We start from the raw sequence: 55,228 nt of genomic DNA, 5'->3' as shown, positions 1-55,228 counted from the left end.
CGACCGATCCGGAGCCCCTGGTGCCCGACTGGACCCGCGGGGCCCGGGGGTCGGACATCGACGACGCGCTGCTGCTGGACCCGGACGAGCCCGTCCCCCCGACGCGGGCGCTCGAACAGCTGGCCCTGCGCGGCCTGCGCTACAGCGGGGCGCGCTACCCCGAGGACGTGCTCGCCGACTCGCGGCGGGCCCTGGACAGCCACCCGGACGTGCTGCTGCTGCCGCCGACCTTCACCGTCGTGGAGCAGACGGGGCCCCGCAACTGGGAGCCGGTCAGCGGCCCGCACATCAGCGCGCACGAAGCCCGCAAGTCGATGGACTTCACCCTGACGTGGGCGTGGCCCCGGATGCGGGGGCTCATCCCCGTCGACGCCGACATGGGCGCGGACGCGCGGACCCGGGTCGCCGACGCCGCCGCCGCCGGTGCGCCGGAGCCGGAGCTGGCGGCGTACGCGCGGGCCGCCGACGCCCTGCGGGACGGGCGCGTGAACCGGTTGGAGTTCCAGGGCACCGCCTACCAGATCGCCCGTACCCGGCGCTTGCTGCGGTGGGGGCCCGACGGGCCGGAGGGCCCGCGCCCCTCCGACTCCAACAGCCAGGAGCCCACCCGCATCCACCTCACGCTGGACGAGGACGGGCGCGTCGTCCCCGAGGAGCACGCCGAGGACCAGGACTGACGGGCTACGCGTCTCCCGTGGTCCACGGCCACGCGGCCCGTCGGCCGGCCTCGACGAGGCCGATCATGCGGAAGCCGGCGTCCGTGAGGCCGCCGTAGGTGTGCCGGTGGGGCCCCGTCGGGCCGTGGGCGGGTAGGTAGCCGGCCAGGTTCCAGGTGTGGACCGGGACCGTGGCCGGGACCGGGTCCCCGGGCGCGCCGGGGCGGGGGCGCGCGGCCTGTTCGTCGGTGACGATCAGGACGCGGTCGTGTCCCTGGTAGTGGGTGCGCACCGCCTTCGTGGTCTCGGTGCCGCCGAGGTTGTGGAAGCGCTCCAGCACCTCCAGCACCGGCTCCCCGGCCCGGAAGGGGACCTCCGCACTGGACCAGCCGAACTCCACCAGGTCCGCCTGCTCGGCGCGCATCGCCAGCGCGGTGCCGAACACGGCCGCCGCGTCCGCCCGGGTCAGTCGGGACCGCTCGGAGACGGTGTCGTAGTACATGGAGCCGGACCGGTCGACCATGACGAGCGTGCGGCCGGGCAGCGAGGGCACGTTGGCCAGCGAGTGGCCCAGTGCCCGTTCCAGCGGGGCCGCCCAGCGCGCCGACGGGGCGTGCCGGTGCGCGGCGAGGTAGCGCAGCGGGAACTGCCGGGACCGGGCGACCTCGGCGGGGTCCGAGATCCGTGCGGCGACCTGCGCGGCGACCTCGTCCGAGACGCCGGCCTCGTCGAAGTTGCGCAGGTTGCGCAGCAGCGCCATCGGCGCCATCGAGGGGATCACGGCCTCCCAGACGGCGGCGTCCATCGGCCCCTGGAGCCAGCCCGCCAGGGCTTCCCAGGTCAGGCCCGCCGCGGCCAGCCGCTCGGCGCCGCCGGGCCCGGTCACCGCGGCGCGCCGCTCGTCGACCGGGACGGCCAGCAGCGCCCGGTGCGCGCCCAGCATCCGGTCCGAGGCCGGTGGCAGCGCGCCCTCCGGGTGGTGGCGGCGGTCCAGGGCATGCCGGAACAGCGCGCCCTGCCAGGGCTTCTCGGGGTCCGGGGACGCGTGCACGAGGTTCAGCACGTCGCCGAAGCGGAAGGCGTGGGAGGCGGTGTCGTACTTCAGCAGCGAGCGGGAGGTGTACAGCCTGCGGACGGCGTCGGCGAGGCCCCGCTTCACGGGTTGGGGCACGTTCCGCCCGTAGGCGGAGGTCCAGTGGGCGAGCAGTTCGCCGGGTTCGTCGGCGCGCTGGAGCACCGAGTCGATCACGGACCGGTTGGAGGGGCCCGCGGGACCGGCCGCGGACGGCCCGGCCGCCAGCCGGGCCCGGACGTAGGCGGCCGCGCCCACCAGCGACGCCGTGCGCATGTTGCCCTCGCCGCGGAGCCAGCGCAGCAGGCCCGCCGTCCACGCCGGATCCTCGACGGCGAGCCGGCCCACGAGGCGGGCGTAGCGTTCGTCGCGCTCCTGGCCGCCCTCGTAGAAGGTGCGTTGGGTCACGAAGTTGCCGACGGCCAGCAGGAAGAGTTCCTCCCGGGGCTCGCGGGCGTGGACCGGACCGCCCTCGTAGGTGTGTGGGGGCCGGTGGTGGATCCCGGGGTCGGGCGGCGTGCGGGCGGCGGTCGAGACGTGTGGGGCCACGAGCATCTCGGACCAGACCTTGGAGACGCGTGGGGTGTGACGAGGCAGTGAATCCCCCCGGATCCTGAGCGAACGGACGGACCGGCCCGCGCGTCCGTCGCCGATCGGCACGGGACGGGGCGGGGCGGAAGCGACCGCGCTCCCGAGATCAAAGGGGCGGCGGCGTCACTTGGTTGTCAGAAGGAAGTAGCCGCAGCCGGGCGCATCGGGGCGCGGTCGCGGCGTCACCGTACGCGGTTCGGGCGGCGGCGCGCCAGCGCATTACGACGGCGGTCGGCGTCCCGCGAGCAGCCGGTCGACGAGGGTGTCGACGTACCGCGGGGTCAGGGGGCCGACGCCGAACAGCATCCGCAGGTAGATCGGTGCGAGGACGACGTCGAGCACGTCCAGGACCTCGGGCGGGTCCTCGCCGCGGGCGCGGGCCCGGTCGAGCATGGCCTGGAGCTGTTCGGCGCGGGCGCCGAGGAACCGGTCGCGGGCGGCCTCGCCGGCCGGGCCGGTGGCCAGCACCGTGACCACGGTCCGCAGGAGCGCCAGACCGTCCGGCCCCGAGACGTCCTCGGCCGCCTTGGCCGCGAAGGCGCGCAGATCGCCGGCGAGGCTGTCGGTGTGGGGCACGGGCGAGCGCTCGGTCAGGCGGCTGACGACCACGTCCATCAGCAGGGCTTCGAGGGTTCCCCAGCGGCGGTAGACGCTGCTGTCGGCCACGCCGGCCCGGGCGGCGACCTCGGCCACCGCGAAGGTGCCGTATCCGCGCTCGGCGATGAGATCGGTGACGGCCTGGTGGACGGCGGCGCGGACGCGGGCGCTGCGGCCGCCCGGGCGGCGCGCGGCGGGGCGGTCCGGGGACGCCGGCTCGGGGGCGCGGTCGGTCGGCGCGTCGATCTCGTTCACGTCGACCATCCTAACCCTTAACGCAGTCAGGTGTTGCGTTTGCGGGACGGATGGCCCTACGGTTCTCTAAAAGCAGTAATCCACTGCGTTAGGAGTCCCCCGTGAAGCCGCTCTTCTTCCCCGAGCACCCGACGTTCTGGTTCGAGACCCTGCGGATGTTCGGGCACATCGCCTACGGCGGAGCCGACTTCGGCGAGGTCGCCGGGACCGCCGGGCGCATCACCGCCGGCGACTACGACAGCTGGCACGACCAGTGGCTGGCCACCGCCGAACGCGTCGACGGCGAAGCCCGCGCCTGTCTGGAAGGCGGTCACGCGGTCAGCGCGCGCGACGCGTTCCTGCGCGCCTCGAACTACTACCGCAGTGCGGAGTTCTTCCTGCACGGCAACGGCGCCGACCCGCGCATACGCCACGCCTACGACGCCTCCGTCCGGTGCTTCCGCCGGGCCGCCGAGCTGTTCACCGCGTCCGTCGAACCGATCGAGATCCCGTACGAGGGCACGACCCTGCCGGGGTACCTCTACCGACCCGCGGGCGCCGACGGATCGGGCGGCGCGCTGCCCACCCTGATCATGTTCAACGGCTTCGACGGCACCGCCGAGGAGATGCATTTCTACGGCGCGGCCGCCGCCGTGGAGCGCGGCTACGCCGTCGTCGTCTTCGACGGCCCCGGGCAGCCCGGCACCCGGCACCGCCAAGGGCTCACCTTCAGGCCGGACTGGGAGAACGTCGTCACGCCGGTGCTCGACCACGTCCTGACGCTCCCCGGGGTGGACCCGCGGCGCGTCGCCGTGCTCGGCGTCAGCATGGGCGGCTACCTCGCGCCCCGCGCCGCCGCCTTCGACCACCGGATCGCGGCCGTCGTCGCACTCGACGGCGTCTACGACCTCGGCGACATCAGCACCGCCTCCATCCCGCTGCCCCGCAAGGAGGCCGAGGAACGCCTGCGGGCCCCGTACGCACCCGAGATCGACGCGGCGCTGGAGGCCGCCATGGCCGCCTCCCCCCTCGTCAAGTGGGGCGTGGAACAAGGCATGTTCGCGCTGGGCGCGGCCACCCCGCGCGCGTTCTGCGCCGCCTACCTCGACTACCACCTGCGAGACGGCATCGCGGAGCGGATCACCTGCCCGGTACTGGTGTGCAGCGCCGAGGACGACGGTTTCTTCAAGGGGCAGCCGGAGGCCCTGTACGACCACCTGACCTGCGAGAAGACCCTCCTGACCTTCACCGCGGAGGAGGGCGCCGACGCACACTGCCAGGCGGGCGCGCAGCGACTGGCCTTCGCCCGGATCTACGACTGGCTGGACCGCACGCTGGCCGGGCTGGTCGCCGCCTGAGCGGGGCGGCGACCGGCGATCGGCGTCGTGCCGCGCCGCGCGGTCGGCGCGGCGCGGCGCCCGCGCGTCAGAGGCGGGTGGTCAACAACAGGGGCAGCGGACCCGACCCCCCGGCGCCGCGGGCGGAACCGCTGACCGTCACCTCGCGCCCGGCCGCCGAGACCGTCCAGGGCGCGTACGACCGCTCCGCCGTGCTCGCCGGGAAGCCGAGCGAGGTCACGCGCGAGCCGGAGACCCGCAGGGCGAATCCCCCCTCGGCGCCGAGCCGCCGTCCGACGGCGACGACGCCGCCCGGCGCGGCGGCCACGCCCGTCAGGGACCCCGCCTCGGCGGGCCCGACCACACGCGTCCAGGTCCGTCCGTTCCAGTGCATGATCAGCGCGTGCCCACGGTCGTTCTCGTCGAGGATCGTGCGGCCCACCGCCCACACGTCGCCCGGCCCGTTGGCGACGACGCTGTTGAACTCGCCGTACAGACCGCCGTAGGGGGGCGTCGGCAACTGCTTCCAGGAGCGGCCGTCGTAGTGCAGGACGACCGGCCGGTCGTCGTCGCCGTATCCGCTGCCGACCGCCCAGACGTCGTTCGGGCCGGACGCCGAGATCGCGTTCAGCCCCCAATTCGCGTACCCCTTGGGCAGCTCCGCGCGCTTCCACGCGCGCCCGTCCCAGTGCTGGACCAGCCCTTCCATGTGGTCGATGATCTGCGTCGAGCCGTCCGGGTCGGGTATCCGCTCGTCGAGGGCCTGGGTCCAGCCCGCCGCCCACACGTCGTTCGGCGCCACCGCGGCGACGCCCAACAGGCCGCCGCCGAGCGAGTTGTCCGGCATCGCCGCCGGCTTCTCCCGCCACGCACGCCCGTCCCAGTGCTGCGTCATCGCGGGCCGGCCCTCGCCGTCGGCGTCACCGACCAGCCAGGCGTCCCGGTCCGAGGTCGCCGCGATGGCGTTGACCCGGCCGCTCGCCCCGGGCGCGGTCGGCCTTTGCGTCCAGGCACCGCCGCGCCGGTCGTCGTGCGCGTACAGGACGGGCTGGAACGAGACCCCGCCCCCGTCCTCGTTCACCCGGAAACCCGCCGCCCAGGTGGTGTGCGCGTCGGGCTTGACCGAAGCGCTCACCACGGCGTCGCCGCCGGGGAGTTCGGCAGCACTCCAGCGCGGCGCCCCCGCGTCGGGCGCGGGAGCCGCCATCGCCGTCGCGGGCAGCAGCCCGCCGATCACGAGCGCCGATATCCCGCCCCACACCATCGATCCGGCGCGTGAACCGACCGCCATGTCGTCCTCTCCAGACTCGGGGCGCGTTGCCCCGTCGCCCGCATGACGCCCCATCAGACCGTCCCGGTTGCGGCGCCGCGACGTCAGCCCCGCAGAAGGGTGTTGAGCCGAGCCGCCTGGCGGGTCAGGTGGTCGCGCTCGGCGAGGTTGGGCGCCGAGCGCGCCGCCTGCGCGTACAGCCGGGCCGCCGCCGCCAGGTCGCCGTCGCGCTCGTGGAGGTACGCCGCCACCGCGGCCCTGCGGGGTACCGCGGCCCCCTTCGTCGCGGAGCCCGACGCGGCGGCGTCCAGTGCCGCCAGCGCCGCGAGTCCGGCGCGCGGTCCGTCGGCCTCGCCGACGGCCACCACGCGGTTGAGGCGGACGACCGGGCTGTCGGTCAGGCGCACGAGCTCGTCGTACCACTCGACGATCTGCACCCAGTCGGTCTCGCCGGCCGTGGGTGCGTCGGCGTGCAGCGCCGCGATGGCGGCCTGGGCCTGGAACTCGCCCAGCCGGTCGCGGGCGAGGGCCGCCTGCAGGATCGCGACGCCCTCGGCGATGGCCCCGGTGTCCCACCGGGTCCGGTCCTGCTCCGCCAGCGGCACCAGGGCGCCGTCGGGCGCGGTGCGGCTGGCGCGCCGGGCGTGGTGCAGCAGCATGAGGGCGAGCAGTCCCGCCACCTCGGGGTGGTCGATCGCCTCCGCGAGCTGCCGGGTGAGCCGGACGGCCTCGGCGGCGAGGTCGACGTCGCCGGAGTAACCCTCGTTGAAGACGAGGTAGAGGACGCGCAACACGGTGGCCACGTCGCCGGGCCGGTCGAACCGCACGCCGGAGACGGTCCGCTTGGCCCGGCTGATGCGCTGGGCCATGGTCGCCTCGGGCACCAGGTAGGCCTCGGCGATCTGGCGCGTGGTCAGCCCGCCCACGGCGCGCAGGGTGAGCGCGACCGCGGACGACGGCGTCAGCGAGGGGTGGGCGCACAGGAAGTAGAGCTGGAGCGTGTCGTCCCGCGCGGGCGCGGGACCGGGCGCCGGCTCCTCCTCCACGAGGTCCTCGCGGCGGCGGCGGGCGGTTTCCGCCCGGGTCGCGTCGAGGAACCGGCGCCAGGCCACGGTGACCAGCCAGCCCTTGGGGTCCCGCGGCGGCTCGGCCGGCCAGACCCGGACCGCCTCGACGAGCGCGTCCTGGACGGCGTCCTCGGCCGCCGCGAAATCGGCTCCGCGGCGGACGAGGATCCCGAGCACGCCCGGGGTGAGGCTCCGCATCAGGGCCCCGTCGATCGGAGTGCTCATCGCGGGGTCACTCCGTGATGGTGGGCGGCGTGGACAGGAAGGGGCGCAGCTCCAGCCATTCGTGGATCGGCTTGCCGCCCGCCCCGGGGGCGGCCGAGAGCTCGCCGGCCAGCTCGACGGCGCGGTCGTAGCTGTCGACGTCGATCACCATCCAGCCGGCGATGAGGTCCTTGGTCTCGGCGAACGGGCCGTCGGTGATCGGCGGGCGCCCCTCGCCGTCGTACCGGACGAAGGTCCCCTCGGGGGCGAGGGCCTGGCCGTCGACGAACTCCCCGGTCTTCTCCAGCCGGTCCGCGAAGTCCCGCATGTACTGCACGTGGTCCGTGATCTCCTGCGGGGTCCACCGGTCCATGGGGACGTGATTGACCGCTTCCGGAGCGCCGCGGTAGTGCTTGAGCAGCAGGTACTTGGCCATGGGGTGCCTCCTCGGTGCTGGTGCGACCCATTGTGGCCGCCTTCACCACGGGGACGGAGCCGGTGGGGCGTTCTCGACATCACCGGGAGAAAAACTTTTCCGCCCCTGTCCTCGGCGCCTCCACCGCCTTCACCGCGGCACGATGCGCTCGATCGCCGCGTCGATGAGCCGTTCCCGCTCGGCCTCGGAGAAGACCCCCGGCAGGGTGAGCTGCTCGACGATGAGCCAGTTGAACGCCAGGTAGAGCAGCTTGACGGCGGTCGCGTCCCCGGTCAGGCCGGTTTCCCGGTGGTAGGCCACGTTGGCGTCGACGTCGGCGCGGACCCGGTCGGTCAGCACGGCGCGCAGCTCGGGTCGGCGGGTCGCTTCGAGGCGCAGTTCGAGCAGGGCCAGGTAGCCGGCGCGGAAGGCGCTGATCCGGCCGATCAGCTCGCGCATGAGCGCCGCGTAGGCCTCCCGGTCCGTCGTGCCCGCCCGCAGCCGGGCGACGGCCGCCTCATCGGGCTGGAGGCGCTCGTAGACCCGGGCGCCCGCCTGGGTGAGGAGGTCGTCGCGGTTGGCGAAGTAGTTGGAGGCCGTGCCGCCCGGGACGCCGGCGGCGGTGTCCACCGCGCGGAAGGTCAGCCCCCGCGCGCCCTCGGCGGCGAGCACCTCGATGGCGGCGTCGACGAGCGCCGCTCGTCGTTCGTCGTTCCTGCGGGCCATTGACACCACTCCAGCCATAGTACTACATTCACACCACTACAAGCAGAGTACTACGAATGAGGTCCACTGCATGCGCAAGCTCGTGTACTACGTCGGAGTCACCCTCGACGGTTACATGGCAGGCCCCGGCGGCGAATTCGACTTCTTCCCCTTCGGCGACGAGCAGCAGGCCGCCGCCTACACCGAGTGGGGCGTCGCCCACTACCCCGATACGATCCCCACCTTCATGCGCGCGGCCAACGGTCTGGCGGACACCCCCGCTCAGCGGTTCGACACCGTACTGATGGGCCTCGGCAGCTACCGCCCCGGTCTGGACGCGGGCTTCACCAGCCCCTACGCCCACCTGAAGCAGTACGTCGTCTCCAGCACCCTCGCGCCCGACACCGACCCGGCCGTCACCGTGGTCGCCGAGGACCCGCTCGGCCTGGTCCGCCGCCTCAAGCGGGAGGAGGGTCGGGACATCTGGCTCTGCGGCGGCGGGATCCTCGCGGGTCAGCTGCTGCCCGAGATCGACGAACTGATCATCAAGAGCTACCCGGTGGTCGCCGGATCCGGGATCCCGGTGTTCAACGGGACGTTCGACCCCACCGTCTTCGCCGTGACGGACCGCACGTCCTTCGACAACGGCGTGACAGCCACCTCCTTCACCCGCCGCTGACCGCCCGACCCGTCGGCCCGCTCACGGCACGAGGTGCCACCACTGGTCGGCGTACTGCTCGCCGCAGGACGTCTGCGCCGCGGGTCGGCCCGCCCCGGGGCCCTGCACCATCAGGCACTTGGAGTTGCCGTCCGCGCGCAGCACGAAGTGGCCCGCGCGGTCGCCGCTCCCCCACAGCAGCTGCCACAGCTGCCCGTTCTGACCGCCCTGTCCGGTGGCACAGGTGCGCTGGACGGCGGGGGCGGAGTTCTCGGAGCCCGTCACCGTCAGGCACCGGCCGCCGAGCCCGTCGCGCAGGGTGCGGGTCGGGTCGCCGTCCCGCGCGCGCAGGGTCCAGGTCCCGGCGGCGGCCCCGGTACAGGAGTCCTGCACCGGTACGAGGTCCTCCCCGGCGCCCGCCGCCCGCAGGCACAGCCCGCTGCCGTCGTTCACCAGCCGCCCGACGAGCACCGACTGATCGGTGCCCGCCGCGCCCTTGTCCGCGCCCGGGGTCGCGCCCGGGGTCGCGGTGAGTGGGGCGGCGGCGCCGCCGCCCGCGTCCCCGCCCAGCCGGACGGCGATCACGGCGACCGCACACACCAGCGCGACCGCACAGGCCGTGAGGATGATGCCCGTACGGTGCTCGTGCAGGTTGACCTGCAGGTTCCCGCTGCCGTGCTGCACCCCGGTCGGGCCGTGGAAGGCGTCCCCGGCGCGGGTGTCCGCCCGGGGGCCGTCGTCGCCCCCGCCGCTTCCCTTCCCGCTCACGGGCGCGCGTCGAACCGGTTCACCTGGACGTTCCCGTCCCCCGACACGATCGCCGCCGGGCCGTGGAACACGTTGTGCGCGACGCCCGCTCCGGGCGCGGGCGCCGCCGGCGCCACCTCGCCGAGCAGCGTCCGCAGTTCCGCCGCGACCACGGCCCGCTCGGCCGGGTCCAACTGCTCCAACAGCACCTCGACCCGGGTCCGCCAGACCGTGCCGAGCCGGGCCCGTTCCGCGCTCCCGCCGTCCCGCGGCCCACCGTCCCCGACCGCTGCCAGCTCGGCCGCGGTCCGGTCCAGGTGCTCCAACTGGACTCCCTCGTGGTGCGCGTTCCTCCGGCCGAGCACCCGGGCCAACCGGTCGCGCAGCGCCGTCCAGGCGTCCGTTCCCGCTGCCTGTACGACGCCCGATCCCACCGAAGCCGCCAACGCGACCATCGCCTCGTCCAACATGGCGCTCCCCCCTCGACCGCCCCCGCGGTGCCGCAACGGTAACTCCGACCGCCGGGGCCGCGACAGGCGTGCGGGCGCCGGATCCGGCCGAGTTCGGGGCCCGCTCCGGCCTGGAAGCGCTGTGCGGGGCCGCCATCGCGCGCCGGTATCGTCGCCCCATGGAGCTACGCACGCTGCGCTACTTCGTGGCCGTCGCCGAAGAACTCCACTTCGGCCGCGCCGCCGCGCGGCTCCACATGAGCCAGCCGCCGCTGAGCCGGGCGGTCAAGCAGCTGGAGGGCGACGTCGGCGCGGCTCTGTTCCACCGGTCGGCCACCGGGGTCACGCTCACCGCGGCCGGGGCGGCGCTGCTGGACGAGGCGCGCGCCCTGCTGGCCCGGGCGGACCTGGCACGCCTGCGCGTGGCCGCGGCGGCCGGCGCCGCCACCCTCACCCTCGGCGTCCTGGGCGGCGGCACCGACCCGGGCGCGACGCGGCTGGCCGCCGCGTTCCGCCGGCGCCACCCCGGCGCCGACGTCCGCATCCGTGAGAGCGACCTGACGGATCCGACCTGCGGACTGCGCGCCGGACTGGTCGACGTCGCCCTGACCCGGGGGCCGTTCGACGGGAGCGGCCTGTCCGTGCACGTCCTGCGCGCCGACCCGGTGGGCGTGGTGCTGCGCGCGGACGATCCGCTCGCCGGCCGGGACCGCCTCGATCCGGCCGACCTCGCCGACCGGCGCTGGTTCCGCTTCCCGGCCGGCACCGACCCGCTCTGGCAGGCGTACTGGCACGGCGGCGAGCCCCGCGAGGGGCCGGTGGTGCGCGGCGTCCAGGAGTGCCTGCAGGCCGTGCTCTGGAACGGCACGGTCGGGGTGATGCCGCTCGGCCACCCCCTGCCCGAGGGGCTGGTCGTCGTCCCGCTGCCCGACATGGCGCCGAGCCGCGTGGTGGTCGCCTGGACCGGGGCCGACCCGGACCCGATAGTCCGGTCGTTCGTCCGGATCGGGGCGGCCACCTACCGAGGCTGACCTGAGGTGACGCGCCGGCGGTATCGGGCGCACCCGATCGGTCCTGGACGGACGGCGAGACGATCCTCCTGGGCACCACCCGCCCGCGCATCCGGGAGGACGACCGCACCACCGGCCACCGGCCCGGGATCGGCGAGACCACGCTCGCCCCGCACGCCGCGGGCCGGGAACCGACCCCGGCGGGCACCATCCGGACGATGAGCCGCTACGCCACGGAGTTCACCGCGCAGCGCGGTGGCTACGGCGCCGGGAGTTCGGCGAAGTCGGCGACCAGGGCGCGGTGGTGGCCCGCCGTGCCCAGGGCGAGGGAGTCGGCCTTGGCCCGCTTGAGGTAGAGGTGGGCGGGGTGTTCCCAGGTCATGCCGATGCCGCCGTGCAGCTGGACGCACTCCTCGGCGGCGCGGACGGCGACCCCCGAGCAATAGGCCTGCGCGACGGCCACGGCCAGGGGCGCGTCCGGGGCCGAGGTGGCCAGGGCGTCGGCGGCGGCCCGGGCCGCCGCGCGGGCCGAGGCGATGTCGAGCCAGAGCGCCGCGAGCCGGTGCTTGAGGGCCTGGAAGGAGCCGATGGGCCGGTTGAACTGGTGCCGGGTGCGGACGTGGGCCACCGTCTCCTCCAGGCACCACTGCGCCAGCCCGAGCTGTTCCGAGGCCAGCAGCCCCGCGCCGGAGAGCAACGCCCCGGCGAGCGCGGCGCGGGCGGTGGCCGGGTCCGCGAGCCGGGTGCCGCGGGCCCCCTCCAGGGTGACGGACGCCAGCGGCCGGGTCAGGTCCAGCGGGACCTGGGCCTCGATCCGGGCCGCCGCGGCCGGGACGGCGTAGAGCCCGCTCTCGGCGAGCACGAGCAGCACGTCGGCGGCGGCCGCGTCCGCGACGGCGGTGACGGTACCGGTCAGTGTGCCGTCACCGGCGTCCCGCACCAGGACGGCGGGCTGCGCGCCGGGGCCGAGGGTGAGCGGCAGGACCGGGACGCACACGCGCGTCCCGGCGGCCAGCTCGGCGAGCAGCCCGGCGACGGCCGGGTGCTGGCAGTCGCAGTCGAGCAGGATCGCGGTGGCCAGGACGGAGCTGGTGAGGAACGGGACCGGGGCGACGGCCCGACCCAGTTCCTCCAGGACGACGGCCACCTCGCGGTGTCCCGCGCCCTGCCCGCCGAGCTTCTCCGGCACCAGGAGACCGGCCGCGCCGATGCCCGAGGCGAGGGTGCTCCAGAGCGCCGGGTCGTAGGGGTCGCCGCTCTCGATGCGCCCGAGGAGGGCCGCGGGGGCGCAGCGGTCGGCGAGCAACGCCCGTACCGCCGCGCGCAGTTCCTCCTCGGTCTCGGAGTAGAGCAGGTCGAGGGAAGAGGTCATCGGGCCAGGTCCTTCCAGGCGAGGTCCTTGTCGTCGCGCGGCTCGGCGGGCAGGCCCAGGACGCGTTCGGCGACGATGTTGAGGAGGACCTCGCTGGTCCCGCCCTCGATGCTGTTGCCCTTGGCGCGCAGGTAGCGGTATCCGGCGTCGCGGCCGGTGAAGTCGACGAGCTCGGGCCGGCGCATGGTCCAGTCCTCGTACAACAGGCCCTCTTCGCCCAGGAGTTCCACCTCCAGGCCGCTGATCTCCTGGTTGAGGCGGGCGAAGGCGAGCTTCATGCCGGAGCCCTCCGGGCCGGGTACTCCCGCGGCGAGCTGCTGGCGCAGCCGTTCGCCGGTGAGCCGGGCCACTTCGGCCTCGACCCACAGTTCGAGCAGCCGCTGGTGCAGGGCGTGGGTGCGCAGCTCGGGGCGCTCGCGCCAGGCGGCCGCGGCCGGAGCGATCATGCCGCCCTCGCGCGGGATCCGCATGCCGCCGATGGAGACGCGTTCGTTCATGAGGGTGGTGCGGGCGACCTCCCAGCCCTGGCCGACGGCGCCGAGCCGGTGGGCGTCGGGGATCCGCACTCCGGTGAGGAATACCTCGTTGAACTCGGCCTCGCCGGTGATCTGGCGCAGCGGCCGCACCTCGACGCCGGGGGCGGTCATGTCGCAGAGGAAGTAGGTGATGCCGCGGTGCTTGGGCACGGCCGGGTCGGTGCGCGCGATCAGGATGGCCCAGCGGGCGGTGTGCGCGCTGGAGGTCCACACCTTCTGGCCGTCCACGACCCAGTGGTCGCCGTCGCGCACGGCGCGGGTGCCGAGCGCGGCGAGGTCCGATCCGGCGCCGGGTTCGCTGAACAGCTGGCACCAGACCTCCTCCCCCACCCACAGGGGGCGCAGGAAGCGGCGCTTCTGCTTCTCGGTGCCGTAGGCGAGGATCGTGGGCGCGGCCATGCCGAGCCCGATGCCGATCCGCCGCGGGTCGTTGTCGGGCGCTCCGGCGGCCTCCAGTTCGGCGTCCACGGTCACCTGGAGGGCGCGCGGGACGCCGAGGCCGCCGAGGCCCTCGGGGTAGTGCACCCAGGCGAGTCCGGCGTCGAAGCGGGCGCGCAGGAAGCCGGTGCGGGAGGTGTCGGCGGGCGGGTGGGCCGCGAGCAGCGCGCGGGTGCGCTCGACCAGTTCCTCGGCGGTGGTCACCGGGCGCCTCCGTCCAGGGCCGGTACGACGACCAGGCGGCCGGTGGTGACCCCGTCGGCGAGGCGCTGGACGGCCTCGGCCGCCCCGGCGAGCGGGACCCGCTCGCTGACGAGCGGCTTGATGGCCCCCTCGGCCGCGAGCCGGGTGAGTTCGGTGTGGCAGGCGAGGACGGCCGCCGGTTCCTTGCTGGCGTACAGGCCCCAGTGGAGGCCGACGATCGCGTAGTTCTTGACCAGGGCGTGGTTCAGGGCCGGGGTGGGGATGGTGCCGCTGGCGAAGCCGACGACCAGGATCCGGCCCTCGAAGGCGACGCACTTGGCGGAGGCGGTGTGGGCGTCGCCGCCGACCGGGTCGTAGACCACGTCGGCGCCGCGGCCGCCGGTGAACTCCTTGACCCGCGCGACCAGGTCCTCGGTGTGCCGGTCGATGACCAGGTCGCAGCCCAGCTCCTCGGCGGCGGCCGCCTTGGCCTTGCCTCCGACGACCCCGATGACGGTGGCCCCGGCGGCCTTGCCGAGCTGGACGGCGGCGCTGCCGACGCCCCCCGCGGCGGCGTGCACGAGGAGCGTTTCGCCGGCCCGGAGCCCGGCCCTGCGGTGGAGGCCGAACCAGCCGGTCTGGTAGCCGATGTGCAGGGCCGCCGCCTCGGCGTCGTCCAGGCTCTCGGGCGCGGGGAGCAGGGCGCGCTCGTTCGCCGTGACGTACTCGGCGAAACCGCCGTGCGGCAGGCTCGGGTTGGCGATCACCCGGCGGCCGTCCTCGGTCTCGCCGCAGATCTCGACGCCCGGGGTGAAGGGGAGCGGCGGCCTGATCTGGTACTGGCCGCGGCAGAGCAGCGCGTCGGGGAAGTTGACGTTGGCCGCGAGCACCTTGAGCTTCACCTCGCCCTCACCGGGTACCGGTTCGGGAATCTCTTCGAGGCGCATGGCCTCACGGGGCTCACCCGGGGTATGTACTCGCCATGCCTGCATCCGGGGCCTCCAGCCGCCGTCGATGAACCACGCTCCGCGGGCATACTAAGCGGTCGCTTGTCGCGTTGGGAACCAGTTCGTCCGGACCGAACCAAACGGGCGGAGCCGCTCGCCGCCCGGCCGGCGGATGCACGCAGTGGCCGCCTCCCCCCGTCCCGCGCCCCGGAAACGTCCCCGCCGCGCATGCCTGCCCGTGCGCATGGCGATCTCGGGCCGGGCACGCTATCGATGCCCCCATGGAATCCATGGAGTCCCCCGAGCACGCCCCGCCCGCACCGGTTTCCCCGCCCGTCCCCGGCGGTCTCCCCGGGCCGCCGCCGCCCGGCGCCAGCGCCCTCCCGCCCGGTACCTTCGCGGGCCAGGTGGTCCTGGTCACCGGCGGCGGGTCCGGGCTGGGCAAGGCCATCGCGATCGAGTTCGCCCGGCTCGGCGCCGACCTGGTGATCGCGGGCCGCCGGGCCGAGCGGTTGCAGGCGGCGCGCGAGGAGCTGGCCGCGGTCCCCGGCGCGGGGCGGGTGACGGCGGCCGTGTGCGACATCCGGGACCCGGAGCGGATCGCGGAGGTCTTCGACGCCGCCGCGGCCGCGCTCGGGCTGCCGGACGTGCTCGTCAACAACGCGGCCGCCAATTTCCCCTGCCCGGCCGAGGACCTCTCCCCCAACGCCTGGCGGGCGGTCGTCGACATCACCCTGACCGGGACCTGGTTCATGACCCGCGAGTTCGGCCGCCGCCACCTCGCCGCCGGCACGCCGGGGTCGATCGTGAACATCGGCGCCTCCTACGCCTGGACGGGCGGTCCGGGCTTCGCGCACAGCGCGGCCGCCAAGGCGGGGGTGAAGAACCTGGTGGAGACCCTCGCCGTCGAGTGGGGCCCGTACGGCATCCAGATCAACGGCCTGGTCCCGGGCCTCTTCCCGCACGGCGACATGAGCGCGGACATCCGGGGCGGCCTCGACCGCGCCGGCCCCGACGCCGAGGACGGCCGCCAGCCCGCGCTGCGGGTCGGCCGCCCCCGCGAACTGGGCTGGGCCGCCACCTTCCTGGCCTCGCCCTACGCCCGCTTCGTCACCGGGCACACCTTGGTGGTGGACGGCGCGAACTGGCAGCGCCGCTCCCTGGTCAACCCGGAGGTGGTCCCGCTCCGCGCCCAGTTGGGGCGCGGGCCCTTCGAGGGGTGAGCGGCCCGGAGGCTACCGCCCCTCGAAGTGCGGGGGGCGGCGGGCCGCCTTGGCCGCGTAGCCCTCGCGGCTGTCCTCGGAGGTCAGCGTCAGGGCCGCCGTCATCGCGACCCGGTCCAGGGCGCCCGGCAGGGCCGCGTCGGCGTAGGCGTCGATCGCCCGCTTGATGCCCTGGACCGCGAGCGGAGCGTTCGCCGCGATCTCCGTCGCCACCGCCCGCGCCCGCGCGTCCAGTTCCTCGCGCGTGGTCACCAGTTGTACGAGGTGCAACCGCTCGGCCGTGGCCGCGTCGATCCGGCGGCCGGTCAGCGCCAGCAGCTTCGCCCACCCCGCGCCGGCCTCGCGGGCGATCCGCAGGTCGCCGCCCGCGTCCACGGCCACGCCCAGCCCGGCTTCCGGCAGTGCGAAGACGGCGTCGTCCGCCGCGATCCGGATGTCCGCCATCAGCGCCAGCTCGAAGCCGAAGCCGAGGCAGTAGCCCTGGACGGCGGCGACCACCGGCTGCGGGAGGCGGGCGAGGACGGCGAAGCGCTCGTGCACCCAACGGATGCCCTCGTAGTAGTTGCGGGTCCGCTCCGCGGCCGAGGCGCCGGTGATCGCTCCGCCGGGGGCGGTGACGTCGATGCCCGCGCAGAAGGCCCGCCCCTCGGCCCGCAGCAGGACGGCCCGGACGGAGCCGTCGAAGCGGATCCGGTCCGCGAGCAGGCCGAGCTGCCGCGTCGACTCCCAGCTCCAGCCGTTCAGCTTCTCCGGGCGGCACAGGGTGAGGACCGCGAGGCCGTCGGCGACCTCCAGCCCGATGCGCTCCTCACCCTTCCCGATCTCCGTGGACAGAGTGTCGATCACGCCCGGCTCCCTCACATCTGACGATGCGTCAGAATAGGGCGCGGGCCGACCCGTTGGAAGGGTCAGCGCGGGAAGACCTCGAAGGCGACCGCGGGGCGGCCGCCGAACCGGGGCGCCGCCCGCTCCACGTTCGTCGTCAGGAAGCCGCGCGCGTAGCTCTCGGGGTCCTCGTCCGTCAATCCCTCGATGTAGGCGCGGTGTTCCAACAGGGACGCGACCGACCGCTCGAACCCGGGGCCCGCGTCCTGCGCGTGCGTCGGCGTGCTGGTGCCGGCCACCGCCACCCAGCGCACCCCGTTCCAGGGCTCCAGCTCCTCCTCGGTGATGAGTTCGGGGAAGATCCAGCGGTTGCCCGCGTCAGCGGCCGCGTCCAGCGTGGCCCGGCCGACCGCCCGGTGGTCGGGGGTGTTCCAGTAACCGCCGCCGCCCTCCCCGCCCCAGGTGTCCCGGTGGTTCAGCGTGACGACGAGCTCGGGGCGGTGGCGGCGGATCGCGGCCGCGATGTCGCGGCGCAGGCCGAGGCCGTACTCGACCACGCCGTCGCGGTGGTCCAGGAACTCCACCGCGTGCACGCCGACGACGGCCGCACTGGCGCGCTGCTCGGCCTCGCGCAGCGGGGCGCACTCCTCGGGCGCGATGCCGTCGATGCCGGCCTCGCCGCGCGTGGCGAGCAGGTAGACGACCTCACGGCCGGCATCGGTCCAGGCCGCCACCGCGGCCGCGGCGCCGTACTCCAGGTCGTCGGGGTGGGCCACCACGGCCAGGGCGCGCTGCCAGTCGGTGGGCATGGGGTCGAGCTGATTCGGTTCACGGATCACGTCGTCGGTCATGATGCGCACGATAGGCGACGGGTTGCCCGAGGACCCGTCAACCACGGTGGAACGGGGGCGGCATGGGCCATCACGAAGGATCGGCGACGGCTGCGGCGGCCGCGGGAGCGGCGACGCCCGAGCGCTACGGACGGGTGACGGCCCTGCTGGACGCCACCGGGACCTTCTTCGAACCGGCGCGGGTGGCGTTCCCGGACGCCCGCGCCGCGGACTGGGCGCGCGCGGCCCGGATCGACCCGGGGGCGGTGGGACCCGGTGGCACCTGGCGGCTGGACTTCCGGTGCTTCGCGATCTCCCGGCCCGGTGGTCGCTGGGTACTGGTGGACGCGGGGGTCGGTCCGGCCGACGGACCGGCCGCGGGCTGGGCGCCCGTACCGGGTCGGCTGCCCGAGGCACTGGCCCGGGCCGGGATCGCCCCCGCCGATGTGGACACGGTGGTGCTGACGCACCTGCACGAGGACCACGCGGGCTGGTCGGTCGACGCCGCGGGCGAGCCCCTCTTCCCGGCCGCGCGGTACGTCGTCCAGCGCGCCGAGGTCGCCGCCCTGGACCCGGCGGATCCCGTGCGGCGCTGGGCCGTGGATCCGCTGCGGGCCACCGGACAGCTGCACGAGGTGGAGGGGCGCCACCGGCTGGGCGACGGGATGACGCTGTTGCCCACCCCCGGGCACACGCCGGGCCACCAGTCGGTGCTGGTGACAGCGGCCGGTGGGCGGGGACGGGGGCGGGACGTGGTCGTCACCGGGGACGTGTGGGTGCACGCCGTCCAACTGGCCGATCCCGCGGTGGCGTACGCCCACGAACGGGACCCGGCCGCCGCCCGGGCCTCCCGCGTGGACCTGCTGGCACGGGCCGCGGCGCGCGGGGCCCTGCTGGCCACGGCCCACCTGACCCGTGCCTTCGTCGAACCGACCGCCGGCGGGTCCGACCGGGCCGGCGGGGCGGTGGAACGGCCGTCAGGCGAGTTCCAGGAGACCGCCGAGGGTGAACACGAGCCCTCCGAAGGTGATGAGGGCGGCGAGGTAGCGGTAGAACTGCGCTGACGGGACCCGCTCGGGCGGCCCGAGGTCTCCCCGGGCGTGCATCGCGCGCTGCTGGTTGCCGGTGGCCCAGCGCTCCAGCCCCTCCGCGCTCCCCCGGATGTTCAGCGCGACGGTGGCGCCGGCCACGAGGGCGACGGGACCGATGGTCAGTAGGACGGTGGCCAAGCTCAAGGAATGCCCCCCAGGCAGTGTGATGATCGACTGGAGGCTACTCGCCGTCGGGCACCGGCGCCACGTCCTCCTCAGGGCCCGGACGTGGCTCCGTGGGGGCCCGGAGCCCTGCTGTTAGCGTCGGCGCATGACGACCGCACCGAAGCGCTTCGAGGTCCTGCTGGTTCCCGAACACGTCCAGGGCGAGGACGCCGGCCCCGCCGCGCGGCACGCCGTGCGCTCCGCCGTCGTCGGGGCGACCGGGCAGACCGGAGCCTCGGGCTACCCCCGGTACGAGGGGGACGGAATGGCGGCGGACATCGACCCCGCGACGGGCGCGGTCGAAGCCCTCCTCGTCGACGGCGCGGAACTGGACTACGGCCTGCGTGCGGTGACCTCGCCGGTGGAGTGAACGGTCACGGCAGGCGGGCAGCCCAGGGGTGCACCGCCCGCCGCCGAACGACCTGGCGTCAGCCCTCGTCCCGGACCAGGGTGAGGAGGCGGTCCAGGACGCGCGGGCCGCCCGCGCGGACGCCGTCGTGCTCGAACTCGTCCGTCACCCAGGTGCGCAAACCCCGGATCGCGCGGGCGGTGTCCAGGGAGTGGGCGGTGTCCACGTACAGGTCGTCGTGGTAGACGGCCGCGGCCACCGGTACCTCGTTCGCCGCGAGGCGCGCCCGGTCGTAGAGGGGTTGCCAGCCGGTGCGGGCGGCGAGGGCCTCGGCGGTCGCGCGCACCGGGACGAGGGCCGGGTCGGTGGTGAAGTGCCAGGGGTGGATGCTCTCGCCGGTGAAGAGCAGCGGCTCGTCCCCGGCCAGGGTCTTGGCGGCGTCGAAGCGCGGCTGCCCGGCGCGCACCCGCTCCGCGGCCCAGGCGGTGGGGAGCGCCGGGTCCTGTGCGTAGATCGCCTCGTGGAGGAGCGCGTACAGGGGGTGGCCGGCGAAGGACAGCAGGGACCGCGCGCCGTCCAGGAAGGCGTCGCAGAGGCGGGGTCCGGCGGGGGTGGGGACGAAGGCGTCCTCCAGCAGGTAGTGCAGCTGGTGGCTGCCGTCGCCGGTGCCGAGGAGGATGCCCAGCGACTGGAACGCCTCGGGGGTGAGCGGGTGCCCGCCGGGGAGTTCGGTGGGGTGCTCGGCGAGGTGGGCCGCGACGGCGCGGGCGCGTTCGACGTCCATCGGGTAACGGGCGTAGTGCGCCGCGTTCTTCCGCTCGATCCGCGGGGCCGCCGCCGCGTAGACCTCGTCCGCGCTCGCGTCCAGGGCGGGCAGGCCGCCGGTGATCAGCGCGGCGGACAGCCCCTCGGGCGCGGTGGACAGGTAGTGGGTGACGCAGAAGCCGCCGAAGCTCTGGCCGAGCACGGTCCACGGCGCACCGCCGGTCAGCTCCGCACGGATGGCCTCGCAGTCGCGGACGATCGCGTCGGAGCGGAAGTGCGCGAGGTACTCGGCCTGCTCGGCGGGGCCGCCGCGCAGGGGGAGGGTCTGCCGGTTCGCCGGGGTGGAGCGGCCGGTGCCGCGCTGGTCCAGGAGGAGCACCCGGAACTCGGTGAGCGCCCGCTCCAGCCAGGCCTGGCGGCCGGTGAAGCGGCGGGCGCCGAAGCCGGGGCCGCCCTCCAGGTAGAGGAGCCAGGGCAGCGCGGCCGGGTCCTTGCCCGTGGCCACGACCTCCCGGGCGTACAGCTCGATCCGCTCGCCGTCGGGACGGTCGTGGTCGAGCGGGACCGTGAAGTGGTGGTCGGTCAGGACGACGCCGGGCTGACGGTAGCTGTGGCTGTTGGTCACGAACGGATCCCAAGGTCGGTGCGGGCGCTGGTCGGTCCCCCGCGCTCCGTCACCGGCGCCGCGGCCGCGTCCCGGGCCGCGACGGAAACGGCGGCCGGGCCGAGTGTAGTGCGGGGGCGGGTGCGGGCCGGGCCGCGGGAGTCCGCGGCCCGGCGCGGCGGTTCAGAACAGGACGACCGAGCGCAGCACTTCGCCGCGCTCCATCCGTGCGAAGGCCTCCTCGACGTCGTCGAGCGCGATGGTCTCGGAGACGAAGGCGTCGAGGTCGAGACGGCCCTGTAGGTAGAGGTCGATCAGCAGGGGGAAGTCCCGCTCGGGCAGGCAGTCCCCGTACCAGGAGGACTTGAGGGAGCCGCCGCGGCCGAAGACGTCGAGCAGCGGGAGTTCGAGCTGCATCTCCGGGGTGGGTACGCCGACCAGCACGACGGTGCCGGCCAGGTCACGGGCGTAGAAGGCCTGGCGGTAGGTCTCCGGGCGGCCGACGGCGTCGATGACCACGTCCGCGCCGTTGCCGCCGGTGAGGGCCTTGACGGCCTCGACCACGTCCTCGGTGCGACCGTTGACGGTGTGGGTGGCGCCCAGCCCCTTGGCCTGTTCGAGCTTGCGGTCGTCCAGGTCCACGGCGATGATCCGCCCCGCACCCGCGAGCCGGGCGCCGGCGACGGCCGCGTTGCCCACTCCCCCGCAGCCGATGACGGCCACCGAGTCGCCGCGGCCGACGCTGCCCGTGTTGAGGGCCGCGCCGAGGCCCGCCATCACCCCGCAGCCCAGCAGTCCGGCGGCGGCGGCCGAGGCGGCCGGGTCGACCTTGGTGCACTGTCCGGCGGCGACCAGGGTCTTCTCGGCGAAGGCGCCGATGCCCAGGGCCGGGGAGAGCGGGGTGCCGTCCTCCAGGGTCATGCGCTGGGTCGCGTTGTGGGTGTCGAAGCAGTACCAAGGCCGCCCGCGCTTGCAGGCGCGACAACGTCCGCACACGGCACGCCAGTTGAGGATGACGAAATCGCCGGGTGCGACGCCGGTGACGTCGGGGCCGACGGCCTCGACCACGCCCGCCGCCTCGTGGCCGAGGAGGAAGGGGAACTCGTCGTTGATGCCGCCCTCGCGGTAGTGCAGGTCGGTGTGGCAGACCCCGCAGGCCTGGACCTTGACGAGGGCCTCGCCGGGTCCCGGGTCGGGCACGAGGATCGTCGTCGTCTCCACCGGTGCGCCCTTGCTCCGTGCGATGACCCCTCGTACGCGATGCGTCACGTCGTACCCCGTTCTCGTGTGATCCGTGCCGTACCGCGAACGTACACGGCGGGGCGTGCGCGGGTGACCCGGTACGGGAGTTGTGTCACGTTTCCGGCCGCGGCGACGGCGCGGGCTCCGGCGGCGGCGCGAGCTCCGGCGGTACGGCCTCGCGCAGCGCCGCGGCGAAGGCGGCCACGGCCGGGTGCGCCGCGGCCCCGCTCCGGAAGGCGATCTTCGTGCGCCGCTCCATCGGCAGCCGGGTGAGGCGCACCCCGGGCACCCTCGGCGCGCCCGCTTCCCCCGCCGGCGCGGCGGATCCGGCCACGCCGAGCTGCGGTACGACGGCCACCCCCTGCCCCGCCGCGACCAGGGCGAGCACGGTCGCGAACTCGTCCACCCGGTGGCGCTCCCGCGGGGTGAACCCGGCGGCCTGGCAGGCGCGCACGGTCATGGCGTGGCAGAGGGTTCCCGGGGTCGCGGTGATCCAGGGCGCGTCGCGGTGGGCGCGCAGCGCGACGCCCCGGCCGAGGGCGTGGTCCGGGGCCGGGGAGCCGGGCGGCGGGGTCGGCTCCGCGAGGTACATCGCCTCCCGGCACAGCGGCTCGGTCTCCAGGCCCGGTTCCACGGGCGCGGGCACGAAGTCGTACTCGTGGACCAGCGCCACGTCCAGGTCACCGGCCCGCAGGGCGTGGGCGACGGCGGCGGGGTCGGTTTCGGACACCATCGCCTCCAGGGCCGGGTGGCGCCGGGCGAGGGTGACCAGGGCGGCGGGGACGATGGCCCGGGTCGCGGTCGGGAAGGCGCCGACGCGCAGGGCTCCCGCCAGCCCGTCGCGGGCCTCGGCGAGGTCCGCCTCGGCCTGTTCCAGGCGTTCCAGCACCGCTTCCGCGTGCCCGACCAGGTGCTGGCCGGCGGGGGTGAGCCGGACCCGGCGGCCGGTGCGCTCCAGGAGCGGCAGGCCCGCTTCGCGTTCGAGGACGGAGAGCTGTTGGGAGACGGCGGAGGCGCTGAAGGCCAGCGCCTCGGCGACGGCGGCGATGGTGCCGCGGCGGGCGAGTTCGCGCAGCAGGCGCAGGCGGCGTACGTCGAGCATCGGCTCAGCTTACGGGTCAGGACGGAAATGCGAACTGGACCCGGGGCTCGGAGGCGGGCCACCCTCGTACCCATGGCGCAGAACACCACACAGGACACGGCCCGGAGCGACACCTCCACGCTTCCCGCCCTCCCCACTCCTTCCCCGCTCCCCGACCCCTCCCCGCTCCCCGGCCTCCACGGGCTGGCGGGGCTGCACGTCCCGCTCGTCACCCCCTTCGACGCGTCCGGCGCGGTCGCCCTGGACGCCCTGGAGTCGCTCGCCCACGAGGTGCTCGCGGCGGGCGCCACCGGCATCACCGCCCTCGGCACGACCGGCGAGGCCGCCTCCCTCGACGCGGCGGAGCGCGACGCGGTGACCGAGGTGTGCGCACGGGTCTGCCGCGAGCGCGGGGCGTTCCTGAGCGTCGGGGCGGGCGGCAGCAGCACGCGGGCGAGCGAGGTCGCGCTGGCGGGACTGCGGCGGTGGCCCGAGGTGGGGGCCGCGCTGGTGACCGTGCCGTCCTTCGTGCGGCCCTCGGCGGCGGGGGTGCTGGCGCACTTCGAGCGGCTCGCGGAGGTCGCTCCCGTACCGCTGGTCGTCTACCACATCCCCTACCGGACCGGTCAGCCGCTGGACGCCGGGGCGTTGCGGGCCCTCGGGGCGCTGCCGGGGGTCGCGGGAGTCAAGTACGCGGTGGGCGGCATCGATCAGGACACGGTGGAGCTGCTGGGCGCACTGCCGGACGGGTTCACGGTCCTGGCGGGCGACGACGCCTACGCCTCGCCCCTGCTCGCCCTCGGGGCGGGCGGCGCGATCCTGGCCTCGGCGCATCTGGCCACGGAACGTTTCGCCGCGCTCGTGCGGGCCTGGCGGTCCGGGGACGCGTCCGGCGCGCGGGCGCTGGGGCACGCGCTGGCCCGACTGTCGGCGGCCGTGTTCGCCGAGCCGAATCCGGTGGTCCTGAAGGGGGTGCTGCACGCGCAGGGGCGCATTCCCACCCCCGACGTGCGGCTGCCGCTGCTGCCCGCCGGCGCCGCCTCGGTGCGTCAGACGCTGCGCAGGCTGGAGGAGCTGGCGGAGCGCACCGCGTAGGCGGGCGCGCGTCCCGGCAAGAAATCCCCAAGAAGCTTGAATGGGCGATTTGCCCTTGAATGCCGTACGGGCCGCTCGCCGGTGACGTCAGTCACGTGGGAGCGGCCGTCGCGGCCCCCGCCGCGGGGGGAGCGGAAGGCTGGATTCCGGGCGCCGCAATGAATTGCGGCATTCCCCGACCCGCCCGGGCGAGATCCATTTCCCGGCCGTTTCCGATATACCGATCACTGCGCGGAATTCAAGCCCTTGTTCCCCTCCTCTTCTCTCCTCTACGGTCACCGCAATCCGGGTGGAACGCCGAATCCTGCCGCTACCCGGGAACCCATCCCACTCACGTACGGCAGGAGCGGGGGAACCAGGTAGGCCGCTGGTCCGGACGCATCGTCCGGCCCGGCTCGGGGTGAAGTCGCACCGCTGACACGCACGTCCTCGTCATGCCTCGGCATGTCCGGAGGCGGGCCGCGTCACGGTGCGGCCGGACAGCTCCCGTCCGAACCCGACAGCTCACCTCGCAGGCGACGGAGAGGAATTCGCCATGTCCGCATCGGGCAAGCACCGCCGTCCCAAGACCAGCCCCCTCGCCCGCCTGCTCGCCGTCGCGGGCACCGGCGGCATGGCCCTCGCCCTCCCCCTGATCAGCGCTTCCGGCGCCGATGCCGCACAGCCGGCCGCCGCCACGACCGCGGCCCCCGCCGTCGCCGCCACCGCTCCCGCGCTCTCCGCGCGGGCCGCGGCGTCCACCACCTATTCGGTGGTCGCGGGCGACACCCTTTCCACGATCGCCCAATCGCATTCCGTGAGCGGCGGCTGGAAGAAGCTCTACGCGGACAACCGTGCGGCGATCGGCAGCGACCCGTCCGTGATCCGTCCGGGAACCGAACTGACGCTCGGCGGACCGGCGAAGGCGGCTTCCACGACGGCGGGTTCGGCGAAGAAGACCGTGGCGGCCGGGCGCGATGCGGGGGCCGCGACCGCGCGGGCCGACCGATCCGTGCGTTCCACGACCCTGTACGCCAACAATCTCGACGGCTGGATCCGGCAGTCGCTGGACATCATGGCCCAGCACGGAATTCCGGGCACCTACGACGGAATTCGCCGCAACGTCCTGCGCGAGTCCTCGGGCAATCCCCTCGCCATCAACAACTGGGACTCCAACGCGGCGGCGGGCATCCCCTCGAAGGGCCTCCTCCAGGTCATCGACCCCACCTTCCGGGCGTACCACGTGCCCGGTACCGCGACCGACTCCTACGACCCGGTCGCGAACATCACCGCCGCCTGCAACTACGCCGCCGCCCGCTACGGCTCGATCGACAACGTGAACGGCGCCTACTGAGCGGACCAGGACGCGGCCGCCAACGACCGCCGCGCGGCGTGCAGATGGGTGGCCGCGGCCAGCCAGGCCCACGCGTAGCGGTCGGCGCCGGGATCGACGAGACGACCGAAGACGTCCCGGGACCGCCGGTCGGCCTCGGCGGTCAGCGCGGCGGCCAACTCCTCGGCCCCCGCGAAGCCGGCCCGGCGCAGCGGCCCCCGACCGCCGTTCGGCGCGAACTCACCGCGCGCCGCCTCCGCCACCGCCCGACGGCCCCCCGCCACCCCGGATTCCAACAGCCGTTGCACCCGCCACAGCGGTGACCCGCCCAGCGCGTCCGGTACCGGCTCCCGGTCGCGTACGTCGGCCAGTTCGGGCGCGCCGGCCCCGGCCGGGAGGTGGGACCCCTGGAGCAGGTCGTAGCCGAGGTCGGCCCGGCCCAGCCACTGCGGCGGCAGCCGCAGGGTGTACGCCGAGCCCGGCACCGGACCGACGGCCAGGGGGCGCAGGGTCGCGCTCCGGTCCGGGTCGGGGCGGCCGAGCACGCGCAGCGCCAGCCCGGGGCGCTCCGCCAGACGGCGGAGGTTCGCGGTGTGCGCCAGGTCCGGATGCGGGTGGGCGGGGACCAGGGCGATCAGCGGTGCGCCGGGACGTACCGCGCCGTCGGACGCCACTTCGCGGACCAGCAGCCGGTCGCCGGCCGCGGCCACCACCAGCACGTCGCATCCGAGCAGGCCCGGGTCGGCTGCCGGATCGGCCAGGGCCCGCGCCACGGCCTCGGCCGCCGGGCGGGCGAAGAGCGCGGCGGCCGGTCCCTCGCTCCAGTCGATCCCGTGCAGCGGCGTCGCCCGTACGCCCCGGCCCGACCCGAGGCGGCCGTCGTCGGACACGGTCGCCCCGACCACGTGCAGTGCGCCCCGGGCCAGGCCGGCGTGGTCGAGGACGGCGCCGCCGAGGGACACGGAGGCGCTCGCGGCGCCCCGGGCCCGCCCGATCCCGCCGGGGCGGACGTCGGCGAGGGTGAACCGGTCGCCATCGGCGTCGACGAGGTGCGTGACCACGCCCGCGTGTCCGGTGGCCGAGAGCACCGGCTCCCGGCAGAGGCCGTACACGCGCAGGCTGCCGCCGGACCGGTAGGCGCGCCGGGAGCCGCCGGGGGACGGGAGCGCGGCGGTGTGCAACAGCTCGCGAAAGGCCCCCGTCAGCTCGGTCAGCCGCTGGGCGGCGCTGCGGTCGCGGGCGGCGCGCAGCCCGCGCACCACCCGGAGGGCGGCCGCCTCGGCGTGTGGCAGGCCCGCCAGGCGCGCGGTGTGCGCGGCCCGCAGCAGCTCGGCCTGTACGACGGCGCCGCCCGCGGGCACTCCCGCCGCCAGCGCGGCGGCGGCCGCCTCCCACAGGGCCGCGGCGGCGGCCAGCTGCTCGGGGGACGGGTGCGGGATCGGCGGCGCGCCGTCGGTCGCGGGCCCGGTCCCCGCTTCCGGCTCGGCGGGGGCGGTGGTCGCCGGGCCGCGGGCACGCTCCGGGTCGGATGCCGGCTCGGGCTCCGGGACGGCCGCCGGGTCGCTCTGCGGTGGCTCGGCGATCGGGGACACCGCGAGGGCGGCGGTGCGGTGGAGGCAGCGGGGGCTCAGGAGGCAGCTGCATACGGCCTGGTCGGCGGTGGTGATCGCCTGCGCGGGGCCGGGGCTCAGGGTGACCAGGGCGTCCTCGCCGAACCGGTAGGTGACCTCCCCGTCGGCCGCCACGACGGCCGGCGGATCGCCCGCCGCGCAGGCCTCGATGGTGGCGTCGAGCCGCTTGCGCAGCCGCGCGGAGAGCCCGCCGACGGCCTCGGCCAACAGCTCCGCAGCCACCGGGGGGAGCACGGCAGCGGATGCGGATGCGGGTGCGGGTGCGGTTACAGGGATCACGCGCGCTCTCCACGGAGGCGGTCGCCGACCCAGCGGGCCAGGGCGAGGGGGCTGAGGGCGGCCACCGGCATTCCGGCGGCGACGAGTTGCTGCGCGACGGGGACGCTGTAGCGGGGCGCACCGGTGTCGTCCAGGGCGGCGCAGCCCAGCAGGCGGGCCCCCGAGTCGGCCAGGGCGCGGACCTCGCCCAGCAGGCCGCCGAGCGCGTGGCCCTCCTCGAAGTCGCTGACCACGACGACCAGCGTCCGGCTCGGCACCGTGATCAGGGACCGCGCGTGCGCCAGACCGGCCGCGATGTGCGTACCGCCGCCGACCCGTACTTCGAGCAGCAGGGACAGGGGGTCCTCGACCCGGCCCGTGAGGTCGACCACTTCCGTGGAGAAGGCCAGGAAGTGGGTCGAGAGGGTGGGGACCCCCGCCAGGACCGCGGCGGTCAGCGCGGACCACACGACGGAGGCCTCCATCGAGCCGGAGACGTCGACGACGAGGATCAGCCGCCAGTCGGCCTCGCGGCTGACCCGGCTGCTGAACACCGGTCGCCGCGGTACGACGACCACGCGGCCGTCGTCCGTCCGGCGGGTGTGCGCGAGGTTGGCCCGCAGGGTCCGGGGCAGGTCGAGCACTCCGCCGGGACGGCGGGTGGGGCGCGGGGTGGACAGCCCCGAGAGGGTGGGGCGCAGCCGGGTGGCCAGTTCCCGGCGCAGTTCGTCGACCAGTCGCTTGACCAGGGGGCGCAGCCGGGCGAGTTGCCGCTCGGGCAGTCCCCCGGCGAGGGAGAGCACCGAGGTGAGCAGTTCCACGGAGGGGCGTACGGAGGCGGGGTCGAGCTGGGTCAGTACGTCGGTGCGGCCCGCTCCGGCGGCCTCGGCGAGCACTTCTTCCCGTACGTCGGTCCCGAACAGGGCGTCCAGTTCCTCGGCCCACTCGCGGGCCGTGGGGAAGGAGCCCTCCCGGCCGCCGCCGGACCCGGACCCGCCCCCGTCGAGGTCGCCCGCGCCCTCGCCCCGCCCGGCGCCGTACAGCTCGTCCAGGGCGTGCGCGTAGCGGCGGGCGCCGGCGGAGAGCCGGTCCCGCTGGCGCCCCAGGAGCAGCCGCCACCGGTCGTCCGGGGCGATCCGCCGCGGGACCGCGGTCGGCGACCCGGTGATCGGGGCGCCGGGCCCGGCCGGTGGGAGCGGTGCGGCGGGCGCTTCGGGGGCCGGGGCCGCGGGCCCGGGCGGGAGCGCGGGGGCCGGGGGGAGCGGGAGGGACCGCAGGGCCGCGAGCCCCGCGGCGTCCGCCGCGGCCCAGAGCGACAGGAGGGCGGGCGGCGCGTCCAGGGAGAGGTCGATCCGGTCGCCGAGCCGCCCCGCGACGGTGTCCAGGAGCCGGTCCCGGGCCGCCGGGGCGAGGGCGTCGAACCCGCCGCGCAAGGCCGGGAGCCGGTCCAGGAACTCCTGGTCGGTGAGGTGGTCGACGCGGTCCAGGACCGGGGAGAGCGCCTCCGGGGAGGCGTCGAGGAGCGGCCCGGCGGCCGTGAAAAGGCCCGCCAGCCGGCGGGTCAGCGTGCGGCGGCCCTCGGCGGCGGTGGCGCCGTCGATCCATCCGGCGGCGCGGGCGCCGAGGTCGGCGGCGCGGTCCAGGTCGAGCAGGACCCGTACGGCGAAGGCCGCGCCCTGCATCAGCGGGGAGGCCGCCGGGCTGCGACCCGTACCGGTCAGGGCCTCGAGGGAACCCGCCAGCCGTAGTCCCAGCTGCTGGGCGGCGGCCCGGTCCGCGAGGGCCACCAGGGCGGCCGCGTCGGCCGGGTCCTCGCTGCCGGCGAGTCCGGGCAGGGCGCGGACGCAGGCGTCCAGCACGGTGGCGGCGAGCTCGGTCGTGTCGGGCCGGACCCCGGGGAAGTGGCCGCGCCGCAGGGCTTCCAACAGGTCCAGGGCACCGAGGAGTTCGGGGAGGGTGGCGGCCGAGGGCAGGACCTGCGCCGCCTGCTCCAGTCGGGCCGCCACGAGGGCGGGCAGGTCACAACGGGCCGCGGCGGACAGGCCGGTGAGGACCTGGGCGCTCGTCGGTCCGCCCTCGGCGACGGCTCGGCGGGCGGTGTCGCGCAGGGCGCCGGCCGCGGCCTGCTCGGCCGTGACCCCGCGCACGCCCGCGAGGTCGAGGCGCGCCGGGACCGAAGGCGTCCAGGAGAGCCGCCACTTGGTGCCGAGGGCCGCACCGTCGCCGGTAGCGGCGACGGTGAGCGGCTCGCCGTACGCCGCCCCGCACACCAGCAGCCGTTGCAGCAGCACCTCGCGGCGGGCGTCGAGCGCGGAGCGCAGCGGGTCGAGGCGGACCTCGCGGGGAGCGGGGTCCTCGGGGGACGGCAGGCGCAGCGCGGCCAGTTCGGCCTCGACGCTGGGGCCGAGGCCGGACCGGGGGGTGTGCGGGGCGGTCCGGCCGCGGGCGGTGCCGACGAGCACGACCTCCAGGGCGCGGGCCAGCGCCCGGCCCCGGCCCAGGGGTTCGCCCTGGCCCAGGACGCTCGTGACGGCCTCCAGCAGCTCGCCGCGGCCGGGGGCGGGCAGCCCGCGCAGTCGGGCCAGGTCGCAGGCGACGCGCAGGGTTTCGGCGGCCTCACCGGTGCCGGCGGTGTGCCCGGCCCGGCGCAGTTCGCGGCAGACGCCGGTCACCGCGGCGGCGGCCGCCGCGCGCAGCCGGGCGGGGTCGCCCGCCGCGGCCAGCACGGCCTGCTGCCACAGGGGGTCCCGGATGCCGGCGGGGTAGCCGGAGCGCGCGTCGAGCAGGTCGAAGGAGTACGGCACGAGCGAGGTCACGACGGTGCGGGGGGCGTGCGGGGTGTCACCGGTGCGGGGGGCGGCAGATGCCGGGTCCGGGGTGGCAGATGCGGCCGCCGGGGCGGTCGTGCCGGGCAGGAGGGCCGGGGCGTGGAAGGCGCCGATCACGGCGGCCACGCGGCGGCCTCCGGCGGTGAGGGTCGTGATCATCTGCCGCATGTGGGCTTCGCGGGCCAGGTCCGTGGCGGTGACGGAGCGGGTGTCCTCCCGGAGGGCCCAGCCCACGCCGAGGGCTGCGCGGCGGATGGCCTCGGGGGTGCAGCCGGGGGCGAGGACCTCGACGGAGCGGTCCCATAGGTCGTCGCCCGCGCGGCCGGTGCCGGTGGCGGTGGCCGGGCCCGGGGTCGTCAGGCCGTCGGCGTAGCCGGACCGGTGGGCGTCCGCCCCGTCCGCCGTCCCCTCCGGGGGCGCCTCAATCGCCGGCGAGGCTGCATCGGGGGCCCCAGCCGGCAGCGGGGCTACATCGGGAGCCCCCACCGGCAGCGCGGCTGCATCGGGAGCCCCCACCGGCAGCGCGGCCGGACTCGCGACCTCCGGGGGCGCCTCAAACGCCGGCGGGGCTGAGTCGGGGGCCCGGTTGAGGGGCAGGTCGCAGCAGATGACGTCGATCGCTTGGGCTCGGGCCCAGCGGATGGCGGCCAGTTCTGGGGAGAAGTCCGCGAAGGGGTAGAAGGAGAGGCGGCCGTCACCGGCCGCGGCGGCCAGGGCTACGGGGGCCACGGTCTCCGGGTCGGCCAGGTGTTCCAGCCACGGCTGGAAGTCGGCGGGCAGCTCCACGCACACCACGTCCGCGCCGGAGGCGTCCAGCAGGGCGGGCACGACGGCGGCCAGGGCGGGGCTGTGGTGGCGCACGCCCAGCAGGTACGGCTCCCGGCACGCGGCCAGCGCCGCCACCCGCTCGCGGGGGTCCGGGATCGTCATCGCAGGGAACCCCGCAGGTCCCACAGGCGGCGCCACATCGCCGAGCCGTCCTCGGCCCGGCGGCGGACCGGGCCGTCCCAGTACCCGAGCAGTCGCCCGTGATCGGCGGGGTCGTCCTTGCGGACGACGCCCAGGAGGTGACCCGGCAGCAGGTCCAACACGTCCCCACCGGGCAGGTACGCGGCGGCCACCCCGAGGGACGCGGCCACCTGGACGGCTTCGGCGGTGGACATGACCGTGCCCGGGCGTTCCACGTCCCAGCCCTCGGCGGAGCGTCCGGACCGCAGGTCGCGGAAGACGGTGACCAGGGCGTCGAGCACCGCGTCGTCGACCTCGAAGGCCGCGCCCGCCCGCTGGACGGCGGCCACCGCCTGGCGGCGGATCAGGGCCGCCTCGGCGTCGGCGTCGGCGATCGGCTCGACCGTCTCGAAGTTGAAGCGGCGCTTGAGGGCCGCGGACATCTCCGAGACGCCCCGGTCGCGCAGGTTGGCGGTGGCGATGACGGTGAAGCCGGGCGCGGCGGCGACCTGCGCGTCCTCGGTGGCGGTGAGTTCCGGCACGCTGATGCGACGGTCGGAGAGCAACGAGACCAGCGCGTCCTGCACCTCGGGCAGGCAGCGGGTGATCTCCTCGACCCGGACGACCCGTCCGGTCCGCATGGCGGCGAGCACCGGGGAGTCGACCAGGGCCTGCGGGGTGGGCCCCTGGGCCAGCAGGAGGGCGTAGTTCCAGCCGTACCGGAAGGCGTCCTCGGTGGTGCCCGCGGTGCCCTGCACGGTGAGCGCGCTGGTGCCGCTGACCGCTGCGGCCAGCAGTTCCGAGAGCATCGACTTGGCGGTTCCGGGTTCGCCGGTGAGGAGCAGGCCCCGCTCGCCGGCCAGGGTGACCACGCAGCGTTCGACGAGGGCCCGTTCCCCGACGAACTTCGGGGCGATGACCAGCTTGGCGGGCAGGCCGGCCCGGCGCCCGGGCAGGGCGAGCGCGGCGCCGTCGCTGCCGCAGACGAAGGTGACGACGGCGCGCGGGGTCAGGAGCCAGCCGGGCGGCCGGGGGCCGGCGTCCTGGGCGGCGAGGAAGGCGAGTTCGGCGGCGTGGCGCTCCTCGGCCGGGAGGCTCCGGCGGGCCCCTCCGTCAGCGGGTGCGGCGGCGGGGGCGGGGGCGGCGGTGACGGTCATCGTGCTTCTTTCGCGAAGGGGGTCGGTGGTCAACGGCGGCGGGTGCGCTTGACCTTGAGGGTGTCGAAGCGCGGCGCGTCGCCCGCGCGCACCCGCTGCCAGGCGCGCCGGTAGAGGTCGGCGGCCGGTTCGGAGGGGACCAGGGCGCCCAGGCCCGGGTTCCCGTCGACGAGCGGCTCGTACAGCGGGAGCTTCCACTCCTCCAGCGGCAGGGCCGGGGCGGCGGGCTCGGTCCAGCCGCCGGGGAGGAAGAGGGTGCGCCCGGCGCGGGCCCGGGTGGCGCTCACCACGAGGTCGGTCGCGGCCAGTTCGGCCCGGGCGGCCTTCAGTCGGGCGGGCTTCCATCCGGTCCAGCGGGCGGTGTTGCGGTCGGTGGGGTCGGGCATGGCGAGCAGTGCGAGGTAGAGGGCGCTCGCGTCGGCGCCCAGCCCGAGGGCGGTGGCCGCCTCGGCGACCAGGTCCGGCACCGAGCGGCTCGGGTCCTGCGGCCACCAGGTGCCGTCCGCCGCGACGGAGCCCGCCGCCGGGGCGCCCGGGTCGGCGAGCAGCGCGGCGAAGTGCGGGCCCTGCACCACCCGCAGGGCGGTCTCCACCCGGGTGGGCCGCTGCTGGACGCCGCGCAGCAGCGGCAGGTAGGGGTCGGTGCCGGCCGAGTCGAGGAGGGCGGGGCGCAGCGCGGCCGCGGCCTGGGTGTGGACGGTGGGCAGCAGGACCGCGCCGTAGCGTTCGTGGTCCTCGGCGGTCTCGGTCGGCGTGCCGGCCGCGGCGCGGAACTCCTCGCGCCCGCAGTACCCGACGGACAGCAGCAGTTCGGGGGCGGCGAGCCGCTGGCGCAGGGCGGTGAGCGCGGGCGGCAGCGCGGCCCGGACGGGGTCGCCCGCCGGGAGCCGGTGGGCCAGCCACGCGGCGAGGGCCAGGGATCCGGTCAGGACGGCCGTGGTGAAGGGGCGGGCGGCCGGCTCGCGGGGCTCGGGCTGGTTCCCCTTGATGGTCCAGGGCACGTCGGTGGAGAGTTCCGGCGCGCTCGCGGGGTCGAGGAGCGCGGGCAGGGCGTGGTGCACCGCCCATCCGGCGCGCACCTCCCGGACCGCGTCGGCGAGGAGTTGCTCGGGGACGGGGGTACGACGGCCCACGCGCCGGTTCCACACCTCGGCGGCCGCGGCCGCGTCCGGGCCGGTGGTCCACAGCGCGGCGGGGTCGCGGGGCAGCAGCGCACCGGTCAGGGCGCGGCGCAGCTCCGGGGCGAGGCCGCGCAGTTCGGTGCGGGCGACGGCGGCTTCGGCGACCTTGACGTCGAGCAGGGTGCGCAGTGCGGTGGGCAGGAAGTTGTTCTCGTAGGCGTCGATGTGGGGCAGTCCGGCGACGACCAGCTTGGCGAGGGCGGCCGGGACGCCGGTGAGCCGGGCGAACGCGTCGGCGGCCTCGGGGAACCAGGGCGCCGCGCCGCGGGCTTCGGCTTCGGTGCGCAGCCGGGCGGCCCAGTCGGCGTCGCGGTCCCGGTCCGGGTCGCGTCCGGCGAGGGGGGCCGCGCTGCGCAGCGTGTAGGGCGCGGGCACGGCGAAGCGGCCGGTGGGGTCGTGCAGGAGGGCGTCGAACTCGTGGCCGTCGGGGACGGCGCGGTCGGCGCCGGTGAGGGCCAGGACGGCTCCGCCGCCCAGCGGCAGGACGGTGCGGTCCTGGAAGTGGCGTCGCGGGCCGGCGCCGGCGCCGCGGATCCGGTCCGCCGCGAGGTGGACCACGACCCGGCGCCAGGTGCCCGCGGATCCGTCGGTCGTGGCGAGGCCCAGGCCGTCGATCGCGGCGAGCAGGGCGAGCAGCGCCTCGCGTTGGGGCGCGGTGGTGCCCGGTGCGACCGCGCGCAGGGCGAGGGCGGCGCTCTGGTCGAGGAGTCCGCTCCAGGGCAGGCCGGAGTGGGCCGGCGCGGGCAGGTCGAGGTGGACCCGGTCGGGTACGGGCGGGGCGGTGATGTCGGCGCGGGCCGCCGCGAGGGCGTGCAGGTACTGGTGGAGCAGGTCCTGTTCGCCGTTCCAGCGGTGGTAACCGGATCCCAGGAGCCCGCCGAGCGCCTGGTGGAACAGCTCGTCGGTGGGGCCGGGGGCGCGGGTGCGGTCGGTGGCGCCGGGTGCCAGCCGGGCGGCGGCGCGGTCCAGGACGTCCTGCTGGGCGAGGGTGAGGGTGAGGGCCTCGACGACGCCGCCGATCATCTTCGGCTCGGTGACGGTGGGCAGGGCCGCCGTGACCAGGGCGGGCAGGTCGGCGTTGCGGCCGGCCGCGGTGGCCGCCTTCAGGAGCGCTCCGATGGTTTCGCGGTCGGCGGTGCGCAGCGCGGCCGAGGACTCGGGGTCGCGCGGGCGCAGGGCGTACCAGTGGGCGAGGGGCGGCAGTTCGACGCTGTCGGTGGACAGGGAGGTGCTGTATCCGCCGCGGGATTCGACGGTGACGACGCCGTCGGGGTCGGTGAGGCTGAGCTGGCGCCAGTGGTGGGTGAGGACGCGGGGGCGGTCGTCGCCGGGGAAGACGAGGGCGGCGACCGGCATTTCCCGGCCTTCGGGGGCCGTGACGTGGCGGCCGGCGGTGTCGCGCGCGCTCCAGCCCTGGCCGGGGATCCGGACGGCGCACCAGCCGAGCAGCCCGTCCGCGGGGGCGCCGAGGACGGAGCCCGCGACGGTGGGCGCGGGGCGCAGCCAGTTGCCCTGGCAGGAGCAGTTCCCGCTGCAGGGGCCCGCGGGGGCGCCGTCGGCGCTCTGCTGGCGCAGGGCGTCGGTGAAGAACGCGGGCAGGGAGCGCCGTCCGTGGGCGCCGCTCGCGGGGTCGTACGCGCACCAGCCGCCGTGGTCCTCGCCCTGGGCGCCTTCGGTGTGCTGCCACACCCAGTAGGAGGAGCCGTCGTGCAGGACCGGGCGTTCGGTGGGCAGCCGGGTGTCGCCCCGGTGCAGGACTCCGCCGCCGAGGGCGCGGCCGCCGCCGGGCAGGGGCAGCGAGACGTGTTCGGAGCGCATGTTCCAGTAGCCGCGGTCGTTGCCGTCCTTGTCGAAGGCGACGGTGAAGACCCGGTCGGGGGTGCGGTGCCAGTAGCCCTCGGTGGCGCCGCCGTACGTGCCCCAGAGCACCAGGAGTTCGCCGTCGACGTAGTGGAAGCCGTACCGGCGGTGGCCGCCCTTCGGTGCGCGCAGGTCGTGGACGAGGACGGTGGAGTCGGCGTCGATGACCCGGACCTGGGAGGTGCTCGCGACGATCAGGTGGGGCCAGGCGTCGACGACGGTCAGGCCGTCCTGGCCCCGTCCGGTGGCCAGCGCGGCGAGGGCCTCCTCCCAAGCGGGCCAGTGCAGTTCCTCGAAGAGTCCGCCGCGCAGGGTACGGGCGAGGGTCTCGCCGAGGTCGGCGGCCACGGCGGCGGCGACCTCGGCCGGAGCCAGCTCCAGCGCCTCGGTGGGCAGCCAGCCCAGCCGTGCGGTGGCCGCGGGCAGACCGGGCAGGCCGGCGGAGGAGGACTGTCCGGCGACGCCGCGCATCCACGCGGCCAGCATGGTCCGGCCGCCGGGGGCCGCGGCAAGGCTGCGGATGACCTGCGGACCGGGGGCACCCTCGCCGAGGGCGTCGGCGGCGCGCTCGAAGGCGGGCCGGAACCGCTGGTCGGCGGCGAGGGCCAGCAGGTCGCGCCGCCGCTCGGACTGGGCCCAGTCGCGCAGGCCCAGCTGCGCGTTCGCGTCGCGGCGCGGGTCCGGGTCGGCGACCGGGAGGTCGAGCGAGAGCAGCAGGTCGAGCAGGTCCGCGTCCTGCACGCCGATGGCGAGGCCGCCGGAGCGGTCCGGGTGGGCGAGTTCGGCGCGCAGTTGTTCGGCGGCGCGGGTGACGAGGTCGAGCAGCAGCGCGGGGGTGGGGCGCGATCCCCAGCCGTCGTGCCGGGCGGCGTGGAAGCGCTCCAGCCAGCCCGCGGCGCCGTCGGGGGCGCGCTCCTCGGCGGGCAGGTCCGCGGAGCACAGGCCGGCGGTGGCGCCGGATTCCTCCAGGATCTCCAGCCACAGCGTGGTGAAGGCGGCGCTCTGGTCGGAGGTGGCCGGCGGGGTCAGGCCGAGCAGCGCTCCGCGCACGGCCGGGACCCGGCGGGCGAGCGCGACGAGCGCGCCGCGGTGCGCCTTCCACCAGCCGTGGGCGGCGCGCAGGGTGGCGGGCAGGGGCAGGAGTTCGGCGAGGTGGTCCTGTTCGGCTTCGGTCCCGGTGTGTCCGGCGGCCTTGGCGAGGCGGCGCAGTTCGGCGGCGGCCTGGGCGGAGGGGGCCAGTCCGCCGGCGGTGCGCCGCAGGCACAGGCGGCGGAAGCGCGCGTAGGCCTCGGCGGGGCTCACCCGAGCGGCCAGTTCACGGCCGTAGCCGGTGAGGACCTTCACGGGGAGGGCGCCGGCCAGGGCGAATTCGAGGAAGACGGCGTCGAGGCGGTCCTCGTCGACGGTGAGGCCGTGCTGGGCCTCGCTGGTGCGGGCCCGGGCGAACAGCTGGGAGGCGTAGGTGGTGTTGTCGACCGCGAGGAAGACCCGGGCGGCCTGTTCGTAGAAGACGGGCAGGAAGTGCGGGACGGACGCGGCCAGTCGGCCGGCCAGGGCGAGGCACCCGTCGAGGGTCGCCTTGGGCCGGTTCGTCGCCTGGCGGGCCAGCCGGTCCAGTTCGGGGACGACGGCGAGGGCGTGGTGTCCGTCCTCGGGGTGGTGGACGAGCACCCAGGCGGGGAAGCCGAGGGCCTGGCGGCGGCCGATGCCGACCACGGCCGGTTCGCCGTCGGGGACGAGCCCGAGGAATCCGGCGGCGAGGTCCTCGGCCGCGCCGAGTTCGGCGGCGGCGAGCCGGACCACGACGCGGTCGTCCGCCAGGGCGGGGTGGCGGTAGGTGCGGGCGGTCAGGTCGACCGCGCCGGGCCCGGCGCCGGGGGTGCCGCAGGGCAGCACCGCGCCCGCTCTCAGCAGCGTGTCGGCCTCCCCGACGGCCCCTGCCCCCTCGGCGCCCGGGTCACCGCCCGTACCCGTACCCGCGCCTTCGATGTCCGTGTCGATGTCCCGCACGTCGCCCCCGCTCATGTCCTGGTGTTCCCGCCCGCTCGTCGTCCCGGCCGTGGTGTTCACGCGTTCCCGCCCTCGTCGATCCTGCGCCCCGCGTACAGCGCGGCGGCCATCCGCATGCCCTCGGACCAGGCCACCGGCCCGACCTGCGCCAGGCGCACGCCCCGGCCGTCCGCGTCGCTCCAGGTCAGCGCGCCGGTGCTTTGCTCGGACTCCCAGTACGGTTCGCCGACCCACACGGCGGCGGAGGTGGCGCGGCCCGCGTCGCGGACGGCGCAGGTCGCGTAGCCCCCGGAGACCCGGTAGCCGAGGGCGGTCGCCCGGGCGGTGAGGCTGAAGCGGCTCGGGAACACCCCGCCCGCGAAGTCCCGGACCTCGAAGCCGTCGCCCCGCTGGGCGCCGGAGTCGGTCGTGCCGGGGGCGCCCGCCGCGGGGTCACCGGTGCGCTGCCAGGTGGCGCGGTGGATCTGCTCGATCCGCTGCTCGATGCCGAGTTCGGCCGCGAAGTCCCGTACGTCGTCCAGGTCCGGCAGCAGCACCGGGTGCGGCAGGGTCACCGTGCGCGGGGCCAACCGTACGGTCTCGCCGTCGAGGTTGACCACGCGCAGGGCGCCGGAGTCGGTGACGTCGCGCAGGAAGCCCGGCTCGTCCGGGTCCTCGCCGATCACCACGAGGTCGCGCAGGGCGCTGCGCCAGGCCTCGTCCGGCCAGACCCGGGCGATCAGCGCGGTCGGCACGGGCAGTGAGGACACCATCCAGGTGTCCACCTGCGCCAGGCACGCGGCCGCGTGCCGGTCGAGCCATTCGGAGAACTGCCGCAGCCGCTCCACCTCGGGGTGGTCGCGCAGCGCCTTGGGCAGGGTCTTCAACTGCCGTCCCGCCGAGCGGCCGGCCGTCGGCCGCGCCGCCACCCGCCCCTCCACCAGGGCGATTTCATACCCTTCGCCCGCTGCCAGCCATGCCATCAGCCCGTACCCCTCCGCCTGTCCGATCAGGATGCGCGCAGCCTGGACAGGAGGGGTTGGAGCCCCCCTGAGCTGCGGCATGTCGGGAACAGTAGGGGTGGCCACTGACAACGCGCCCGGCGGCCCCGGGTACGGGCGGTCAGCGCAGTCGGTCGGCCAGGTCGGTGAACTGACTCCACGTCGGCTGCGGCGGGCGCGGGTCCCAGACCTTCTGGGCGAGGGCGGCCAGCGGCAGCCGGATCCCGGCGGCGACCTGGTCCTGGGTCTGCGAGGCGGCCAGGTCGCACCAGACGGCGAGGCGGGCGCCCAGAACCTGCCCGGCGTAGCGGGCCGGCACGGCTTCGGTTCCGCGCAGGACGAGCGGGGTCCACTGTTCGTAGATGCGCCGCCCGGTCGGGTAGGTGAAGTCGTTGGGCTCGCCGAGGACGTAGTACAGGTACTCGTCGTTGAGGTTGACCACGGGGCGGCCCTCGCGCAGGTATTCCAGGGGCGGGCGGGCCCCGATCTCCTTGCCGGTCCAGTACTCGACCTCGATGTCCCGCGCGGCGGTGGCGGCGCCCCCGGTGAAGAATCCGTCGTTCCACGCCTTGGGCGTCCGTCCGGCGCCGCGGACGACCGCGGCCCGGTCGTCCAGCCAGCCGGTGGCCAGGTCCGACACGCGCGCCCCGGCGCCGTAGCGCTGTCGGGCGGCGGCGGCGAGCTGCGGGAAGGAGGCCTGCGGGTCCTTGACCACGAGGGCCTGGTACTCGTCGGCGCCGACGTGCCAGTGCGCGCCGGGGAAGAGCGGCAGGTACTCGCGCAGCAGCTCGTCGACGAGCCGGGCGGCCGCCGGGTTGGATATGTCCACGGCGCCCTTGACGGCCCGGCCGGCCGCGTCGCGCAGTTGGAGGGCGGGGTGGGCGCGCAGGACGGCGCCGAGGTGTCCGGGCGAGTCGATCTCGGGGACCACTTCGATGTGCAGGCTGCGGGCGAGGGCCACGATCCGGCGCACCTCGGCCTGGGTGAGGTGCGGGTCGGAGACGATCTCGGGATGGCTGACGGAGGCGATGCGGAAGGCCTGGTCGTCCGAGAAGTGCAGGCCCAGCTGGTTGAGTTTGAGGTCGGCCATCTCGCGCAGCCGGTCCTCGATCCAGGGCGCGGTGAAGTTCTTGCGGGCGATGTCGAGGTTCAGCCCGCGCTGGGGGCGGTCCGGGGCGTCCTTGACCGTGCCCTCGCCGATGGATCCGGCGGTGCGGACGGCCTGTTCGAGGGTGCGGGTGCCGTAGAAGACCCCGGCGTCGTCGGGGCCCGTGATGCGGACGCCGCCGCCGCGGACGGTGAGGGTGTACGACTCGGGGGCGGCCTTGGCCGCGCCGCCGGGGGCGTCGTCGAGGGCGAGTTCCACGTCGCCGGGCCGGACCGCTCCGCCGTCCTCGGCGTAGCCGAGCTTCAGGTCGCGGGCGAGTGCCCTGCCCTCGTCGGCGAGGGCGGCCGTGTGGGCGGGGGCGACGACGACCCGGGCCTGCGGGGCGGGTTTCCAGCCGGGGCCGCGGGCGGCTTCGAAGGTGCGGACGGCCGGGATGGTCCGGGGCGCGGTGGAGAGCGGGAAGCTCCGGCTCGGCGAAGGAGCGCTGGTGCTGGGGGGCGCCGGATCCGGGCTGCCCGGGGCCGCCGGCGAGCTGGCGGCGCCGGTGTCCGTGCGGCCGCTCGCGGGGGCCGACGTACAGCCCTGCAGCGCGAGCGCGGCCACCGCGACGGCCACGGCCGTCGCGGTGGTGCGTATGTTCCCGGTTCGCCCCATGGTCACCAACCTCCCACCGGGCGGCGCGCTACGCGACCCGAACCGGCGCCCGCTCCCCTTCGGGGACCCCCGCGCCCGACGCGACCACGCGTCCGGTGCGTGCGGTGCGCCGCTCCAGCGCTCCGGAGACCAGGGCGAGGACCAGCGCGGAGGCGGCGAGGGCGGCGCCGACCCAGTTGGGTGCGGTCCAGCCCAGGCCGCCCGCGATGACCAGTCCGCCGAGCCAGGCGGCGAGGGCGTTGCCGAGGTTGAAGGCGCCGATGTTCACGGCGGAGGCCAGCGTGGGGGCGCCGGCGGCCTGGTCGAGGACGCGCTTCTGGAGCGGGGGCACGGTGGCGAAGCCGAGGGCGCCGATCAGGGTGACGGTGACCGCGGCGGCGGCCTTGTGGTGCGCGGTCACGGTGAACAGGGCCAGTACGAGCGCCAGCGCGCCCAGGGTCACGTACAGCATCGGCATCAGGTGGCGGTCGGCGAAGCGGCCGCCGAGCAGGTTGCCGCCGACCATGCCGAGGCCGAAGAGGACGAGCAGCCAGGTGACGGAGGTGTCGGCGAAGCCCGCGACGTTGGTCATCATCGGCGTGATGTAGGTGATCGCGGCGAAGACCCCGCCGAAGCCGAGCACGGTCATCGCCATGGCGAGCAGGACCTGGACGTTGCGGAAGGCGGCCAGTTCGTGGCGGATCCGTACGCCTTCGGGACGCGGCAGGTCGGGGACGAGCCGGGCGATGCCGAGCAGGCCGAGGACGCCGAGCCCGGCGACGATGACGAAGGTGACGCGCCAGCCGAGGTGCTGGCCGACGAGGGTGCCGAGCGGGACGCCGACGACGTTGGCGACGGTGAGGCCGGTGAACATCATGGCGATCGCGCCCGCCTTCTTCTCGGGGGCGACGAGCTCGGCGGCGACGACGGCGCCGATGCCGAAGAACGCGCCGTGGGCGAGGGAGGCGAGGACCCGGCCGGCGAGCATCACACCGAAGGCGGGGGCCAGCGCGGAGAGCAGGTTGCCCGCGATGAACAGGCCCATGAGCAGCATGAGCATGCGCTTGCGGGGGATCCGGGTGCCCAGGACGGTCATCAGCGGCGCGCCGAGTACGACGCCGAGGGCGTAGCCGGTGACCAGGAAACCGGCGGTGGGGATCGTGACGCCGTAGCCGGCGGCGACCTCGGGCAGCAGGCCCATGATCACGAACTCGGTGGTTCCGATCCCGAAGGCCCCGATGGCGAGGGCGAGCAGTGCGAGTGGCATGGGGGGAGGCCCTTCAGGGGGTGCGCTGTCCGTGCGTGTGTGGGGGCGCGGCGGCGGCTGCCGAGAGGGATCCGGACTCGCCGCCGATGATTGCGCCAACGCCTTACGAGCGTCCACATTAATTGCAGACGCGGGCTATTTGCAAGCGCGGGCTATTGCGGACGTGTCCTATCCTGAGGGGGTACGCGTGCCCCGCGCGTCCCGCGAGGAGGACCCCATGACCGCCACGGACGGCGCGCTGACCGCCCTCTCCCAGGGCTGGTGCGCCCTCTCCCTGCTGCACGGCAGGATCGAGACCCACATCGAAAGGGCGCTCCAGGCGGGCCACGGGCTCAGCGTCCGGGAGTACTCGCTCCTCGACGTCCTCAGCCGGCAGCACGACGGGCCCGGCGGGCACCTGCGCATGCACCAGGTCGCCGAATCGGTGGTGCTCAGCCAGAGCGCGACGACGCGCCTGGTCACCCGCCTCGAAGACCGCGGGCTGCTCAGCCGCTACCTCTGCGACACCGACCGCCGGGGCATCTACACCGACGTCAGCGGGGCCGGGCTGGCACTGTTGGAGGCCGCCCGGCCCACGAACGACCGCGCGCTGCGCGAGGCCCTGGACGCGGCTGCCGCGAACCCGGACCTCGCGCCGCTGGTCGCGGCCGTCACCGGCCCGGCGGCGCGCTGACCTGGGAGCTCATCGACGGGGAGCGCTGCGCCGACGGCGAGCCGCTGGCGGAGGCCCCGGAGCTCGGCACACCGCCCGTGGCCGGCGGCCGCGGCGACTGGACGCCCGGCGTGCTGCGCGAGGGCGTGGGACTCGGGGGCCGCGGCGAGGACGGAGCCGTGGACGGGACCGCCGAGGGAGAGACCGAGGGTTGCGGGGGCGATTGCGAGCCCCCGGGCGAGGGGGTCGGTGACGGCGCGGGCAGCGAGGGCGGGGAGGCGGGCGGCGCCGGACGCGGGGTCTGATCGGGCGCGAGGGCGACGTATCCGACCGCGATCGCGGCGGCCGCGGCCAGCCCGGCCAAGGGCAGGGCGAACCGGCGCGGCGGGAGCACCGACAGCCGTCGCACGTGCCGGCCGGGGGGATCCGCGGGCCGTAGCTCGCGCACGGTGACCTGCTCGGCCCGCGCGGCGAGCGCCGCGCGCAGCCGTCGCTCGACGGGCCGCTCCGCGTCACCGCCGCCACCGTCACCTCCGCCGTCACCACTGCCGGCGCCGCTGCCGGATCCGCCGTCCCCGCCGAAGCCGGGCAGGACGGTGAAGGGCCCGGCCGGCCGGCCGTCGGGGCCGGTGGCGTGCGGGCCGTGCCCGCCGGGGGCGTGACCCGGCCGGTCGGCGCCGCCGGCTCCCCGGTCGAAGGCCCGGCCGACGTGCGCGCCGCCGCCGCGCGGGGTGCGGGAGGCCGGGAAGCGCGCGGCGGGGGGCGGGGTGGGCGTGGTCATATCCGGCCTTCCAGGATGCGCTCCAGCGCGTCCAGGGCGCGGCTCGCGTTCGACTTCACCGCGCCACGGCTGATCCCGAGGGTGGCGGCTATCTCCGCCTCGCTCAGGTCGGCCCAGTAGCGCAGGACGAGCACCTCGCGGCGGCGCGGGGTCAGGCGGCCGAGGGCGGCCAGTACTTCGCGGTGTTCCTCGTCGAGGACGACGTACTCCTCCGCGGAGGGTACGTCGGCTTCGGCGGGCGGGGTCCAGGAACGGACCGTGCGCCGGCGGCGCAGCACGGAGCGCGCGGTGTTGACCACCGCCGTCCGGAGGTAGCCGAGCGCGTTGTCGATCTCGGTGATGTGCTCGCCGTGGCGCCGGTACAGGGCCGTGAAGGCGTCCTGGACCACGTCCTCGGCGGTGGCCGGGTCGTCGACGAGGAGCACCGCCAGGCGCACCATCCGCAGTCGGTGCGCGTGGTAGAGCTCCGTGACCGTGGGCGGGCGCTCGAAGGCGTCGCCGTCCGCGCCGGCGTGCGCCCCCGTGTACGCCCCCGGGGAGGCGGCGGTGACCCGGGCGCCCGGCCCGTCGCGCAACAGGATCCGTTCGCGCGCCAGCGGCCCGCGCCACACGCGCAGGGTGCGCAGGGTGTGCAGAACGCGGGCGCCCCGCCCCGCCCGGCCGGAGCCGGGCAGGACGAGGCGTACGTGTGGTGCGGGCCGCAGCGCGGCGGGGTACGACATGAGCAGGGTGTCCCTCGGGTGGAGCACGTCAGCCGTTCGCGCGGCGGCGTACGGCGTACAGGGTGCCGGCACCTGCGACGACGAGCACCGCCGCGCCCGCACCGATCGCCACGGTGGCGGGGTTTCCGCCAGTATGCGCGAGCTCCGGACCCGCGGGCGAAGAGGGTTCGGCGGACGGCTTCACGCCGGAGGCGGGGGCCGAGGCCGAGGGGCTGGAACCGGGGGCCTCCACCGAGGGGGCGGTGCTGGGCACGGCGGTCGGGCGCGGCGAGGTCGAGGTCGAGCTGCTGGGCCGGGGGGACGCGCTCGGGGAGCTCGGGGAACTCGGGACCGCGCTGGGCGAGGAGCTGGGCACGGCGCTGGCCGAGGGGGCCGGCGCGGCCGCACCGGCGGCGTGGGCGGGGGCGGCCAGGGCGGCGAGCGCCCCCGCGGCGGCGACGGCGAGGGCCGCGCGGCGGGCGGCCGGGGCGAGGGGGCGGGCGGCGGAGCGCTTGACGATCTTCAAGGTGGTTCTCCACGGTCGGGTGAGGGACGCCGGACTGCGCCCTTCACCCCCGCACGACGCGCGACCCCGCCGGAGGTTGCCGCGGTTCCCCAAAAACTTTCGCCTCAATCCCCGACGGGGCTCAGGGGGCCACCGCCCAGCGGCGCCTCAATCCCCGACGGGGCTCAGGGGGCCACCGCCCGGCGGCGCCTCAAACGCCGGCGAGGCTCAAGGGGCCACCGCCCAGCCCGACTCAAGAGACCGGCGCCCATTCCAGCCCGCCCGGCGATTGAGGGCCCGCCGGAGGCAACACCCGACCCCACGACGCCCGGACGCCGCGCGCACCGGCGCAGCCCACCACGCCTCCGACGGCACCTCAAACGCCGGCGAGGCTCAAGGGGTCGGCCCGCCCGGCAGCGCCTCAATCCCCGACGGGGCTCAAGGGGCCACCGCCCAGCCCGGCGCAAGAGACCGGCGCCCATTCCAGCCCGCCCGGCGTTTGAGGGCCCGCCGGAGGCAACACCCGACCCCACGACACCCAGACGCCGCGCGCACCGGCGCAGCCCACCACACCTCCGGCGGCACCTCAAACGCCGGCGAGGCTCAAGGGGTCGGCCCGCCCGGCGATTGAGGGCACGGCACGGCGGGGCTCCGGAGGGTGGGGGTTGCCGTGGGCTCAGCGGATGAGGTGTCGTCGTAGGAAGTTGTCGACGAGCAGGTCGGTGAAGGCGCGGTCGACGGGGTCCCCGGTGACCAGGACGCGGTGGTAGATCGGCCCCACGAGCTGGTCGACCTCGGCCACCGCGTCGATGTCCGCGGGGAGTTCGCCGCGCCGCACCGCCTCCTCCAGGGGGAGCCGGTCACGGCGGCGCTGCTCGTCGAGATACCGGGCGCGCAGGACGGCGGCGAAGGCGGGGTCGTGCTGCGCGTGACCGAGCAGCGCGGTGAAGACGGCGCCCGCGTCGGACCGCGTGAGGAACTGGGCCAGCTGGTGCAGGTGGGCGCCCAGATCCGCGGCCAGGTCCCCGCGATCGGGCGGGGTGAGGGCCTCCGCCGCGTCCAGGAGGAAGGCGTCCAGGAGGATGTCCGTCTTGGTCTTCCACCAGCGGTAGATGGTCTGCTTGGCGACCCCGGCGCTGGCGGCGATGCCCTCGATGGTGACGCCGGAGAAGCCCTTCTCCACCAAGAGGCCGTCAGCCGCCTCCAGTACGGCCTGCCGCGCCTGCTCGCTCCGCCCGTGCCGGTTGCCGTGGTGCTGCCGGGGCGACCGGCCCGCGCCAGCGGCAACCGTGTTCCCTCGATCCGTTTCTGCCTTCACGGGCCCAGGGTAAGTCACCACCATCTAGACCATACGCTACGGTGCGTCTACTCTAGGTTTCATGACACAGACCAGCACGCTCCACGACCCCCGCGTGGCGTCCGCTCTCGACGCGATGTTCTTACGGGCGGCGCAGGACGAAGCCACCAGCGAACGGATCAGGGCCGCGCGGCCCGACGGTTCCACCTGGGCGACCCCGCAGGAAATGGCGGACGCCAACGCGCAGGTGTACATGCCGATCTCGGCCGAGGGCGGGAAGCTCCTCTACAACCTGGTGCGGGCCGCCCGCCCGGCAACCGTCGTCGAGTTCGGCACGTCCTTCGGGATCTCCACGCTCCACCTGGCCGCAGCGGTGCGCGACAACGGCACGGGCCGGGTGATCAGTTCGGAGCTGAGCGCGGACAAGGTCGCCGCCGCGCGCCGCACCTTCACCGAGACCGGTCTGGACGACCTGATCACGGTCCTCGAAGGGGACGCCCGCGACACCCTCGCCGGAGTGGACGCCGCGGTGGACTTCCTGCTGCTCGACGGCTGGAAGGACCTGTGCCTGCCCGTGCTGCGCCTGCTCGAACCGCGCCTCGCGCCGGGCACCCTCGTCGTGACCGACGATGTGGACCTGCCGTCCCTGGCCCCGTGTCTCGCCTACCTGCGCGACCCGCGGAACGGGTACCAGAGCGTCACCTTCCCGGTCGAGGACGGCATGGAGATCAGCTGCCGCCTCTAGGGCGTCCTGCGGCGCAGGGCGGCGCCCAGGACCGCGATGCCCTCCTCGATCTCGCTCGCGGGGCCGGCGGCGTAGCCCAGGACCAGACCCGGCGGCCCCGGGCGCACCCGGTGCCAGGACAGCGGATGCGCCTTGACCCCCATGTCCAGCGCCGCGCCGGCGAGTTCGGTGTCCCGCAGCCCGAGTCCGTCGAAGGTGACCGTCAGGTGCAGTCCGGCGGCCGCCCCGTGCACCCGCGCCCCGGGCAGGTGCACCCCGATGGCCCGCAACATCGCGTCCCGGCGCGCACGGTGGCGCCGGCGCACGAAGCGCAGGTGGCGTTCCAGTTCCCCCGACGCCATGAGGTGGGCCAGCACGAGTTGCGGCAGGACCGCGTTCCCCAGGTCGGCGTTGCGCTTGGCCGCGACCACGGCCTCGTGGAGGCGTGGCGGGACGAGGAGCCAGCCCACCCGGAGCGCCGGCGCGAGGAGCTTGGAGACGCTGCCGGCGTAACAGACCCGCTCGGCCAGCAGCGAGCGGAGCGCCGGGACCGGGGTGCGGTCGTAGCGGTGTTCGGCGTCGTAGTCGTCCTCGATGACCACCCCGTCCTCCTCGGCCGCCCAGCGCAGCAGGGCGCGACGGCGCTCTCCGTCGAGCACCACGCCGGTCGGGAACTGGTGCGCCGGCGTGAGCAGGACCGCCTTCGCACCGCAGGTCCGGAGCGCGTCCACGCGCAGGCCGCCCTCGTCCACCGGCACCGGGACGGTCGTGATCCCCCCGTACTCCAGCTGTTGGCGGGCTCCGAGCGAGCCCGGGTCCTCCACCGCGATCCGGTCCAGCCCCCGTGCCCGCAGCACGGCCCCGAGCAGGCCCAACGCCTGGGCCACGCCCGCCACGACGATCACCTCGGCCGGGTCGGCCCTGATCCCCCGGCTCCGGGCCAGCCACCGCGCGACCTCCGTCCGCAGGGCCGGTGCGCCCTGCGCGTCCCCGTAACCGAAGCCGGACGGCGCCAGGCCGCCCAGGACGGCGCGCTCGGCCCGCAGCCAGGCGGTCCGCGGGAACGCCGCGAGGTCGGGGACCCCGGGCGAGAGGTCGATCCGGCAGGCGGCGGCCCGCAGCGCGTCGATCGCCCCGTCCCGCGCCCCGGCGCCGAACAGCGCGCCGGCCGTCGGACCCGCGCCCTCCCCCGCACTCTCCCCCACAGCCGTCACCGCGGCGGCACCGGGCGGCGGCGGGGCCGCGACCACCGTGGTGCCGAGGCGGCCCCGGCCCGCCACCTGACCGGCTTCGGCGAGCCGTTGGTAGGCCTCGGTGACCACCCCGCGCGCGACGCGCAGCTCCTCCGCCAGCACCCGGCTCGCCGGGAGTCGACTGCCCACCGGCAGCCGACCGTCCGCGATCGCTTCGCGGAGGCGGTCGGCGAGCCATTCGGTGCGGCAGCCCGGCGGCGCCTGGCCGATGTCGAGCTGGAGGAAGTCGGAGCCGCGGGGCGCCGGGGCGGGGACCGCTTCTTTGGACCTCTGGGTCACGGCATCTTTGGACCTGCTCATGGGTCCATTCTGCGCACACAGTGGAGGCATGGACACCATGCGATCCCTCGGCCCCGGCGCACTCGGCATGGCGCTGGTCGGCACCAGCGTCAGCGTCTCCCACACGCTCACGGACGCGCCCCTCTTCACCGCCCAGGCCGTCCGGTACGCCGCGGCCTCGCTCCTCCTGCTGGCGCTGGCCCGGGCCGCCGGGGCGCGGCTGGTGTGGCCGCGCGGGCGGGAGTGGCTGTGGCTGGCCGGGCTCGCGGCCAGCGGGCTGGTCCTGTTCAACATCGCGGTCGTCCGCGGGGTCGCGCACGCGGAGCCCGCCGTCATCGCCGTCGCGGTGGCCTGCGTGCCCGTGCTGCTCGGGGTGATCGGTCCGTTGCTGGAGCGGCAGCGGCCGAGCCGTCAGGTCATGCTGGCCGCGCCGGTCGTCGTGGCGGGCGCCGTCCTGGTGGAGGGGACCGGGCGCACCGATGCGACCGGGGTGGCCTGGGCGACGCTGGCGCTGGCCTGCGAGGCGGGGTTCACGCTGCTGGCCGTGCCGGTGCTGCGGCGGCACGGGGCCTGGGGGGTCTCCGTCCACTGCGTGTGGCTGGGCTCGCTCATGTTCGCCGTGCTCGCGGCGTTCGCCGAGCCGTCGTCCTCCCTGGCGGCCCTGGGATCCCGGCAGTGGCTGGCCGTCGGGTACCTGGCCGTCCTGGTCACCGCCGCGGCCTTCGTGCTCTGGTACTCGACGGTCGCCGCCGTCGGGGCCGGGCGGGCCGGCCTGCTGACCGGCGTGGCCCCGCTCTCGGCCGCGGCGGGCGGTGCGTTCACGGGTGGCGGCGTCCCGGGAGCGGCCGTGTGGGCGGGGCTGGCCGTCGTGGTCGGCGGGCTGGTCCTGGGCCTGCGCCCGCGCCGCACGCCCGCACCGGACACCACCGCTCCCGACACCGTACGGAAGAACGCTCCGCGATCCGCCCCGGAGTCGGCACAATGGGCCGGATCGGGCGGCTGACCCATCCGGGTGCACGGTGAACGCCCGCACGGCGAAGGGCGGCACGGTGGACGACGCGGTGGACGACGCGGTGGACGACGGCGACGTGGTGGACCGCGGCGCCGAGGTGCGCGTCGAGCGCGACGGGCCCGTCTTCACGGTGATCCTCGCCCGCCCCGCGTCCCGCAACGCCGTGGACGGGCCCACCGCCGACCGGCTGGCCGCCGCCTTCCGCGCCTTCGAGGCGGACCCGGACGCCTCGGTCGCGGTGCTGTGGGGCGAGGGCGGCACCTTCTGCGCGGGCGCCGACCTCAAGGCCATCGGCACCGGGCGCGGCAACCGCGTCGAGGCCGGGGGCGACGGGCCGATGGGGCCCACCCGGATGCGGCTGAGCAAACCGGTGATCGCGGCGATCGCCGGGCACGCGGTCGCGGGCGGACTGGAGCTGGCCCTCTGGGCCGACCTCCGGGTCGCCGAGGAGGACGCCGTCCTCGGGGTGTTCTGCCGACGTTGGGGGGTACCGCTGATCGACGGCGGTACGGTGCGGCTCCCCCGGCTGATCGGCGAGAGCCGCGCCATGGACCTGATCCTCACGGGGCGCGCGGTCCCGGCGGCCGAGGCGCACGCCATCGGCCTCGTCAACCGCCTGGTCCCAACGGGGCGTTCGCGCGAGGCGGCCCAGGAGCTCGCGCGCGAGATCGCGGGGTTCCCGCAGCTGTGCCTGCGCCACGACCGGCTGTCGGTCCTGGAACAGCACGGCTCGGGCGAGCAGGAGGCCCTCGCCGGCGAGTTCCGGCACGGGCTGGTCCCGCTGTCGGCCGGGGAGACGGTTTCCGGAGCGGCCCGCTTCGCCTCGGGCGCGGGCCGCCACGGTTCCTTCGCCGACTGACCGAAGGAAATCGCGGCAGACCTGTTTGGGCGATCGTTCGCCGGTCATACGCAGTCTCGTAAGGCTTTTCGACGAACAGGGAGTGATCAGCTGTGTCTGGTGAGCAGAAGACCAAGGCGAAGGGCGAGCAGGCCAAGGGCAAGCTCAAGGAGACCGCTGGCAACCTCACGGGCAACGAGCGGTTGACCGCCGAAGGCCGGGCCGAGCAGGCCAAGGGCGACGCCCGCCAGGCCAAGGAGAAGGTCAAGGACGTCTTCAAGCACTGACCTCACGCGACGGGGCCGGGACCACCAGTGGTGGTCCCGGCCCCGTCGCGTGTCCGCACGCCAGGTCCGGCCGATCCGGAAGCGCTGTGACCGCGCGCCGCGCGCAGCGACGGACCGGGCGATCGACACGCCATGCGGCGTGGCGGTCACCTGGGCGCACGTACACTCGGCCCATGAACCGCACACGACGCGTCACGGGAGAGGGCCTGCCACAGGCCGCCCCTGCCGCGCGTGCGGTCTCCGTGGGCCGGACGGGCGTCAGCCCCCGGACCGCGGCCGATGCCCAGGCCCCCACGGTCGGCCGGGGCGTCGTGCACGGCCACGGCTAGCGCCTTCCCTCCGCGCCCGGGCCCGCCCACCTGCGCCCGCACCACCTTCCGCGACGGGATCCGCCCCGACAGACGGGCCCGATCACCTCGCCCCCCACCGGCCGCCACCCCCTCGCGGGCGACGCACCGCCCTTCCCGCCCCACCACCACCGCGGCCCCGACGCTCCGTCGGCGCCGCCACCAGGCGAGGGCCGCACACCCGGCCGTAGCCGTCTCCGAAGGGACCCACCGTGAAGTTGAGCGGGTTGTTGACCGGCCATGAGCACCACGTCATCCAGGGCGACACCGAAGCGACGGGGATCACGGCGGGCACCACCTTCGACGTCGACCGGGTCGTGCCGGGCTCGCTCTTCATCGCCGTACCCGGCCACCACGGCGGCGGCCCCGCCGCCATCGGTGCCGCGCTCGCGCGCGGTGCGGCGGCGGTGCTCGTCGACGCGGCGGGAGCCGGTGCCGCCCCCGGACGGGAGCTGCTGCCCTCGGTGTGCGTCGTACGCGTCGGCGACACCCGCAAGGCGGCCGCGGTCGTCTCCTCCCGCTACTTCGGCGAGCCGGGCCGGTCCATGGACGTGGTGGCCGTCACCGGGACCAACGGGAAGACCTCCATCTCCGCCATGGTCGAGTCGCTGCTGCGGATCTCCGAGGGCGCCTCGGTGGGCGTGATCGGTACGGCGGGCAGCCGGATCGGCGACGAGATGATCCCGATGCCGCCCACGGTGCTGACCACACCGGAATCGCCGGACCTGCAGTACCTCCTGGGCCGCATGCGGGACCGGGGCACCAGCAGCGTGGTGCTGGAGGCCACCTCGATGGCCCTGCAGACCTACCGGATGGACCGGACCTTCGTCGACGTCGGCGTCTTCACCAACCTGACGCAGGACCACCTGGACGACCACGGCACGATGGCCCACTACACGGACGCCAAACTCCGGCTGTTCCAGGGCCTGTGCCGGCACGCCGTGGTCAACGTGGACGACGTCGTGGGAGCGGGCATCCGCGCGATGATGCCGGACGCGGTGACGACCTACGGCCTCGGCGGGGAGGCGGACTTCCGGGCCACCGACCTGATCGCGGACGCCTCGGGCACCCGGTTCACCCTGCGCCACGCCGGCCGGTCGTACCCGGCGGCGATCCCGGTCCCGGGCGTCTTCTCCGTTTCCAACGCGCTGGCGGCCGTCGCGGCCTGCCACGTCCTGGGGCACGACCTGGACGGACTGGTCGCCGCACTCGCCCAGATGCCGCCCGTCCCGGGCCGGTTCGAGCGCTTCGTGACCCCCGCCGGCACGTCGGTGATCGTGGACTACGCGCACTCGCCCGACTCCCTCGACAAGGTCCTCACGGCCATCCGCGGCTTCGCCGGGGGCCGGGTCATCACCGTCTTCGGCTGTGGCGGGGACCGCGACACCACCAAGCGCGCCGATATGGGGCGCATCGCCGGCACCCACTCCGACCTGTGCGTTCTGACCTCGGACAACCCCCGCACCGAGAACGCCGAGGCGATCTTGGACCAGATCGCCCCCGGCATCGAAGCCACCGGCACGCCCTACGAGCGCTCCGCCGACCGCCGCCGGGCCATCGCCCTCGCCCTGTCCGCGGCCCGGCCCGAGGACATCGTCCTGATCGCCGGAAAGGGCAGCGAACCGCACCAGATCGTGGGCGAGGAGCTGCTCCCCTTCAGCGACATGGCGACCGTCCGCGACCTGGTCTCCCGGCTGCTCCCCTGAACCCGCGACCCGAACCCCGGGGAACCGGTCACAACCAGCCCTGGCGGCGGGCGGCGCGCACGGCCTCCATCCGGTTGCGGGTGCCGGTCTTGCCGATGGCCGCGGACAGGTAGTTGCGCACGGTCGATTCCGACAGGTGCAGCCTCGCCGCGATGTCGTGGACGGTCGCGCCGTCGACGGCGGCGCCCAGCACGTCCCGCTCACGGGCGGTCAGCGGGTTCGGGCCCGCGCTGAGCGCGGCCGCGGCGAGCGCGGGGTCGATGACCGTCTCCCCCGCCAGCACCCGGCGGATCGCGGCCGCCAGCTCCTCCACCGGACCGTCCTTGACGAGGAAGCCGCCCGCCCCGGCCTCCATGGCCCGGCGCAGGTAGCCGGGACGGCCGAAGGTGGTGAGGAACAGGACCCGGGTGCCGGGGCAGCGGTCGCGCAGCTCGGCGGCGGCGTCGAGGCCGCTGAGGCCGGGCAGTTCGATGTCGAGGAGGGCCACGTCGGGTCGTGCGGCGAGGGCGGCCGGCAGGATCTCGTCCCCGGCGCCGACCTGGGCGACGACCTCGATGTCCGCCTCCAGGTCGAGCAGCAGGGCCAGCGCGCCGCGCATCATCCGCTGGTCCTCGGCCAGCAAGACCTTGATCATCGCCTGCTCCTCAACCCGTGCTCTCGTCGACCGGGAGTTCGGCGACGACCCGGAAGCCCCGGCGCGGGGCCGGCCCGCCCCGCAGGGTCCCGCCCGCCGCGGCGAGCCGCTCGGTGAGTCCGGTCAGGCCGCTGCCGGGCGCCGCCGAGCCTACGCCGGCGCCGTCGTCCGTGATGACCAGGCGGATCCGTTCGTCGGCGGCGGACACCTGGATCGAGCAGTGCGCGGCGCCGCTGTGCCGGATGGCGTTGGTGACCGACTCCCGGACCACCCAGCCCAGCAGCGCCTCGGTCCGCGGGCTCAGTGGCGGTCCCGAGCGGCTCACCGAGGGCTCGATCCCGGCGGCGGTGAGCGCGGCGCGGGCCCGGTCCAGCTCGTCCTCCAGGCTCGACTCGCGGTAGCCGGTGACGGCCTCGCGGATCTCGACGAGCGCCTGGCGCCCGATGGACTCGATGTCCACGATCTGGGCCACGGCCGCGTCCATGTCGCGCGGGGCGATGCGGCGGGCCGCCTCCGACTTGACCACGATCACCGACAGGGTGTGCCCGAGCAGGTCGTGCAGGTCGCGGGAGAAGCGCAACCGCTCCTGCTCCACCGCGCCGCGGGCCAGCTCCTGCCGGGTCTCGCGCAGTTCGGCCACGGTCTCGGCCAGGGCGAGGATCGCCGCGGTCACCATGCCGGAGAGGAAGGTGCCGTAGAGGATGCCGCTGACCCCGCCCCAGCCCTCGTGCCGCCAGGCGACCGCGCCGGCCACCAGGCTGAGGCCCAACATGACGGGTCCCAGGCGGCGCCCCCGGACGACCGCGCCGGTGGCCAGGCCCAGCAGCGGGAAGAAGAGCAGCCAGCTGTCGCCGTAGGCGAGCGCCAGCGCGAGGGTCACGGCGGCCAGCGCGGCCAGGCTGATCCTGGTGCTCGGGGCGTCCCGGGTGGCGGGGACGAAGGCCCGGAAGACGATGCTGATGTAGAGCGAGTTGAACACCAGCAGTCCCAGGCCGCCGATCCACGGCTGGGGCGTCTGCCCCTGGAAGATGTTGGACACCGCGCCCATGCCCATGAGCAGCCAGGGCAGCAGGGTGAAGCCGTTGGGGGCGCCCAGCGGACCGCGCGGGCGGTCGGTGGCGGGTGCGGCTGTCTTCGTCATGCCCCTACGGTAGGGACCGGGTCCGCCCCGGCGGCAGGGCCGCCCGTACGGACCCGGCCCGTACGAATGTCACGGTCGAGGCCCGCCGTGGCCGGTCAGCAGCGGCGCAGGTCCTGGGTGAGGGTCCCTTGCGCGCTGGCCACCGTACGGTCGTAGCAGCCGTCGGAGCCGGTGAGCCGGTAGCGCTCGGTGCTGGTCCCGACCGCGTGTCGCTGCTCGCGCGGGACGCCCGTCGCGTAGGAGGCGTCGCCGGTGTAGCGGTCGTCCAGCCGGGACCAGGTGGGGCGTCCGCCGTCGTCGCGCACGGAGGCGGTGTCGGCCCGGTCCCCCAGGGAGATGACCGTGCGCAGCCGGTTGTCGGCGCCCAGGGTGGTCTCGCCGTCCATGCTGTAGGCGCGCCGGGTGCTGGTGGTCGTCCGTCCGCTGGTGACGCTCTCGTCGTCGGTCCAGTCCGCGACGAGGGCGTCCTGGTTCTCCCCGTCGGTCCAGCGGTGGACGGAGCTGTTGGCCAGGGTCCGGGTGACGGTGGTGGTGACGCGGCCGTGGGAGGTGTCCAGGTATCCGGCGACGGTCAGCCGGTGGCCGCCCTTGGTGTCCACCCGGTGCTGCGCGCCGGGTGTGTAGACGGAGGAGTTGGCCGGTTCGCTCGCTTCGGCGCGGGTCAGTGCGCCGGTCACCACGGCGCGGCCCGGGTCCTGCCACAGCAGCACGTTGGCCGGGGTGCTCCAGCCGCTCTGTCCGGCGGGGACGCCCGCGACGGAGACCTCGACGCGGTGCGGGCCGCCGTCGTTGAGGAGCGCGGCGAAGGGTGTGAGGTCGTAGACGACCGGCTGCACGTCGAAGGCGCGCGGCGCCGGGGTGACGTACCAGAGGAAGGGGTTCGACCAGCCGCCGGTCCACACGGTGGGGAACGGGGCCGCGATGCCCGCGAGTTGACCGTCCACCGCGATGCGCACCTCGCGGTAGGGGCCGTCGGCCGCCTTGCAGGAGTAAGGGGCGGCGTCCGGGGTGCTCAGGTACCAGAACTCCTCGCAGCCGCCGCCGGAGCCGGTCGCGTAGACCTCGGCGAGGATCCGCTCGGTGTTGCGCGGGGTGGTCAGGGTGGGCGAGGTGAGCGGCAGGACCCGGTCGGGGACCGCGGCCGGGCGGGGGCGCCCGCGCTCGGCGGCGTAGAAGGTCAGGGTCACCTTGACGTCGATGACCCCGGTGTAGGTGTCGTCGACGACGTTCCCGATGAGCATCTCGACCGGCTGCGCGGTGCGCAGGGTGGGGGTGTAGCGGGTGACGTCCTTCTCGACGGACCAGGTGATGCCGTCGGGCGAGGGCTCGGGGGTGGAGGTGCGCAGGACCTCCACCCCGCCGACGGAGAGGTGCCCGAGCCGGTCGTACTGGCGCCCCTTGACCTTGCCGTCGAGGCGGAGCACCACCTTGCTCCAGGTGGTGCCGCATCCGGCGGGGGGCTCGTAACTCCCGCGGTACGGCGTGAAGTCGCGGAACTGGGCTTCGGCGAGGGTGACTTCGCAGGAGCGGGTGGTGGGTTTCGCGACGGGCGGCGCGGCGGTGAGCGGGTCGTGCCAGTCGGTGCCGAACTCGGCGGGCGGGGTCGGGGTCGCCGGGGCCCGCGTGGCCGGGGTCGGGGCGGTCGGCGCGGCCGCGGCCGCGCCGGCCCCGGTCAGGGTGGCCGCCGCGAGCACGAGGGCGCCGAACACACCCGTGATCCTGTGTCGTCTCATGGGCGCGCAGTCAAACGCGCGCCGGGGCGACCGCGCCAGGGCCGCGACGTCGTTCTGGCGCGTTCCCACCGGTCCTGGGCGCGGCGGCGCCCTGGGCCGTCTCTTTCGGATCTTGCCGGGCCCGCGACGCCCGGTGCCGTGCATGGCCGCCCGACAAGACCCGAAAGAGACGCCCTAGGTGTATTGACCCGCAGGGTTGTTCACACGGCTGATGGGTGGGTTGCCGTGGAGTGCGGTGTGGCAGCGGTGGTGGTTGTAGGTGTGGAGGAAGTCTGCCAGGGCTTCGGTCCGCTCCTGGTTTGAGGTGTAGGTCCGCAGATAGGCCCACTCCTCCAGGAGGGTGCGGTTGAAGCGTTCGACTTTGCCGTTGGTCTGGGGCCGGTAGGCGCGGGTGAGTTTGCCGGTGG

49 protein-coding genes and 1 riboswitch (1 of these 50 cut by a window edge) are annotated in these 55,228 nt (G+C 75.6%); of the genes, 16 read left to right on the top strand and 33 right to left on the bottom strand.

All coding sequences use genetic code 11. The features are described 5' to 3' along the window. On the top strand, positions 1-677 hold the 3' portion of the coding sequence (locus tag ACZ4UB_RS02640) for a DUF5954 family protein (protein WP_468067795.1). 427 nt of this gene lie to the left of the window's left edge; 677 of the gene's 1,104 nt are visible here — the last part of the coding sequence; its start codon lies beyond the left edge, outside the window; it ends in the stop codon at positions 675-677. 4 nt (positions 678-681) lie between these two features. Here the strand turns inward: ACZ4UB_RS02640 and ACZ4UB_RS02635 are convergent, their stop codons facing one another. Both ACZ4UB_RS02635 and ACZ4UB_RS02630 read right to left on the bottom strand, forming a co-directional pair. Beyond that, positions 682-2,283, bottom strand: coding sequence for a TROVE domain-containing protein (locus ACZ4UB_RS02635; RefSeq protein ID WP_468067794.1), 1,602 nt, complete (start codon positions 2,281-2,283; stop codon positions 682-684). 255 nt (positions 2,284-2,538) lie between these two features. After that, positions 2,539-3,171 (bottom strand): TetR/AcrR family transcriptional regulator, encoded by a 633-nt coding sequence (locus ACZ4UB_RS02630; RefSeq protein ID WP_468067793.1) that lies wholly within the window; start codon positions 3,169-3,171, stop codon positions 2,539-2,541. Between the two features lie 101 nt (positions 3,172-3,272). On the opposite strand from ACZ4UB_RS02630, the gene ACZ4UB_RS02625 reads away from it, so the two are divergent. Continuing rightward, positions 3,273-4,508, top strand: a complete 1,236-nt coding sequence (locus ACZ4UB_RS02625) for an alpha/beta hydrolase family protein (protein ID WP_468067792.1) — start codon at positions 3,273-3,275, stop codon at positions 4,506-4,508. 67 nt (positions 4,509-4,575) lie between these two features. Here ACZ4UB_RS02625 and ACZ4UB_RS02620 read toward each other — a convergent pair whose 3' ends face one another. From ACZ4UB_RS02620 to ACZ4UB_RS02605, 4 genes are all read right to left on the bottom strand, one after another. After that, positions 4,576-5,778, bottom strand: a complete 1,203-nt coding sequence (locus ACZ4UB_RS02620) for a beta propeller repeat protein (protein WP_468067791.1) — start codon at positions 5,776-5,778, stop codon at positions 4,576-4,578. A gap of 83 nt (positions 5,779-5,861) precedes the next feature. Further along, entirely contained in the window at positions 5,862-7,049 is a 1,188-nt protein-coding gene (locus tag ACZ4UB_RS02615) for an RNA polymerase sigma factor (protein WP_468067790.1), read from the bottom strand. Positions 7,050-7,056: 7 nt separating this feature from the next. Then, on the bottom strand, positions 7,057-7,464 hold the full coding sequence (locus ACZ4UB_RS02610) for a YciI family protein (RefSeq protein WP_468067789.1): 408 nt from the start codon (positions 7,462-7,464) through the stop codon (positions 7,057-7,059). Positions 7,465-7,593: 129 nt separating this feature from the next. After that, on the bottom strand, positions 7,594-8,169 hold the full coding sequence (locus ACZ4UB_RS02605; protein ID WP_468067788.1) for a TetR/AcrR family transcriptional regulator: 576 nt from the start codon (positions 8,167-8,169) through the stop codon (positions 7,594-7,596). Positions 8,170-8,239: 70 nt separating this feature from the next. On the opposite strand from ACZ4UB_RS02605, the gene ACZ4UB_RS02600 reads away from it, so the two are divergent. Further along, positions 8,240-8,827 (top strand): dihydrofolate reductase family protein, encoded by a 588-nt coding sequence (locus ACZ4UB_RS02600; protein ID WP_468067787.1) that lies wholly within the window; start codon positions 8,240-8,242, stop codon positions 8,825-8,827. 21 nt (positions 8,828-8,848) lie between these two features. On the opposite strand, the gene ACZ4UB_RS02595 is transcribed toward ACZ4UB_RS02600, so the two are convergent. Together ACZ4UB_RS02595 and ACZ4UB_RS02590 are read right to left on the bottom strand one after the other, a co-directional pair. Next, positions 8,849-9,574, bottom strand: coding sequence for an RICIN domain-containing protein (locus tag ACZ4UB_RS02595; RefSeq protein ID WP_468067786.1), 726 nt, complete (start codon positions 9,572-9,574; stop codon positions 8,849-8,851). Then, positions 9,571-10,023, bottom strand: coding sequence for a hypothetical protein (locus ACZ4UB_RS02590; RefSeq protein WP_468067784.1), 453 nt, complete (start codon positions 10,021-10,023; stop codon positions 9,571-9,573). The genes ACZ4UB_RS02595 and ACZ4UB_RS02590 overlap by 4 nt, the downstream gene beginning before the upstream one ends. Positions 10,024-10,181: 158 nt before the next feature. Here ACZ4UB_RS02590 and ACZ4UB_RS02585 point away from each other — a divergent pair, with 158 nt between their 5' ends. Further along, on the top strand, positions 10,182-11,033 hold the full coding sequence (locus ACZ4UB_RS02585; RefSeq protein ID WP_468067783.1) for a LysR family transcriptional regulator: 852 nt from the start codon (positions 10,182-10,184) through the stop codon (positions 11,031-11,033). A 238-nt stretch (positions 11,034-11,271) separates the two neighbouring features. Here the strand turns inward: ACZ4UB_RS02585 and ACZ4UB_RS02580 are convergent, their stop codons facing one another. From ACZ4UB_RS02580 to ACZ4UB_RS02570, 3 genes are read right to left on the bottom strand one after another with little or no spacing between them, the layout of a single operon-like run. Next, positions 11,272-12,384: an acyl-CoA dehydrogenase family protein gene (locus tag ACZ4UB_RS02580; RefSeq protein ID WP_468067782.1), complete on the bottom strand. Its 1,113-nt coding sequence runs from the start codon at positions 12,382-12,384 to the stop codon at positions 11,272-11,274. Next, a complete protein-coding gene (locus tag ACZ4UB_RS02575) occupies positions 12,381-13,562 on the bottom strand; it encodes an acyl-CoA dehydrogenase family protein (protein ID WP_468067780.1) in 1,182 nt (393 codons plus the stop codon). Before ACZ4UB_RS02575 ends, ACZ4UB_RS02580 begins: the two co-directional genes overlap by 4 nt. Then, entirely contained in the window at positions 13,559-14,533 is a 975-nt protein-coding gene (locus tag ACZ4UB_RS02570; RefSeq protein WP_468067778.1) for an NADPH:quinone oxidoreductase family protein, read from the bottom strand. The genes ACZ4UB_RS02575 and ACZ4UB_RS02570 overlap by 4 nt, the downstream gene beginning before the upstream one ends. 236 nt (positions 14,534-14,769) lie before the next feature. On the opposite strand from ACZ4UB_RS02570, the gene ACZ4UB_RS02565 reads away from it, so the two are divergent. Further along, positions 14,770-15,711, top strand: a complete 942-nt coding sequence (locus tag ACZ4UB_RS02565) for an SDR family oxidoreductase (protein ID WP_468067777.1) — start codon at positions 14,770-14,772, stop codon at positions 15,709-15,711. 12 nt (positions 15,712-15,723) lie between these two features. Here the strand turns inward: ACZ4UB_RS02565 and ACZ4UB_RS02560 are convergent, their stop codons facing one another. Next, positions 15,724-16,557, bottom strand: coding sequence for an enoyl-CoA hydratase/isomerase family protein (locus tag ACZ4UB_RS02560; protein WP_468067776.1), 834 nt, complete (start codon positions 16,555-16,557; stop codon positions 15,724-15,726). 62 nt (positions 16,558-16,619) lie between these two features. Continuing rightward, on the bottom strand, positions 16,620-17,387 hold the full coding sequence (locus ACZ4UB_RS02555) for a PIG-L deacetylase family protein (protein WP_468067775.1): 768 nt from the start codon (positions 17,385-17,387) through the stop codon (positions 16,620-16,622). A 62-nt stretch (positions 17,388-17,449) separates the two neighbouring features. Between ACZ4UB_RS02555 and ACZ4UB_RS02550 the strand changes: the two genes are divergently transcribed. After that, positions 17,450-18,430 carry an MBL fold metallo-hydrolase gene (locus ACZ4UB_RS02550; protein WP_468067774.1) on the top strand — a complete coding sequence of 327 codons (981 nt, stop codon included), beginning with the start codon at positions 17,450-17,452 and terminating at the stop codon, positions 18,428-18,430. Here ACZ4UB_RS02550 and ACZ4UB_RS02545 read toward each other — a convergent pair. After that, positions 18,344-18,601, bottom strand: a complete 258-nt coding sequence (locus tag ACZ4UB_RS02545) for a hypothetical protein (RefSeq protein ID WP_468067773.1) — start codon at positions 18,599-18,601, stop codon at positions 18,344-18,346. The two genes, ACZ4UB_RS02550 and ACZ4UB_RS02545, sit on opposite strands and share 87 nt — an antisense overlap. 127 nt (positions 18,602-18,728) lie before the next feature. On the opposite strand from ACZ4UB_RS02545, the gene ACZ4UB_RS02540 reads away from it, so the two are divergent. Then, entirely contained in the window at positions 18,729-18,992 is a 264-nt protein-coding gene (locus ACZ4UB_RS02540) for a hypothetical protein (RefSeq protein ID WP_468067772.1), read from the top strand. Between the two features lie 58 nt (positions 18,993-19,050). Here the strand turns inward: ACZ4UB_RS02540 and ACZ4UB_RS02535 are convergent, their stop codons facing one another. The 3 genes from ACZ4UB_RS02535 to ACZ4UB_RS02525 form a co-directional block, all read right to left on the bottom strand. Beyond that, positions 19,051-20,361 (bottom strand): alpha/beta fold hydrolase, encoded by a 1,311-nt coding sequence (locus ACZ4UB_RS02535; protein WP_468067771.1) that lies wholly within the window; start codon positions 20,359-20,361, stop codon positions 19,051-19,053. A 162-nt stretch (positions 20,362-20,523) separates the two neighbouring features. Beyond that, complete coding sequence (locus ACZ4UB_RS02530) at positions 20,524-21,609, bottom strand: S-(hydroxymethyl)mycothiol dehydrogenase (RefSeq protein ID WP_468067770.1); 1,086 nt, start codon at positions 21,607-21,609, stop codon at positions 20,524-20,526. An 85-nt stretch (positions 21,610-21,694) separates the two neighbouring features. Next, a complete protein-coding gene (locus tag ACZ4UB_RS02525; RefSeq protein WP_468067768.1) occupies positions 21,695-22,684 on the bottom strand; it encodes a LysR substrate-binding domain-containing protein in 990 nt (329 codons plus the stop codon). A gap of 72 nt (positions 22,685-22,756) precedes the next feature. On the opposite strand from ACZ4UB_RS02525, the gene ACZ4UB_RS02520 reads away from it, so the two are divergent. Continuing rightward, entirely contained in the window at positions 22,757-23,758 is a 1,002-nt protein-coding gene (locus ACZ4UB_RS02520; protein WP_468067767.1) for a dihydrodipicolinate synthase family protein, read from the top strand. Between the two features lie 290 nt (positions 23,759-24,048). After that, positions 24,049-24,289: riboswitch (cyclic di-AMP (ydaO/yuaA leader) on the top strand. 4 nt (positions 24,290-24,293) lie between these two features. Then, positions 24,294-25,091, top strand: coding sequence for a transglycosylase SLT domain-containing protein (locus ACZ4UB_RS02515; protein WP_468067765.1), 798 nt, complete (start codon positions 24,294-24,296; stop codon positions 25,089-25,091). On the opposite strand, the gene ACZ4UB_RS02510 is transcribed toward ACZ4UB_RS02515, so the two are convergent. The 7 genes from ACZ4UB_RS02510 to ACZ4UB_RS02480 all read right to left on the bottom strand — a co-directional run bounded on the left by ACZ4UB_RS02510 (position 25,085) and on the right by ACZ4UB_RS02480 (position 40,931). Continuing rightward, positions 25,085-26,923, bottom strand: a complete 1,839-nt coding sequence (locus ACZ4UB_RS02510; protein ID WP_468067764.1) for a hypothetical protein — start codon at positions 26,921-26,923, stop codon at positions 25,085-25,087. The genes ACZ4UB_RS02515 and ACZ4UB_RS02510 overlap by 7 nt on opposite strands. A gap of 53 nt (positions 26,924-26,976) precedes the next feature. Continuing rightward, positions 26,977-30,717 (bottom strand): DUF5682 family protein, encoded by a 3,741-nt coding sequence (locus ACZ4UB_RS02505; RefSeq protein WP_468067763.1) that lies wholly within the window; start codon positions 30,715-30,717, stop codon positions 26,977-26,979. Then, positions 30,714-31,892, bottom strand: a complete 1,179-nt coding sequence (locus ACZ4UB_RS02500) for an ATP-binding protein (RefSeq protein WP_468067762.1) — start codon at positions 31,890-31,892, stop codon at positions 30,714-30,716. The genes ACZ4UB_RS02505 and ACZ4UB_RS02500 overlap by 4 nt, the downstream gene beginning before the upstream one ends. A gap of 29 nt (positions 31,893-31,921) precedes the next feature. Further along, entirely contained in the window at positions 31,922-37,003 is a 5,082-nt protein-coding gene (locus ACZ4UB_RS02495; protein WP_468067761.1) for a thioesterase domain-containing protein, read from the bottom strand. Continuing rightward, a complete protein-coding gene (locus ACZ4UB_RS02490; protein ID WP_468067760.1) occupies positions 37,000-37,905 on the bottom strand; it encodes a DUF4132 domain-containing protein in 906 nt (301 codons plus the stop codon). The genes ACZ4UB_RS02495 and ACZ4UB_RS02490 overlap by 4 nt, the downstream gene beginning before the upstream one ends. Before the next feature lie 139 nt (positions 37,906-38,044). Beyond that, on the bottom strand, positions 38,045-39,685 hold the full coding sequence (locus ACZ4UB_RS02485) for a beta-N-acetylhexosaminidase (protein WP_468067759.1): 1,641 nt from the start codon (positions 39,683-39,685) through the stop codon (positions 38,045-38,047). Between the two features lie 28 nt (positions 39,686-39,713). Beyond that, positions 39,714-40,931: an MFS transporter gene (locus ACZ4UB_RS02480; protein ID WP_468067758.1), complete on the bottom strand. Its 1,218-nt coding sequence runs from the start codon at positions 40,929-40,931 to the stop codon at positions 39,714-39,716. 217 nt (positions 40,932-41,148) lie between these two features. On the opposite strand from ACZ4UB_RS02480, the gene ACZ4UB_RS02475 reads away from it, so the two are divergent. Then, positions 41,149-41,604 (top strand): MarR family winged helix-turn-helix transcriptional regulator, encoded by a 456-nt coding sequence (locus ACZ4UB_RS02475; RefSeq protein ID WP_468067757.1) that lies wholly within the window; start codon positions 41,149-41,151, stop codon positions 41,602-41,604. Here the strand turns inward: ACZ4UB_RS02475 and ACZ4UB_RS02470 are convergent. The 4 genes from ACZ4UB_RS02470 to ACZ4UB_RS02455 all read right to left on the bottom strand — a co-directional run bounded on the left by ACZ4UB_RS02470 (position 41,582) and on the right by ACZ4UB_RS02455 (position 44,888). Further along, positions 41,582-42,364, bottom strand: coding sequence for a hypothetical protein (locus ACZ4UB_RS02470; protein WP_468067756.1), 783 nt, complete (start codon positions 42,362-42,364; stop codon positions 41,582-41,584). The genes ACZ4UB_RS02475 and ACZ4UB_RS02470 overlap by 23 nt on opposite strands. Then, positions 42,361-43,086, bottom strand: a complete 726-nt coding sequence (locus ACZ4UB_RS02465; RefSeq protein WP_468067755.1) for an RNA polymerase sigma factor — start codon at positions 43,084-43,086, stop codon at positions 42,361-42,363. Before ACZ4UB_RS02465 ends, ACZ4UB_RS02470 begins: the two co-directional genes overlap by 4 nt. Before the next feature lie 28 nt (positions 43,087-43,114). Then, positions 43,115-43,591, bottom strand: a complete 477-nt coding sequence (locus ACZ4UB_RS02460; protein ID WP_468067754.1) for an LAETG motif-containing sortase-dependent surface protein — start codon at positions 43,589-43,591, stop codon at positions 43,115-43,117. A gap of 655 nt (positions 43,592-44,246) precedes the next feature. Next, the gene (locus ACZ4UB_RS02455) at positions 44,247-44,888 is read right to left on the bottom strand and encodes a TetR/AcrR family transcriptional regulator (protein WP_468067753.1); all 642 of its coding nucleotides are present in this window, start codon (positions 44,886-44,888) and stop codon (positions 44,247-44,249) included. Positions 44,889-44,949: 61 nt separating this feature from the next. Between ACZ4UB_RS02455 and ACZ4UB_RS02450 the strand changes: the two genes are divergently transcribed. Beyond that, positions 44,950-45,612, top strand: a complete 663-nt coding sequence (locus tag ACZ4UB_RS02450) for an O-methyltransferase (protein ID WP_468067752.1) — start codon at positions 44,950-44,952, stop codon at positions 45,610-45,612. Here ACZ4UB_RS02450 and pdxR read toward each other — a convergent pair. Then, on the bottom strand, positions 45,609-47,144 hold the full coding sequence (gene pdxR / locus ACZ4UB_RS02445) for a MocR-like pyridoxine biosynthesis transcription factor PdxR (RefSeq protein ID WP_468067750.1): 1,536 nt from the start codon (positions 47,142-47,144) through the stop codon (positions 45,609-45,611). The two genes, ACZ4UB_RS02450 and pdxR, sit on opposite strands and share 4 nt — an antisense overlap. Before the next feature lie 28 nt (positions 47,145-47,172). Between pdxR and ACZ4UB_RS02440 the strand changes: the two genes are divergently transcribed. The 5 genes from ACZ4UB_RS02440 (at position 47,173) to ACZ4UB_RS02420 (ending at position 51,313) form a co-directional block, all read left to right on the top strand. Next, positions 47,173-48,126, top strand: coding sequence for an EamA family transporter (locus tag ACZ4UB_RS02440; protein WP_468067749.1), 954 nt, complete (start codon positions 47,173-47,175; stop codon positions 48,124-48,126). Positions 48,127-48,214: 88 nt separating this feature from the next. Beyond that, positions 48,215-48,994: a crotonase/enoyl-CoA hydratase family protein gene (locus ACZ4UB_RS02435; RefSeq protein WP_468068171.1), complete on the top strand. Its 780-nt coding sequence runs from the start codon at positions 48,215-48,217 to the stop codon at positions 48,992-48,994. A 92-nt stretch (positions 48,995-49,086) separates the two neighbouring features. Beyond that, positions 49,087-49,260 carry a CsbD family protein gene (locus tag ACZ4UB_RS02430; protein ID WP_467964614.1) on the top strand — a complete coding sequence of 58 codons (174 nt, stop codon included), beginning with the start codon at positions 49,087-49,089 and terminating at the stop codon, positions 49,258-49,260. Between the two features lie 173 nt (positions 49,261-49,433). Then, positions 49,434-49,589, top strand: coding sequence for a hypothetical protein (locus ACZ4UB_RS02425; protein ID WP_468067748.1), 156 nt, complete (start codon positions 49,434-49,436; stop codon positions 49,587-49,589). Positions 49,590-49,819: 230 nt separating this feature from the next. Continuing rightward, positions 49,820-51,313, top strand: a complete 1,494-nt coding sequence (locus ACZ4UB_RS02420; RefSeq protein ID WP_468067747.1) for a UDP-N-acetylmuramoyl-L-alanyl-D-glutamate--2,6-diaminopimelate ligase — start codon at positions 49,820-49,822, stop codon at positions 51,311-51,313. Positions 51,314-51,341: 28 nt separating this feature from the next. On the opposite strand, the gene ACZ4UB_RS02415 is transcribed toward ACZ4UB_RS02420, so the two are convergent. From ACZ4UB_RS02415 to ACZ4UB_RS02400, 4 genes are all read right to left on the bottom strand, one after another. Continuing rightward, a complete protein-coding gene (locus ACZ4UB_RS02415) occupies positions 51,342-51,947 on the bottom strand; it encodes a response regulator (RefSeq protein ID WP_468067745.1) in 606 nt (201 codons plus the stop codon). A 10-nt stretch (positions 51,948-51,957) separates the two neighbouring features. Further along, positions 51,958-53,088, bottom strand: coding sequence for a sensor histidine kinase (locus ACZ4UB_RS02410; protein ID WP_468067744.1), 1,131 nt, complete (start codon positions 53,086-53,088; stop codon positions 51,958-51,960). Positions 53,089-53,183: 95 nt separating this feature from the next. Then, positions 53,184-54,821, bottom strand: coding sequence for a peptide-N4-asparagine amidase (locus ACZ4UB_RS02405; protein WP_468067743.1), 1,638 nt, complete (start codon positions 54,819-54,821; stop codon positions 53,184-53,186). Positions 54,822-54,995: 174 nt separating this feature from the next. Then, a partial coding sequence (locus tag ACZ4UB_RS02400) for an integrase core domain-containing protein (RefSeq protein ID WP_468067742.1) occupies positions 54,996-55,228 on the bottom strand: 233 nt, incomplete at its 5' end.

Source organism: Streptomyces sp. NPDC028419, assembly GCF_055565515.1.
This window is presented reverse-complemented; position numbering and strand designations above follow the sequence as displayed.

What these genes read in the sequence shown, in the direction of transcription:
- ACZ4UB_RS02520 (WP_468067767.1), top strand. Translation starts at nt 22,757, where the DNA reads ATGGCGCAGAACACCACACAGGACACGGCCCGGAGCGACACCTCCACG.
- ACZ4UB_RS02480 (WP_468067758.1), bottom strand. Translation starts at nt 40,931, where the DNA reads ATGCCACTCGCACTGCTCGCCCTCGCCATCGGGGCCTTCGGGATCGGA.
- ACZ4UB_RS02620 (WP_468067791.1), bottom strand. Translation starts at nt 5,778, where the DNA reads ATGGCGGTCGGTTCACGCGCCGGATCGATGGTGTGGGGCGGGATATCG.
- ACZ4UB_RS02590 (WP_468067784.1), bottom strand. Translation starts at nt 10,023, where the DNA reads ATGTTGGACGAGGCGATGGTCGCGTTGGCGGCTTCGGTGGGATCGGGC.
- ACZ4UB_RS02555 (WP_468067775.1), bottom strand. Translation starts at nt 17,387, where the DNA reads ATGACCGACGACGTGATCCGTGAACCGAATCAGCTCGACCCCATGCCC.
- ACZ4UB_RS02475 (WP_468067757.1), top strand. Translation starts at nt 41,149, where the DNA reads ATGACCGCCACGGACGGCGCGCTGACCGCCCTCTCCCAGGGCTGGTGC.
- ACZ4UB_RS02615 (WP_468067790.1), bottom strand. Translation starts at nt 7,049, where the DNA reads ATGAGCACTCCGATCGACGGGGCCCTGATGCGGAGCCTCACCCCGGGC.
- ACZ4UB_RS02525 (WP_468067768.1), bottom strand. Translation starts at nt 22,684, where the DNA reads ATGCTCGACGTACGCCGCCTGCGCCTGCTGCGCGAACTCGCCCGCCGC.
- ACZ4UB_RS02505 (WP_468067763.1), bottom strand. Translation starts at nt 30,717, where the DNA reads ATGACGATCCCGGACCCCCGCGAGCGGGTGGCGGCGCTGGCCGCGTGC.
- ACZ4UB_RS02465 (WP_468067755.1), bottom strand. Translation starts at nt 43,086, where the DNA reads ATGTCGTACCCCGCCGCGCTGCGGCCCGCACCACACGTACGCCTCGTC.
- ACZ4UB_RS02600 (WP_468067787.1), top strand. Translation starts at nt 8,240, where the DNA reads ATGCGCAAGCTCGTGTACTACGTCGGAGTCACCCTCGACGGTTACATG.
- ACZ4UB_RS02415 (WP_468067745.1), bottom strand. Translation starts at nt 51,947, where the DNA reads ATGATCAAGGTCTTGCTGGCCGAGGACCAGCGGATGATGCGCGGCGCG.
- ACZ4UB_RS02485 (WP_468067759.1), bottom strand. Translation starts at nt 39,685, where the DNA reads ATGGGGCGAACCGGGAACATACGCACCACCGCGACGGCCGTGGCCGTC.
- ACZ4UB_RS02570 (WP_468067778.1), bottom strand. Translation starts at nt 14,533, where the DNA reads ATGCAGGCATGGCGAGTACATACCCCGGGTGAGCCCCGTGAGGCCATG.
- ACZ4UB_RS02580 (WP_468067782.1), bottom strand. Translation starts at nt 12,384, where the DNA reads ATGACCTCTTCCCTCGACCTGCTCTACTCCGAGACCGAGGAGGAACTG.
- ACZ4UB_RS02605 (WP_468067788.1), bottom strand. Translation starts at nt 8,169, where the DNA reads ATGGCCCGCAGGAACGACGAACGACGAGCGGCGCTCGTCGACGCCGCC.
- ACZ4UB_RS02440 (WP_468067749.1), top strand. Translation starts at nt 47,173, where the DNA reads ATGGACACCATGCGATCCCTCGGCCCCGGCGCACTCGGCATGGCGCTG.
- ACZ4UB_RS02500 (WP_468067762.1), bottom strand. Translation starts at nt 31,892, where the DNA reads ATGACCGTCACCGCCGCCCCCGCCCCCGCCGCCGCACCCGCTGACGGA.
- ACZ4UB_RS02425 (WP_468067748.1), top strand. Translation starts at nt 49,434, where the DNA reads ATGAACCGCACACGACGCGTCACGGGAGAGGGCCTGCCACAGGCCGCC.
- ACZ4UB_RS02405 (WP_468067743.1), bottom strand. Translation starts at nt 54,821, where the DNA reads ATGAGACGACACAGGATCACGGGTGTGTTCGGCGCCCTCGTGCTCGCG.
- pdxR (WP_468067750.1), bottom strand. Translation starts at nt 47,144, where the DNA reads ATGAGCAGGTCCAAAGATGCCGTGACCCAGAGGTCCAAAGAAGCGGTC.
- ACZ4UB_RS02565 (WP_468067777.1), top strand. Translation starts at nt 14,770, where the DNA reads ATGGAATCCATGGAGTCCCCCGAGCACGCCCCGCCCGCACCGGTTTCC.
- ACZ4UB_RS02490 (WP_468067760.1), bottom strand. Translation starts at nt 37,905, where the DNA reads ATGGCATGGCTGGCAGCGGGCGAAGGGTATGAAATCGCCCTGGTGGAG.
- ACZ4UB_RS02610 (WP_468067789.1), bottom strand. Translation starts at nt 7,464, where the DNA reads ATGGCCAAGTACCTGCTGCTCAAGCACTACCGCGGCGCTCCGGAAGCG.
- ACZ4UB_RS02550 (WP_468067774.1), top strand. Translation starts at nt 17,450, where the DNA reads ATGGGCCATCACGAAGGATCGGCGACGGCTGCGGCGGCCGCGGGAGCG.
- ACZ4UB_RS02540 (WP_468067772.1), top strand. Translation starts at nt 18,729, where the DNA reads ATGACGACCGCACCGAAGCGCTTCGAGGTCCTGCTGGTTCCCGAACAC.
- ACZ4UB_RS02515 (WP_468067765.1), top strand. Translation starts at nt 24,294, where the DNA reads ATGTCCGCATCGGGCAAGCACCGCCGTCCCAAGACCAGCCCCCTCGCC.
- ACZ4UB_RS02585 (WP_468067783.1), top strand. Translation starts at nt 10,182, where the DNA reads ATGGAGCTACGCACGCTGCGCTACTTCGTGGCCGTCGCCGAAGAACTC.
- ACZ4UB_RS02410 (WP_468067744.1), bottom strand. Translation starts at nt 53,088, where the DNA reads ATGACGAAGACAGCCGCACCCGCCACCGACCGCCCGCGCGGTCCGCTG.
- ACZ4UB_RS02450 (WP_468067752.1), top strand. Translation starts at nt 44,950, where the DNA reads ATGACACAGACCAGCACGCTCCACGACCCCCGCGTGGCGTCCGCTCTC.
- ACZ4UB_RS02470 (WP_468067756.1), bottom strand. Translation starts at nt 42,364, where the DNA reads ATGACCACGCCCACCCCGCCCCCCGCCGCGCGCTTCCCGGCCTCCCGC.
- ACZ4UB_RS02635 (WP_468067794.1), bottom strand. Translation starts at nt 2,283, where the DNA reads ATGCTCGTGGCCCCACACGTCTCGACCGCCGCCCGCACGCCGCCCGAC.